Annotated in this window: 46 protein-coding genes (3 of these 46 only partly in view); 19 read left to right on the forward strand and 27 right to left on the reverse strand. The window is 57.7% G+C overall.

The annotated features are described in order from the left end of the window. Positions 1-16, forward strand: partial view of an envelope biogenesis factor ElyC gene (elyC, locus tag AACV31_RS20665; protein WP_165153521.1) — the final stretch only. It extends 764 nt beyond the left edge of the window; only the last 16 of its 780 coding nucleotides appear in the window; its start codon lies off the left edge, out of view; the stop codon is at positions 14-16. Here elyC and AACV31_RS20670 read toward each other — a convergent pair. Continuing rightward, a protein-coding gene (locus AACV31_RS20670; protein ID WP_075198790.1) for a YcbJ family phosphotransferase crosses the window boundary here: on the reverse strand, positions 1-886 show its 5' portion. It extends 8 nt beyond the left edge of the window; 886 of the gene's 894 nt are visible here — the first part of the coding sequence; the start codon lies at positions 884-886; its stop codon lies off the left edge, out of view. The genes elyC and AACV31_RS20670 overlap by 24 nt on opposite strands. A gap of 91 nt (positions 887-977) precedes the next feature. Beyond that, the gene (locus tag AACV31_RS20675; RefSeq protein WP_165153519.1) at positions 978-1,400 is read right to left on the reverse strand and encodes a DUF2000 domain-containing protein; all 423 of its coding nucleotides are present in this window, start codon (positions 1,398-1,400) and stop codon (positions 978-980) included. A 126-nt stretch (positions 1,401-1,526) separates the two neighbouring features. Here AACV31_RS20675 and AACV31_RS20680 point away from each other — a divergent pair, with 126 nt between their 5' ends. After that, entirely contained in the window at positions 1,527-2,015 is a 489-nt protein-coding gene (locus AACV31_RS20680; RefSeq protein WP_105580964.1) for an Lrp/AsnC family transcriptional regulator, read from the forward strand. Positions 2,016-2,041: 26 nt separating this feature from the next. Here AACV31_RS20680 and kdsB read toward each other — a convergent pair whose 3' ends face one another. The 13 genes from kdsB to AACV31_RS20745 all read right to left on the reverse strand — a co-directional run bounded on the left by kdsB (position 2,042) and on the right by AACV31_RS20745 (position 16,764). Beyond that, a complete protein-coding gene (kdsB, locus tag AACV31_RS20685) occupies positions 2,042-2,788 on the reverse strand; it encodes a 3-deoxy-manno-octulosonate cytidylyltransferase (RefSeq protein ID WP_075198788.1) in 747 nt (248 codons plus the stop codon). Continuing rightward, positions 2,785-2,967: a protein YcaR gene (ycaR, locus tag AACV31_RS20690; protein WP_007707496.1), complete on the reverse strand. Its 183-nt coding sequence runs from the start codon at positions 2,965-2,967 to the stop codon at positions 2,785-2,787. The genes kdsB and ycaR overlap by 4 nt, the downstream gene beginning before the upstream one ends. A gap of 25 nt (positions 2,968-2,992) precedes the next feature. After that, complete coding sequence (locus tag AACV31_RS20695; protein WP_165153517.1) at positions 2,993-4,252, reverse strand: winged helix-turn-helix domain-containing protein; 1,260 nt, start codon at positions 4,250-4,252, stop codon at positions 2,993-2,995. 34 nt (positions 4,253-4,286) lie between these two features. Then, on the reverse strand, positions 4,287-5,264 hold the full coding sequence (gene lpxK / locus AACV31_RS20700) for a tetraacyldisaccharide 4'-kinase (protein ID WP_165153515.1): 978 nt from the start codon (positions 5,262-5,264) through the stop codon (positions 4,287-4,289). Further along, on the reverse strand, positions 5,261-7,009 hold the full coding sequence (gene msbA / locus AACV31_RS20705) for a lipid A ABC transporter ATP-binding protein/permease MsbA (RefSeq protein WP_165153513.1): 1,749 nt from the start codon (positions 7,007-7,009) through the stop codon (positions 5,261-5,263). The genes lpxK and msbA overlap by 4 nt, the downstream gene beginning before the upstream one ends. Before the next feature lie 36 nt (positions 7,010-7,045). Beyond that, positions 7,046-9,304 carry a ComEC family protein gene (locus AACV31_RS20710; protein WP_165153511.1) on the reverse strand — a complete coding sequence of 753 codons (2,259 nt, stop codon included), beginning with the start codon at positions 9,302-9,304 and terminating at the stop codon, positions 7,046-7,048. Between the two features lie 204 nt (positions 9,305-9,508). Continuing rightward, on the reverse strand, positions 9,509-9,793 hold the full coding sequence (gene ihfB, locus AACV31_RS20715) for an integration host factor subunit beta (protein WP_004387353.1): 285 nt from the start codon (positions 9,791-9,793) through the stop codon (positions 9,509-9,511). 114 nt (positions 9,794-9,907) lie between these two features. Further along, on the reverse strand, positions 9,908-11,581 hold the full coding sequence (gene rpsA, locus AACV31_RS20720) for a 30S ribosomal protein S1 (RefSeq protein WP_007768803.1): 1,674 nt from the start codon (positions 11,579-11,581) through the stop codon (positions 9,908-9,910). A gap of 116 nt (positions 11,582-11,697) precedes the next feature. After that, positions 11,698-12,384 carry a (d)CMP kinase gene (cmk, locus tag AACV31_RS20725; RefSeq protein WP_075198782.1) on the reverse strand — a complete coding sequence of 229 codons (687 nt, stop codon included), beginning with the start codon at positions 12,382-12,384 and terminating at the stop codon, positions 11,698-11,700. 174 nt (positions 12,385-12,558) lie between these two features. Then, positions 12,559-13,326 (reverse strand): M48 family metallopeptidase, encoded by a 768-nt coding sequence (locus AACV31_RS20730; RefSeq protein WP_007768798.1) that lies wholly within the window; start codon positions 13,324-13,326, stop codon positions 12,559-12,561. Between the two features lie 143 nt (positions 13,327-13,469). After that, on the reverse strand, positions 13,470-14,756 hold the full coding sequence (gene aroA / locus AACV31_RS20735; RefSeq protein ID WP_165153509.1) for a 3-phosphoshikimate 1-carboxyvinyltransferase: 1,287 nt from the start codon (positions 14,754-14,756) through the stop codon (positions 13,470-13,472). A gap of 67 nt (positions 14,757-14,823) precedes the next feature. Beyond that, positions 14,824-15,909 carry a 3-phosphoserine/phosphohydroxythreonine transaminase gene (gene serC / locus AACV31_RS20740; protein WP_007768789.1) on the reverse strand — a complete coding sequence of 362 codons (1,086 nt, stop codon included), beginning with the start codon at positions 15,907-15,909 and terminating at the stop codon, positions 14,824-14,826. A gap of 162 nt (positions 15,910-16,071) precedes the next feature. Beyond that, positions 16,072-16,764: a DUF421 domain-containing protein gene (locus AACV31_RS20745; protein ID WP_146377092.1), complete on the reverse strand. Its 693-nt coding sequence runs from the start codon at positions 16,762-16,764 to the stop codon at positions 16,072-16,074. 141 nt (positions 16,765-16,905) lie between these two features. Here AACV31_RS20745 and ycaO point away from each other — a divergent pair, with 141 nt between their 5' ends. From ycaO to pflA, 4 genes are all read left to right on the forward strand, one after another. Next, a complete protein-coding gene (gene ycaO / locus AACV31_RS20750; RefSeq protein ID WP_165153507.1) occupies positions 16,906-18,669 on the forward strand; it encodes a 30S ribosomal protein S12 methylthiotransferase accessory factor YcaO in 1,764 nt (587 codons plus the stop codon). Between the two features lie 402 nt (positions 18,670-19,071). Next, positions 19,072-19,929, forward strand: coding sequence for a formate transporter FocA (focA, locus tag AACV31_RS20755; RefSeq protein WP_165153605.1), 858 nt, complete (start codon positions 19,072-19,074; stop codon positions 19,927-19,929). Between the two features lie 51 nt (positions 19,930-19,980). After that, a complete protein-coding gene (pflB, locus tag AACV31_RS20760; RefSeq protein WP_007768779.1) occupies positions 19,981-22,263 on the forward strand; it encodes a formate C-acetyltransferase in 2,283 nt (760 codons plus the stop codon). Between the two features lie 195 nt (positions 22,264-22,458). Further along, positions 22,459-23,199, forward strand: a complete 741-nt coding sequence (pflA, locus tag AACV31_RS20765; protein ID WP_007768776.1) for a pyruvate formate lyase 1-activating protein — start codon at positions 22,459-22,461, stop codon at positions 23,197-23,199. A 34-nt stretch (positions 23,200-23,233) separates the two neighbouring features. Here pflA and AACV31_RS20770 read toward each other — a convergent pair whose 3' ends face one another. The 6 genes from AACV31_RS20770 to lrp all read right to left on the reverse strand — a co-directional run bounded on the left by AACV31_RS20770 (position 23,234) and on the right by lrp (position 32,946). Beyond that, positions 23,234-24,382 carry an MFS transporter gene (locus AACV31_RS20770; protein WP_007768774.1) on the reverse strand — a complete coding sequence of 383 codons (1,149 nt, stop codon included), beginning with the start codon at positions 24,380-24,382 and terminating at the stop codon, positions 23,234-23,236. A 296-nt stretch (positions 24,383-24,678) separates the two neighbouring features. Further along, positions 24,679-25,971, reverse strand: a complete 1,293-nt coding sequence (serS, locus tag AACV31_RS20775; RefSeq protein WP_165153505.1) for a serine--tRNA ligase — start codon at positions 25,969-25,971, stop codon at positions 24,679-24,681. 97 nt (positions 25,972-26,068) lie between these two features. Continuing rightward, positions 26,069-27,412 (reverse strand): replication-associated recombination protein RarA, encoded by a 1,344-nt coding sequence (gene rarA, locus AACV31_RS20780; protein WP_165153503.1) that lies wholly within the window; start codon positions 27,410-27,412, stop codon positions 26,069-26,071. 12 nt (positions 27,413-27,424) lie between these two features. Then, complete coding sequence (gene lolA, locus AACV31_RS20785) at positions 27,425-28,039, reverse strand: outer membrane lipoprotein chaperone LolA (RefSeq protein WP_007768761.1); 615 nt, start codon at positions 28,037-28,039, stop codon at positions 27,425-27,427. A gap of 189 nt (positions 28,040-28,228) precedes the next feature. Beyond that, positions 28,229-32,332 carry a DNA translocase FtsK gene (ftsK, locus tag AACV31_RS20790; RefSeq protein WP_165153501.1) on the reverse strand — a complete coding sequence of 1,368 codons (4,104 nt, stop codon included), beginning with the start codon at positions 32,330-32,332 and terminating at the stop codon, positions 28,229-28,231. 119 nt (positions 32,333-32,451) lie between these two features. Beyond that, entirely contained in the window at positions 32,452-32,946 is a 495-nt protein-coding gene (lrp, locus tag AACV31_RS20795; RefSeq protein WP_002439523.1) for a leucine-responsive transcriptional regulator Lrp, read from the reverse strand. Between the two features lie 469 nt (positions 32,947-33,415). Here lrp and trxB point away from each other — a divergent pair, with 469 nt between their 5' ends. The 5 genes from trxB to infA all read left to right on the forward strand — a co-directional run bounded on the left by trxB (position 33,416) and on the right by infA (position 39,236). Then, positions 33,416-34,384 (forward strand): thioredoxin-disulfide reductase, encoded by a 969-nt coding sequence (trxB, locus tag AACV31_RS20800; RefSeq protein WP_165153499.1) that lies wholly within the window; start codon positions 33,416-33,418, stop codon positions 34,382-34,384. Positions 34,385-34,499: 115 nt separating this feature from the next. Continuing rightward, positions 34,500-36,266, forward strand: a complete 1,767-nt coding sequence (gene cydD, locus AACV31_RS20805; protein WP_165153497.1) for a heme ABC transporter permease/ATP-binding protein CydD — start codon at positions 34,500-34,502, stop codon at positions 36,264-36,266. Beyond that, complete coding sequence (gene cydC, locus AACV31_RS20810; RefSeq protein WP_165153495.1) at positions 36,267-38,000, forward strand: heme ABC transporter ATP-binding protein/permease CydC; 1,734 nt, start codon at positions 36,267-36,269, stop codon at positions 37,998-38,000. 37 nt (positions 38,001-38,037) lie between these two features. After that, positions 38,038-38,742 (forward strand): leucyl/phenylalanyl-tRNA--protein transferase, encoded by a 705-nt coding sequence (gene aat / locus AACV31_RS20815; RefSeq protein ID WP_075198772.1) that lies wholly within the window; start codon positions 38,038-38,040, stop codon positions 38,740-38,742. Between the two features lie 275 nt (positions 38,743-39,017). Further along, positions 39,018-39,236, forward strand: a complete 219-nt coding sequence (gene infA / locus AACV31_RS20820) for a translation initiation factor IF-1 (protein WP_001040187.1) — start codon at positions 39,018-39,020, stop codon at positions 39,234-39,236. A gap of 173 nt (positions 39,237-39,409) precedes the next feature. Here the strand turns inward: infA and clpA are convergent, their stop codons facing one another. Both clpA and clpS read right to left on the reverse strand, forming a co-directional pair. After that, positions 39,410-41,683, reverse strand: coding sequence for an ATP-dependent Clp protease ATP-binding subunit ClpA (gene clpA / locus AACV31_RS20825; RefSeq protein WP_007768740.1), 2,274 nt, complete (start codon positions 41,681-41,683; stop codon positions 39,410-39,412). Positions 41,684-41,711: 28 nt separating this feature from the next. Beyond that, a complete protein-coding gene (clpS, locus tag AACV31_RS20830) occupies positions 41,712-42,032 on the reverse strand; it encodes an ATP-dependent Clp protease adapter ClpS (protein ID WP_004387936.1) in 321 nt (106 codons plus the stop codon). 325 nt (positions 42,033-42,357) lie between these two features. Between clpS and cspD the strand changes: the two genes are divergently transcribed. Next, on the forward strand, positions 42,358-42,588 hold the full coding sequence (cspD, locus tag AACV31_RS20835) for a cold shock-like protein CspD (RefSeq protein WP_007768736.1): 231 nt from the start codon (positions 42,358-42,360) through the stop codon (positions 42,586-42,588). A gap of 64 nt (positions 42,589-42,652) precedes the next feature. On the opposite strand, the gene macB is transcribed toward cspD, so the two are convergent. Next, positions 42,653-44,596, reverse strand: coding sequence for a macrolide ABC transporter ATP-binding protein/permease MacB (gene macB, locus AACV31_RS20840; RefSeq protein ID WP_161589055.1), 1,944 nt, complete (start codon positions 44,594-44,596; stop codon positions 42,653-42,655). Beyond that, positions 44,593-45,705 carry a macrolide transporter subunit MacA gene (macA, locus tag AACV31_RS20845; RefSeq protein ID WP_007768730.1) on the reverse strand — a complete coding sequence of 371 codons (1,113 nt, stop codon included), beginning with the start codon at positions 45,703-45,705 and terminating at the stop codon, positions 44,593-44,595. The genes macB and macA overlap by 4 nt, the downstream gene beginning before the upstream one ends. Before the next feature lie 160 nt (positions 45,706-45,865). Between macA and AACV31_RS20850 the strand changes: the two genes are divergently transcribed. Next, positions 45,866-46,819 carry a VirK/YbjX family protein gene (locus tag AACV31_RS20850; RefSeq protein ID WP_165153493.1) on the forward strand — a complete coding sequence of 318 codons (954 nt, stop codon included), beginning with the start codon at positions 45,866-45,868 and terminating at the stop codon, positions 46,817-46,819. 181 nt (positions 46,820-47,000) lie between these two features. On the opposite strand, the gene AACV31_RS20855 is transcribed toward AACV31_RS20850, so the two are convergent. Beyond that, positions 47,001-48,659, reverse strand: coding sequence for an ATP-dependent endonuclease (locus tag AACV31_RS20855; RefSeq protein WP_165153491.1), 1,659 nt, complete (start codon positions 48,657-48,659; stop codon positions 47,001-47,003). 279 nt (positions 48,660-48,938) lie between these two features. On the opposite strand from AACV31_RS20855, the gene AACV31_RS20860 reads away from it, so the two are divergent. The 6 genes from AACV31_RS20860 to AACV31_RS20885 all read left to right on the forward strand — a co-directional run bounded on the left by AACV31_RS20860 (position 48,939) and on the right by AACV31_RS20885 (position 56,781). Then, positions 48,939-49,838 (forward strand): lysine exporter LysO family protein, encoded by a 900-nt coding sequence (locus AACV31_RS20860; RefSeq protein ID WP_007768724.1) that lies wholly within the window; start codon positions 48,939-48,941, stop codon positions 49,836-49,838. 140 nt (positions 49,839-49,978) lie between these two features. Next, complete coding sequence (gene hcp, locus AACV31_RS20865; protein ID WP_165153489.1) at positions 49,979-51,631, forward strand: hydroxylamine reductase; 1,653 nt, start codon at positions 49,979-49,981, stop codon at positions 51,629-51,631. 10 nt (positions 51,632-51,641) lie between these two features. Beyond that, the gene (gene hcr / locus AACV31_RS20870; protein ID WP_165153487.1) at positions 51,642-52,610 is read left to right on the forward strand and encodes an NADH oxidoreductase; all 969 of its coding nucleotides are present in this window, start codon (positions 51,642-51,644) and stop codon (positions 52,608-52,610) included. Positions 52,611-52,874: 264 nt separating this feature from the next. Further along, the gene (gene poxB / locus AACV31_RS20875) at positions 52,875-54,593 is read left to right on the forward strand and encodes a ubiquinone-dependent pyruvate dehydrogenase (protein ID WP_007768714.1); all 1,719 of its coding nucleotides are present in this window, start codon (positions 52,875-52,877) and stop codon (positions 54,591-54,593) included. Between the two features lie 34 nt (positions 54,594-54,627). Further along, positions 54,628-55,635, forward strand: a complete 1,008-nt coding sequence (gene ltaE, locus AACV31_RS20880; RefSeq protein ID WP_165153485.1) for a low-specificity L-threonine aldolase — start codon at positions 54,628-54,630, stop codon at positions 55,633-55,635. A gap of 129 nt (positions 55,636-55,764) precedes the next feature. Then, positions 55,765-56,781 (forward strand): NAD-dependent epimerase/dehydratase family protein, encoded by a 1,017-nt coding sequence (locus AACV31_RS20885; RefSeq protein WP_105537833.1) that lies wholly within the window; start codon positions 55,765-55,767, stop codon positions 56,779-56,781. Positions 56,782-56,845: 64 nt separating this feature from the next. Here the strand turns inward: AACV31_RS20885 and AACV31_RS20890 are convergent, their stop codons facing one another. Further along, positions 56,846-57,671, reverse strand: the 3' portion of a protein-coding gene (locus AACV31_RS20890; protein WP_161589060.1) for an N-acetylmuramoyl-L-alanine amidase. The gene runs 5 nt beyond the window's last position; 826 of the gene's 831 nt are visible here — the last part of the coding sequence; its start codon lies beyond the right edge, outside the window — the gene reads right to left on this strand; it ends in the stop codon at positions 56,846-56,848.

A 57,671-nucleotide genomic window follows, 5' to 3' on the forward strand; every position in this document is an offset into this window, starting at 1 on the left:
CCCAGGGCAGAAGTGAGTCCGACGCCGTGGTAAACGCGGCGCGGTTCATTTTCCCGGTTTGTAAAAGCTGCGCCACTTCATCCCACAGCACGTAGAGCCAGCGGCGCCAGAGGAACGATTCCGCCACCGGCGCGCGCTGGATATACCGCCAGAAGAGGCTTTCGGCAAGCGGCGTATCAAACAGGCGGAAAAGCTCATACTCGCGCGGCGCCCACAGCACAATCCCCGGGTTGACCATCGCCAGTAGCTGATCGCTGCGCGCATCTTTGAGCATACTGCGCAGGTTAAAGTTGCCGTGGATCAGCACGCAGTTGTCGTTAAACCCGGCGAACATCTCTTCCAGGCATTCACGGGTGCGAAACAGCATGCGTTTGTCCTGCATTGTCAGGCCGGTATTCTGATACTGATTGAGCGTGCTCCAGAGCACTTCGACACGCTGGCGATACCAGTGCGGCCAGAGGTTTTCCTGAGTACTGTCGACGCTGCCCACGCAGCCGTGGCTGTCAACGCGGTGCCAGCTCAGCAACGCTTCGATTATCTGATCCTGAAGCTGTTCCCAACGCTGCGGCGTGCGGGCGGGCGCTTCTACCGGAACGCCCCGCAGGCGCTCCATCAGCAGCACATCCGGCCCCGGATGCTCCTCATGGGTCATGACGCCATACACCACCGGCAGTCGCACCGTGCCGTAACGCGCCAGTATCGACATCTTCCCGGCCTGCTGCTGCGCAAGCCCCGGCGAGGTGAAACTCCGCGCCAGTAGCGGCAGCGGATTGCCGTGACTGTCGTAGAGCGACCAAAGCGCCGTGTCCGGTTTCTCGCTGATGCATTCAAGCCGACTGAGTTTTTCACCTAACAGATGACTGAGTTCCGCACGCAGTTGCTCCATTTGCCGTTACCCTTATAAACGCTACTGTTTTTATAATGGGCGTCCTTGCGGCAGATGTCATCTGTTGAGATCAATTCCTCGCCAGTTTGCGCTAACGGTAAAGCGGCAGATTGCCTGTCAGACGGGCTATCTGTTTTTTCGGGCCGACAAGCCCCAGCGCCGCCAGCTCGGTCTCCGCGCTGCTGGCGCCCGCCAGGCGCAGCTCATACTCCTCCCAGGTTTTACACGACTGCGCCAGCGCGCTGAAGGGCAATGCCAGAATCTGCGGATCGTTCTGCGCGGCGCTAAACAGGCTTAACAGCGTGTTGCCCTCGCCGAGCAGCACCGGCAGCGGCGCGCGGATCACGCCCGGATAGGTGACGCCGTCCAGGCTTAACAGATCGGGCCCGACTAATCCTTCCACCTGTCTTCCAAGACAAACCCCCAGTACGCTCGCGGCGTTCATGGCAAGCCCTGGCGTGAGCGCGCGATCGACGACAATAGTGCATTTATGGAGGCTGGTATCGAATTGCATGTTTTTCTCCCTGTCAGTTGATGTAATCAGTCTGCCCGACAATGGCGGAGAAAAATGACCTTTATTGCTACATAAAGCGCACTAAAAGGGTAAAATTACCCTTTTAAATTCAAAATGAGAAAAATCATGTCTGAAGATACGCTGACACCCACCGATATCACCCTGCTGACGCTGTTGCAGCAGGATGCGCGCACCACCAATCAGGCGCTGGCGGAGGCCGTTAATCTCTCGCCCTCGCCCTGCTGGCGTAAAGTGAAAAAGCTGGAAGAAGATAAGGTGATCCTCGGCTATCACGCCGCGCTGGACCGCCGCAAAATCGGGCTTGGCGTGATGGTTTTCGTGCGCGTCAGCATTGACAGCCACAGTGAAGCCCAGGCGCGGCGCTTTGAACAGGAGGTCATGGAACTGGAAAACGTGGTGGCCTGTTACAGCATTGGCGGGGACGCCGACTTCCTGTTGCAGGTGGTGTCGCGCGATCTCGACGCCTATGCAGAGTTCGCCATGTCGGTACTGCGCCGTCTGCCGGGCATAAAAGAGATGCAGAGTATGTTCGTGCTAAAAGAGATAAAACCGTTCCAGACGCTGCCGGTCAGCTCGCCTGCCGGACGCCATTAAAAAAACCGGCCTGAGCCGGTTTTCTGTTAACGCATCTCGGCGCGTACGCGCTCAAGATCTTCAGGCGTATCCACGCCGGTGCCAGGCACCACGGCGGCGACCGCCACATGGATTTTCTCGCCGTGCCACAGCACGCGCAGCTGCTCCAGCATTTCAATCTGTTCAAGCGGGCTGGCGGGCCAGGTGACATAGCGGCGAATAAAACCGGCGCGATAGCCGTAGATGCCGATATGGCGCAGGAAGCTATCGCCGATGGTATCACGCGACTGCGCGAAACGGTCGCGATCCCACGGGATCGTGGCGCGTGAAAAATAGAGCGCGTAACCCTGCGCATCCATAACCACTTTTACCGCGTTGGGGTTGAACGCTTCCTGAGCGTCATGGACCGGCACCGCCAGCGTCGCCATCCCTGCCTGCGAGCCCGCCAGGTTCTCCGCCACCTGACGAATAATCGCCGGCGGGATCATCGGCTCGTCGCCCTGAACGTTGACAATAACCGTGTCGTCATCGAAACCGCATTTCTCCACGACTTCCGCCAGACGTTCCGTACCGGACTGATGATCGGCGCGGGTCATGCAGACCTCGCCGCCTGCCGCTTCAATCGCGCGGGCGACGTCCGGGTGATCGGTTGCGACGATGATGCGCGCCGCCCCCGATTCACGCGCGCGCTCCAGCACATGCACGATCATCGGCTTGCCGTTGATATCGACCAGCGGTTTGCCCGGCAGACGCGTTGACGCGTAGCGGGCCGGAATAATGACCACGAAACTCATGGGTTGGTCTCTTCGGCAGCAAGCGAGCGGGCTTCAGTTTCCAGCAGCACCGGAATGCCGTCGCGCAGCGGGAAAGCCAGGCGGTCAGCCTTGCAGATAAGCTCCTGCTTTTCCTGATTGAAGTAGAGTTTGCCGTTGCAAACCGGACAGGCGATGATTTCGAGTAAACGGTGATCCATGGTTCCTCCTGATGGACCGGTGGTATTAATCTTTTGAGGATATCACATGCGTTTCCGGCGCGGGGTCAATTTCCCAGCCCTCGCCCCAGGCCTTTGCAAGCGGGCCGGGCAACTGGCGAAAAACCACCTGTGTGGCGCCCTGCCAGGCGGCGAAATCGTTGATAGCCTGGCGCAGCCCGGCGATAACCCCAGCGGTAAACGAGACGCTCTCTTCGCCGTACAGCGCGATGATCTCAAGCACACCTTGCTGACGGTGCATTTTGGCATCCATCCTTCCCGCCAGCGCGCCTTTGTGCAGCAATGGCAGAACAAAGTAGCCATATTTGCGTTTTGGCGCTGGCGTATAACATTCAAGGCGGTAGGAGAAGTTAAAGAAATCTTCCGCGCGGCGGCGGTCCCAGACCACCGGGTCGAATGGCGAAAGGACCGCGCTATGGGTGGCGGTGAGTTTGTCTGCCGCGGCCTGCTCCAGTAGCGGCGCGAGCGAATGATGCAGCCACATCGGCCCGAGTGTTTCAACCTCAACCGGTATGACCAGGCCCTCCTCCTGCCACGCCTGCAATAGCGGGCCGATGGCGACATGGCGCAACCGGTAGTAATCGGCAAGCCAGGTGCTGCGAAAGATCCCGAGGCTGCGCGCGCTGTTGGCAAGCATATGCGCCTCGGCCTGGGCTTTATCGATCAGGTGCAGGCTGTCGTCCCAGTCGGGCAGTACGCGCGTGGTAAGATCGTAGACGCGCTGAAAGTTGCGCCGCTCCACCACCATCACCTGCCCCGCGGTAAACAGCCCTTCGAGATGCTTTTTATGCGGCTTCCATTCCCACCAGCCGCTGGCGCCTTTACGCGGATGCTCAAAATCCGCCGAACGTACGGGGCCGTTACGCTCAATAAACGCCATCAGCTCGCCGATTTCCTGCGCGTGTTCTTCCATCCACGCGGCCCGGTATTTCCAGCCCATCTTTTCAGGGCTGAGCATACGGTGGCGAAAGAGCGGGAAATCGCTGCGCGGCAGAAAACAAGCTTCGTGCGCCCAGTACTCCATCAATTCGCCGCGCGCCAGCGCCTCATCGAGCCAGCGTCCGGGATAGCTGCCGAGACGGCTGAAAAGCACCAGATACGGGCTGCGGGCAACGATATTGATCGTGTCGATTTGCAGGAGAGACATGCGGGTGATGGTGGAGAGAATATCGGCAGGACGCGCGCGCCGCGTCGGCTTTTTCAGCAGCCCCTGCGCGGCAAGATGAAGGTGGCGCGCAGCGCGCAAAGAAAGATGCACTCCAGACATATCCACTCCCGTACGCTATGGCTGGCGCACCTGCTTAACGCACCAGCGCGAGAATTTCCTTCAGTAACCGATCGGCTTGCGGCTGCGCAAGCGTCGCGTCAACCGGCAGATACCACCAGTCATCATGAGCGAAGGCGCGGCATTTTACCGCGTCTTTTTCAGTCATCAGCAGGGTCTGGCCTTCGCGCATCAGCGCCAGCACATCAGCTTCACGCAGCGCCTGATGGTCAGCAAGACTTACCGTTTTAACCGGCGTCAGGCCGCATTTCTCAAGCGTGGCGAAAAAGCGCGGCGGATGGCCGATGCCTGCCATTGCGACCACATTCTCCAGCGTATTGACTGGCCGCCTCTCTCCGCTGCGCAGGTTAACCGCGAGCCCTGGCTGCAACTGCATGGCGATTTCGCCGGGACGCGCCTCTCCACCGTTCGTAATGACAGCGTCGACCTGCTTGAGCCTGGATGCGCGCTCGCGCATCGGGCCTGCGGGAAGCCACCAGCCGTTGCCGAAGCGGCGTAGGCCATCGACCACGACAATTTCTTTATCCCGCGCCAGCGCGTAGTGCTGAAGCCCGTCATCGGTAATGATAATTTGCGGGCTGGCGCTCGCAATGAGCGCCTGGACCGCTTGCGCGCGGTTTGCCGAGACCGCTACGGGCGCGCCGGTACGCTGGTAAATCAGCACCGGTTCGTCGCCTGCCTCTGCGGACGTCGTGGCGTCGCTAAGCACTAATGGGTAATGCGCCGCTTTCCCGCCGTAACCGCGGGAAACTACGCCTGCGCGCACGCCCCGCTGATGCAGCTGTTCAACCAACCAGACCACGACCGGCGTTTTTCCGTTACCGCCTGCGGTAAGATTCCCCACGATGACCACAGGTACCGGCGCACGCCAGGCTTTACGCAAGCCCAGCCGATAACTCAGGCGAATCGCGCCGCTCACCAGGCCATAGAGCCAGGAAAGCGGCAGCAGAAGCACCCATAACGGCGAACGGCCAGACCAGATGCGCTCTATCATTGACCAAACTGCATTTTATGAAGCTGCGCGTATACGCCGTGCTGCGTGAGAAGCTCAGCATGATTGCCGCGCTCCACGATGCGGCCGTCTTCGATAACCACAATTTCGTCCGCCTGCTCGATAGTAGAGAGACGATGCGCGATAACCAGCGATGTGCGGTTCTTTTGCAGTTCATCAAGCGCCGCCTGGATAGCGCGTTCTGACTCGGTATCCAGCGCTGAAGTCGCCTCATCAAGAATAAGGATCGGGCTGTCGCGCAGCAACGCGCGGGCAATCGCGATACGCTGACGCTGACCGCCGGAAAGCAGTACGCCGTTTTCGCCGATGACCGTATCCAGCCCGTTATCCATCTTATTGATGAAGTCCATCGCATAAGCCATACGGGCGGCTTTTTCGATCGCTTCGCGGCTGTAAACATCCGTGCGCGCGTAGGCAATGTTATTCGCGATGGTGTCGTTAAACAGATGCACGTTCTGGGAAACCAGCGCGACCTGATTACGCAGCGACGAGAGCGTGTACTCGCGAAGGTCGTGGCCATCCAACAGGATCTCGCCGCTGTCGATATCGTAAAAACGCGTGATAAGACTTGCGAGCGTCGATTTCCCGGAGCCCGAACGACCTACGAGCGCGACCGTCTTCCCGGCAGGAATAGACAGGTTGATATCGCGCAGCGCCGGGATTTCACGGCCCGGATACGTGAAGGTAACATCACGGAACTCCAGATTACCCTGGGCGCGTTCGACAACACGCGTGCCTTCGTCTTTTTCCTGCTCGCTGTCCAGAATGGCAAACAGCGTCTGACAGGCCGCCATCCCGCGCTGGAACTGAGCATTGACGTTAGTAAGCGATTTCAGCGGACGCATCAGCGCAATCATAGAGGAGAACACGACGGTGATGGTACCTGCCGTCAGGGTTTCCATAACGCTCGGGAAGCTTGCCGCATAGAGCACAAACGCCAGCGCCAGAGAGGCAATCAGCTGAATAATCGGGTCGGAAATCGAAGATGCCGAGACCATTTTCATGCCTTGTAGACGCATCTTGTTGCTGACTTTCGCGAAGCGTTCACCTTCAACCTGCTGGCCGCCGAAAATCAGCACTTCTTTATGGCCCTTGAGCATCTGCTCGGCGCTGGTCGTCACCTGCCCCATGGTGTTCTGCATGTTTTTACTGATGCTGCGAAAGCGTTTCGACACGACGCGGATCGCGATCGACACAATGGGCGCCAGTACGATCAGGATCACCGAAAGCTGCCAGCTGTAATAGAACATCATGATAAAGAGGCCGATAATCGACGCCCCTTCACGCACCACAGTAATGAGCGCGCTGGAAGAGGACGAGGCGACCTGCTCGGAATCGTAGGTAATACGGGAGAGCAACGTACCGGTGGATTGTTTATCAAAGAAGGAGACGGGCATCCCCATCATATGGTTAAACAAGCGGCGACGCATCGTCATGACGACTTTCCCGGAGACCCAGGAGATGCAATAACTGGAAACGTAGCTGGTGATACCGCGCAGAACCATCAGCCCTATGACCACCAGCGGCATCCATAGCAGCACTGAGCGATCGGTTTTACCAAAACCATCATCCAGTAATGGTTTAAGTAGCGATAGCATATAGGTATCGCTGGCTGCGTTGAGTATTAACGCTACCCCAGCCACAATCAGACCCGTTTTAAAGGGCGCAATCACCGGCCAGAGTCGGCGGAAGGTCTGCCACGTGGAGAGATCTTTATCGTTATGCATTCAAAAAACCAGCTTTCGTTGAAATAGCCGCATATTCTACCTGTATTCAGCAGGTGAGCCAAACCACTCATGATACCAGCGGGGCGAAATCTGTTCTCTTAACCCCTCGATTTTCCATTGCCCTGGCGAAAAAGAGACAGACAGCTGCCCGGCGTGTGCCGTATCAAACCACTGATAGCGCTGCTTCTGATAACGCTTCACCACTTTTCCAGAGGGTAATCGCCAGGCGTTGTAGCGCGACGCCGACGCCAGCGCCGCTTTGCCATTCACCACCGATAACAAGGTTGGCGTCGATGAGGTACGGCTGCCGTGGTGAGGCACCTGAAGAATATCCGCCTGCAAGTGACGCCAATGCTTTTTGAGCATAGCCAACTCTGCGGGGGCTTCAATATCACCCGTCAGCAGGACGCTGTGCTCACCGTCATGTACTTTTACGACACAGGAGCGGTTATTGCCTTGCGTCTGATTCTCTGCGGGCGGCCAGTGAACGGTAAAAAGCAGACCCTGCCAGCGCCAGTGCGCGCCCTTCACGCAAGAAATGTGGCCTGCCCAGTGAAGCGGGCTGCGGATCCACATATCAGGCCACGCATGCATCAGGCTCTCCAGACCACCGCGATGGTCGAGATGCTCATGGCTGATGATGACGCCCTCGGGTTTGAGATGTTGCCATCGCAGCCAGGGTATGATGGTCTGCTGCGCGCTGTCGCCACCCGGCCAGGCGTTGCCGCTGTCATAAAGTATGGCTCTGCCGTGGCGTTCAATGACGATAGCCAGTCCATGTCCGATATCCAGCATATGTAGCCGCCACGTATCATTCGCCGGTTTTTGCCAGAATGGCCACGTGAGTAGCCCGAGTGAAATACCACACGTGACTGGTGAAATGCGGTGCCAGCCAGCTCTCCACGCAATAACCATGATCCACGGCGCGAGCGTGAGCCACTGATAGCGCTGGTCCAGGCTAAGCCAGCCGGGAGGCAACTGGCGCAACAACCAGAAAAGCGCCGCCAGCGTCCTGTCAGCCAGTAACCCCGCCCCCACCTCCAGCCACGTTAGCTGCGCCAGATCCAAAATCATAGCTGCCAGCACCAGCGGTACGGCGATGAAAGTGACGACAGGCACCGCGACCAGATTCGCCAGCAGGGAGGTCAGGCTGATGCCATGAAACAGTAAGAGCTGAAGCGGCAGCAGCAGAAGCGTCATACCGCATTGCAAATGCAGCAGGCTTTTCAAAAGGCGCCATCTCCCTTCTGCGTGTAACGGCATCCACTGATACCAGAAAATGAGCGCGCCCACCGCAAACGCCGAGAGCCAGAGGCTTTCCGATAATATCGCCACAGGATCGCAGAAGAGGATGGCCGCCACGCAGCAAACCCAGACCTGCCAGGGCGTCCATTGTCTGCCGCAGAGGCGCAGCGCACACCAGACCGAGATGGCTACCAACGTTCTGACGGCTGGCGGGTTACTTCCGGAAAGCCAGGTATAGAGCGCCGCCGTGGCCAGCATCGCCAGTAAGGGAAAGCGGTAGCCGATTCGCCTTGCGGGCAATAGCAATTGCAGCAAGCGCGCAAGCGCCCACCCCAGCGTGCCCGCAAAACCGATGTGTAATCCAGAAATGGCCATTAAGTGAGCGGTGCCGGTTTCCCGCAACAGCATTTTGACATCATTCGTCAGCGCGACACGCTCGCCGAAACCGAGCGCCAGAATTACCGGCCGCCAGCTAAATGTCGCCATGTGCTGGCTGAAAGAGTCCAGATAACGCGTCCGAAAGCTGCACTCATCATGAAGTAACTGCGCAGCCATAATCCGCCCGGTTAGCGGTTGATGCTGAGACAGGGCATAACGCTGGCTGTCAAACCCGCCTTCGTTAAGCTGTCCGTGAACGGGGCGCAAGCGTAGCGTCATTCGCCAGCGCTGCCCGGCGCATACCTTTTGCGGCAAATATGAGCCTCGCAGTACCGCGCCGGGGGGCAGAAACACGCTTTCGCCATTTACGTTGATAATTTTTATATGGTGTTCCGTCGCGCCGTCAGTGCTGGTAATAACCGCTTCGACCTGGCGCTGTTTTCCTGTCAGCAAGGTATAGGGCTGCGTAGCCTGCCGGGCAGCAAGCAGCCCCCAGCAGAGAAAGAGCAGCGTTAATGCCCCTAATCGCACGGCAGGGTGTCGCAGAAAAAGCGCCAGCGACGACATGAGCGTGAGCATGGCTATCTGCGGCACCGATGGCAGCGCGGGTAAGAATAGTAGCGGTGACAGACCTGCTATGACGCACAGGCTCAACGCGGGCAACGGGATCACAAACACCTCCTTGTTACGAAGGAGTGTGCGGCCAGCAGAGTGCATTGTCAGGGAGAAACGAACAGAATTACGAGATGTGCAGAAAGGAATTTAAGGCGTTACGGCCATTGCAGGAAAAGTGTCGAGACGGCTCGCAAGACAGTGTGCCATCAACAAAAAACGGCACCCGAAGGTACCGTTCTCTGCAAGGTTAAGTCATAAAACTTAACCGTAAATATTGGCGCGGTCGCGTAGTTCTTTACCCGGTTTAAAGTGCGGAACGTATTTACCTTCCAGCTCGACTTTATCACCTGTTTTCGGGTTACGCCCGGTGCGTGGTGCGCGATAGTGTAAGGAGAAACTGCCGAAACCCCGGATTTCAATACGCTCGCCCTGGGCAAGAGTAGAGGCCATATGTTCCAGCATCTCTTTAACCGCATCTTCCACCGCTTTCGCCGGGATATGTGAGTGCTGGCTTGCAAGTCTTTCGATTAATTCTGACTTGGTCATGTTTCCTCCGGTTTCCATTCAGGAAAATTGTCTTACAGCTATCATCGAACAAGGGCGGCCAAAGCCGCCCTTAATGTCTGATTACAGGCCGGAACCTGTAATCTGTCAAGGCAATTACTCGCCTTTAGCTGCTTTGAACGCTTCAGCCATGGCGTTAGAGAAGTTGCTTTCTTCCTGTTTGTTGTTAACAGAAGCGATTGCATCTTTCTCGTCAGCTTCGTCTTTCGCACGAACAGACAGGCTTACTACGCGGTTCTTACGATCAACGCCGGTGAATTTAGCTTCAACGTCGTCGCCAACGCTCAGAACCAGAGTCGCGTCTTCTACGCGGTCACGGGAAGCTTCAGAAGCGCGCAGGTAGCCTTCAACGCCGTCTGCTAATTCAACTGTAGCACCTTTCGCGTCAACTGCGGTTACTTTACCAGTAACGATTGCACCTTTCTTGTTCAGTGCAACGTAGTTGTTGAACGGATCTTCTGCGAGCTGTTTAACGCCCAGAGAGATACGCTCACGCTCTGCGTCAACCTGCAGTACAACGGCAGCGATTTCGTCGCCTTTTTTGTACTCGCGAACGGCTTCTTCGCCAGCCACGTTCCAGGAGATGTCAGACAGGTGAACCAGACCGTCGATGCCGCCGTCCAGGCCGATGAAGATACCGAAGTCAGTGATAGACTTGATTTTACCTTCAACGCGATCGCCTTTGTTGTGGGTCTCAGCGAACTGCTGCCACGGGTTGGCTTTGCACTGTTTCAGGCCCAGGGAGATACGACGACGTTCTTCGTCGATATCCAGAACCATAACTTCTACCACATCACCGACGTTAACGACTTTGGACGGATGGATGTTTTTGTTGGTCCAGTCCATTTCGGAAACGTGTACCAGGCCTTCAACGCCTTCTTCGATTTCAACGAAGCAGCCGTAGTCGGTCAGGTTGGTTACGCGACCAGTCAGGCGGGTGCCTTCCGGGTAACGTTTAGCGATAGCTACCCAAGGATCTTCGCCCAGCTGTTTCAGGCCCAGGGAGACACGGGTACGCTCGCGGTCGAACTTCAGCACTTTAACAGTGATTTCGTCGCCCACGTTCACGATTTCGCTCGGATGCTTAACGCGTTTCCAGGCCATATCAGTGATGTGCAGCAGGCCGTCTACGCCGCCCAGATCAACGAATGCACCGTAGTCAGTGAGGTTCTTAACGATACCTTTAACTTCCATGCCTTCCTGCAGGTTTTCCAGCAGCTGATCGCGCTCTGCGCTGTTCTCAGACTCGATAACGGCACGACGAGAAACAACAACGTTGTTGCGCTTCTGATCCAGCTTGATTACTTTGAATTCAAGCTCTTTGCCTTCGAGGTGCAGGGTGTCACGGACCGGACGCACGTCTACCAGGGAACCCGGCAGGAACGCACGAATACCGTTCAGCTCAACAGTGAAGCCGCCTTTAACTTTGCCGTTGATAACACCGGTAACAGTTTCAGCATCTTCGTAAGCTTTTTCCAGCGTGATCCAGGCTTCGTGACGCTTAGCTTTCTCACGGGACAGCAGGGTTTCACCGAAGCCGTCTTCCACTGCATCGAGAGCAACGTCAACTTCGTCGCCAACCTGGATTTCCAGTTCGCCAGCTGCGTTCTTGAACTGTTCTGCAGGGATCGCAGATTCAGATTTCAGACCCGCATCAACCAGAACTACGTCTTTGTCGATAGAGACAACAACGCCACGAACGATGGAACCCGGGCGGGTTTCGATTGTTTTAAGGGATTCTTCAAATAGTTGAGCAAAAGATTCAGTCATATTGATAATCTTCAGGATTCTTCAATTTAACGTCCACCTGGCTTCACTTCCGGGTGGGGTTGTTTAACATGCCCACTCACAATCCATTGCAGTGGGTACTTCAGAATAAGGTCGCGTTATTTCGCGAGCGCCAGTTTTTCACGGGCGTAATCGAGCGCCTTTTCAATCACCTCTTCGATGCTAAGGCTGGTCGAATCCAGCACCAGAGCATCGTGCGCAGGCACTAACGGCGCTACTGGCCGGTTACGATCGCGGTCATCGCGCTCTTTTATCTCGGCCAAAAGGCGTTCAAAGTTAACACTAAAGCCCTTTTCCTGCAACTGTAGCATGCGGCGATGGGCGCGTTCTTCCGAGGAAGCGTCAAGGAAAATTTTCACTGGCGCATCAGGGAAAACGACCGTTCCCATGTCACGCCCGTCAGCTATCAGGCCGGGCGCTTCACGAAACGCGCGCTGACGGCGCAGCAGCGCTTCGCGTACGCGCGGAAACGCGGCGATCTGCGAGGCGGCGTTCGCTACTTCCTGCGTGCGGATCTCGGCGCTGACGTCTTCGCCTTCCAGGATCACTTCCAGCTCGCCCTGTTGCGCGACAAATCGTACATCCAGGTGGGCGGCCAGCGGGACGAGCGCTTCTTCAGAGGCGACATCGACATGATGATGCAGGGCGGCCAGCGCGAGAACCCGATAGATGGCGCCGGAATCCAGCAAATGCCATTGCAGGGTTTCAGCCATCGCTTTACAGAGCGTGCCTTTGCCTGCGCCGCTTGGGCCATCGATTGTGATTACCGGGACGGATGCCGTCATCTTTTTCTCCTTCAATAACAAATGGCAGGCCTGCAACGTGAACGCGGCGCATTATACGCTTCATCACCGCAGACTGTTATCTTTCCGGCAAAATATCGCCGCCATTGTGGCTGAGTGTAGAAGAATTGGGCGCAGATGCCCGGACCGGCGCGCCGCCAGTCCGGGAGAGGAGGATTATTTCTTGTCTGCAGCGATGCGATCGCGGATGTGCTGAGCGCGTTCCGCTGAAGGCGGGTGAGAATCAAACATCGATTTCTCAGAGCCGGCATCCAGTTTCGCCAGTTTCTCGAAGCTGGTCACGAGGCCTTTGGTGCTGATTTTACGTTTCTTCAGCAGGTCATAAGAGAAGTCGTCTGCTTCGGACTCCTGGCTGCGGGAGAACGCGGAGTTGATAACGCCCTGCGCCATTTCGCCCAATTCAGAGTCGGAGAGCTGCGCGCCCACGGCGCTGGTGGCGGATACCGCATCGCGCGCCGCAACGGTCGCGTAAGCAGTCTGCATAGCTTTACGGGTATGGCCTAACGCCACGTGACCCATTTCATGGCCCAGCACCGCTTCCACTTCGTTGTCGGTCATCATGTCCATCAGACCGCTGTAAACGCGGATGCAGCCGTTCGCCATCGCCCAGGCGTTAACTTCCGGGGTCTGGTAAACCTTGTAGTTTACCGGCGTGCCGTTGATGTTATTGCCGAGCGCCTTCGCGATTTTATTCAGGCGTTTAGTGTATTTGCTGGACGCCGGCACAACCGGGTTTTGCTTGTCCATTTCAGCACACGCCTGATCGGACAGTTTTTTAACGTCCGCATCGCTGAGCGTGGCGGCCTGATAGGCAGACATACCGGATTTCGCCAGCGCGTCGCCGTTAAGCGCGCCCATATTTTTACAGCCAGACACCAGCGCCGCCGCAACGAGGCAGCTTAAAAGTACTTTATTGTTTTTCATAATAAATCGTCCATGGATTCAACGTCAAAAAGCCGCGGGTCAATTAACCCGGCGGCAGATTAACATTATTGAAACACGGGCGCTTATCCGAAAAATAACGGCTAGCCGACGCCCCGTACTTGTGATACGGGGCGCAAGCGCGATCAGGCGGAGTGGCTGATGCGCGCAAGCTGCGCGAAGTAATCCGGGAAGGTTTTAGCGGTGCATTTCGGGTCGAGGATCGTGACCGGCGTGTCGGAAAGCGCCACCAGCGAGAAGCACATCGCCATGCGGTGATCGTTATAGGTGCCGATATCCGCAAACTGCAACTGCGCAGGCGGCGTAACGGTGATGAAGTCATGCCCCTCTTCGACCGTGGCGCCCACTTTGCGCAGTTCGGTCGCCATCGCCGCCAGACGGTCGGTTTCCTTCACGCGCCAGTTGTAGATATTGCGAAGCGTGGTCGTCCCCTGAGCGAATAGCGCTGCGGTGGCGATGGTCATCGCCGCGTCGGGAATATGGTTCATATCCATATCAATGGCGTTCAGCTCGCCGCGGGTGCAACTGATGAAATCGTCGCCCCAGACGATCTGCGCGCCCATTTTCTCCAGCACATCGGCAAAGCGAATATCGCCCTGCACGCTGTTGCGCCCGATACCTGTGACCTTCACGGTGCCGCCTTTAATGGCCGCCGCCGCAAGGAAATAGGAAGCGGAAGACGCGTCGCCCTCCACCAGGTAATGGCCCGGCGACTGATACTGCTGGCCGCCCTGGATAACGAAACGCTGGTAGTTCTGGTTTTCGACCTCAACCCCGAAGGTTTTCATCAGGTGCAGCGTGATATCAATATAGGGCTTTGACACCAGCTCGCCTTTGATGTCGATGGCGGTGTTGGCCGGCGCCAGCGGCGCCGCCATTAACAGCGCGGTCAGAAACTGGCTGGAGACGCTGCCGTCAACGGTCACATTGCCGCCTGAAAACCCGCCTTTCAGATGCAGCGGCGGATAGTTTTCCTGCTCCAGATAGGTGATGTCCGCGCCGCCCTGACGCAGCGCGTCCACCAGATGCCCAATCGGGCGCTCTTTCATACGCGGCTCGCCGGTCAGCACCACGTTGTTTGTGCCAAGGCACAGCGCCGCCGCCAGCGGACGCATCGCGGTGCCCGCGTTGCCTAAAAACAGCTCCAGCTCCACGAGCGTATTGAACTGCCCGCCCTGCCCCTGAATTTCACAGCAGGTGCGATCTGCTGAAAGCGAATAATTAACGCCGAGCGCTTTCAGCGCATTGAGCATGTGGCGCACGTCATCGCTGTCTAACAGGTTAGTGAGCGTGGTGGTGCCTTTCGCCAGTGCGGCCAGCAGCAGCGCCCGGTTGGAAACGCTCTTGGAGCCTGGAAGGTTGATGGTGCCATCCACGCGCGCGATGGGTTGTAAGGTCAGGGATTCCTGCATGGAAAAAGTCTCAATAAAACAGAATAAAAACCCCGCGGCAGCCGCGGGGCGAAACGTAACGGGAGGATTAGCCGTGGCGGCGTTCGAAATCAACCATAAAGTCGGTCAGGGCCTGAACCCCTTCGAGCGGCATCGCGTTGTAAATGGAGGCGCGCATGCCGCCTACCACGCGGTGGCCTTTCAACGCATGCAGACCCGCGGCGAAAGATTCTTCGAGGAACAGTTTATCCAGGTTGCTGTCGGCGAGCTGGAACGGGACGTTCATGCGTGAACGGTTAGCGGTCGCCACATCGTTGCGGTAGAAATCGCTGTTATCAATCACGCCGTACAGCAGATCCGCTTTTTGCTGATTGATCTTATCCATCGCCGCCACGCCGCCTTTGGTCTTGAGCCATTTGAAGACCAGGCCCGCCAGATACCAGGCAAACGTCGGCGGCGTGTTGAACATGGAGTCGTTCTCGTTCAGCACGCTGTAATCCAGAATCGACGGGCAAGCGGCATGCGCCTTGCCGAGGAGATCCTCGCGCACGATAACCAGCGTCAGGCCCGCCGGGCCGATATTTTTCTGGGCCCCCGCGTAGATAACGCCGTAACGGCTGACATCAATCGGGTGAGAAAGAATGGTGGAGGAGAAATCCGCGGTGACGATGGCGTCGCCAAAATCAGGCGTATCGTTAATCGCGACGCCGTCGATAGTTTCATTCGGGCAGTAGTGCATGTAAGCCGCATCCGCAGAGAGCTGCCATTCACTCATCGGCTTGATGCCGCGTTTGCCATCGACGGTGATTTTCGCGTCGATCACGTTCGGCGTCAGGTATTTTTGGGCTTCTTTAACGGCGCTTGCCGCCCAGTAGCCGCCATCAACATAGTCTGCGGTGGTTTTGTCGCCCAGCAGGTTCAGCGGAAGCGCGGAGAACTGCCCGCGTCCGCCGCCGTGGCAGAATAAAACTTTATAATTGGAGGGGATCTCCAGCAGATCGCGAAAATCCTGTTCCGCCTGTTCAGCCACCTGAATAAACTCTTTGCTGCGGTGGCTGATTTCCATCACAGAGGTGCCTAACCCCTGCCAGTCACGCAACTCTTCCTGAGCCACTCGTAACACATCCGCCGGCAGCATTGCCGGGCCAGAACTAAAATTGTAGACCTGAGCCATTTCCCCTCACCACGCTAAAAGCAATAAGTTTTTCCTGTGGCTATCGGTTTTATCATTCCGTTGACAGGGCTGCAACGGCTAATCCTGGCGCCGGGGGTAATGTGCGCCAAATCACACAACACAATCCGCCAGCGCAGCGCCTGCTGGCGGTGGAATTTGCTGTCAGGTGACGCGGGTCGCGGTGCTTGCCTTCACCCATATATGGTTTTTGCAGCGCGGACAGGACGGTTTAACGCCCGCGTCAAACGTCACTACTTCACTACAACGGATGCAGGCGTAATCGCCGGTTTCCGGAATGTGCTCAAAACGCTCGCTGCAATACTCCGGCAGAATCGACAATCCGGGGCGCACCAGTTTATCGGGAAAGTAATAGATGCTGATTTGACCATTGGCCTCAAGGATGGCGAGCCGCACCTGGCCCAGATGCTCGACACCCTGGGTGCGTAACTCCATAAAAAACTCGAATTCCGTCATGTTCTCCCGGTTAAGTTTTTCCCAGGCCAGTTCGCCATCTTCGATAATAATGCGCGGTTTGCCCTCCAGCAGATCCTCAAGCTTTTCGCTACAGGACATCAGCCACATCACCAGACGATAAAGCACGCCAAGCGTAACGAAGACTACCAGCACCGGCAGCAACGGCACGTCGTCATAAAAGGCCACGTCCCCCGCCGCTGAGCCAAGCGTCAGAATGATCAGCACTTCAAAGAGCGACATCTGACGCACGCCGCGTCGCCCGGTAATTTTGAGAAACAGAAAGACCAGAATAAAGGTGTAAAGGCTGCGCAGCGCGACTTCACCCAGAAATTCAAGAGGAAACTTGTCAAGCGCCATCCGTTGCAAATCGAAAGCTTTCATATTTTTCTTACGCCATAACAGGGAGTTATCTTCATTAAGCATAGCCGTAAGATTTATTTTTGCCGCGTCGGGCGGGACGATGGCGTATACGGGCTAAAATCCGTATCATTGCGCGCTTTGCGTACGACAAAAGTGGATCCCATGACTCAAACCTTCATCCCCGGCAAAGATGCCGCTCTGGAAGACTCCATCGCTCGCTTCCAGCAGAAACTCACCGATCTGGGCTTTAATATTGAAGAAGCCTCCTGGCTGAACCCGGTGCCGAACGTCTGGTCCGTGCATATTCGCGACAAAGAGTGCGCGCTGTGTTTTACCAACGGCAAAGGCGCCACCAAAAAAGCTGCGCTGGCTTCCGCGTTGGGCGAATATTTTGAGCGTCTGTCCACCAACTATTTCTTCGCCGACTTCTGGCTGGGCGATACGATCGCCAACGGCCCGTTCGTGCATTATCCGAACGAAAAATGGTTCCCGATCCCGCAGAGCGACGAACTGCCGGAAGGCATTCTCGATGCCCGTCTGCGCGCGTTTTACGATCCGGAGAACGAGCTGACCGCCAGCATGCTGATTGATCTGCAGTCCGGCAATGAAGAGCGCGGCATCTGCGCCCTGCCGTTTACCCGCCAGTCGGACGAGCAAACCGTCTATATTCCGATGAACATCGTGGGCAACCTGTATGTATCCAACGGCATGTCCGCAGGCAACACCCGCAATGAAGCCCGCGTTCAGGGACTTTCCGAAGTCTTTGAACGTCATATCAAGAACCGCATTATTGCCGAGAGCATCAGCCTGCCGGAGATCCCCCAGGAGGTGCTGGCGCGCTACCCGGGCGTGGTCGAGGCTATCAATACGCTTGAAGCTGAAGGCTTCCCGATTTTTGCTTACGACGGCTCGCTGGGCGGCCAGTACCCGGTTATCTGCGTCGTGCTGTTTAACCCGGCTAACGGCACCTGCTTTGCCTCTTTCGGCGCACATCCTGATTTCGGCGTGGCGCTGGAACGTACCGTTACTGAATTGCTCCAGGGCCGCGGCCTGAAAGATCTCGACGTCTTTACGCCGCCCACCTTTGATGACGAAGAAGTGGCCGAGCACGCGAACCTCGAGACGCACTTTATCGACTCCAGCGGACTGATCTCCTGGGATATGTTCAAACAGGACGCCGATTACCCGTTTGTGGACTGGAGCTTCGCTGGCACCACGGAAGAAGAGTTCGCCACCCTGATGGCGATCTTCAACGCTGAAGATAAAGAAGTGTATATCGCCGATTACGAGCATCTGGGCGTTTACGCCTGCCGCATCCTGGTGCCTGGCATGTCCGATATCTACCCGGCGGAAGATCTGCTGCTCGCCAACAACAGCATGGGCAGCCATCTGCGCGAAACCCTGCTGGCCCTGCCGGGCAGCGAGTGGGAGAAAGAAGATTATTTGAATCTTATCGCCCAGCTCGACGAAGAAGGCCATGACGATTTTACCCGTGTGCGTGAGCTGCTGGGGCTGGCGACCGGTAAAGACAATGGCTGGTATACCCTGCGCATCGGCGAACTGAAAGCGATGCTGGCGCTGGCTGGCGGCGATCTGGAGCAGGCGCTGATCTGGACCGAATGGACCATGGAATTTAACGCCTCGGTCTTCAGCGCTGAGCGCGCCAACTACTATCGCTGCCTGCAGACGCTGCTGCTGCTGGCGCAGGAAGAAGAGCGCGAGCCGCTGCAATACCTGAACGCGTTTGTACGTATGTATGGCGCAGAAGCAGTGGAAGCTGCCAGCGCGGCCATCAGCGGCGAAGCGCCTTTCTACGGCCTGCAGCCGGTCGACAGCGATCTGCAAGCTTTCCCGGCGCACCAGTCGCTGCTGGCGGCCTATGAGAAGCTTCAGCGCGCCAAAGCTAAGTTTTGGCAAGGAAATTGATATAACGCATATCAATTAACCTGCTTCACACTTATGTTTAGCAAATATGACGGGGCACGTTTACGGCCCCGTTTTTATTTGTCTGGCTAAAAATTTAATTGTAAATAATGAGTTAATTGTTGGTGAATATGCAATATATCCACCAGGCTTATTTGTTACTTTTTTAGTCAAAAAGTCATAATGATTAACACCTTAGAGGGAGAGGTAAAAAGCTTTTTTTCAAAACTTTTAATAATTTTTAAAATTTATTTTTTATTGGATAATCAAAAAGTTAAGCTGAAATTGCGTAAAAACCAGACGCCTTTCAGTCCTGCAAACCTGGCGAGATATGATCCATATCAAATTTTACTCCATCATGCTTTGTTAGTATCAACTCGCCGAATAAATAAAGAGAGAGTTAGTGTGAAAGCTGACAACCCTTTTGACTCCTTACTCCCCGCTGCGATGGCGAAAGTTGCCGAAGAAGCGGGTGTGTACAAAGCCACGAAACATCCGTTAAAGACGTTTTATCTGGCAATTACGGCTGGCGTATTTATTTCCATTGCTTTTGTTTTCTATATCACCGCCACCACCGGCGCTGCCGCAATGCCTTTCGGCATTACAAAACTGATTGGCGGCATCTGTTTCTCACTCGGTCTGATTCTTTGCGTCATTTGCGGCGCCGATCTTTTTACTTCAACGGTGCTGATTGTGGTCGCTAAAGCCAGCGGTCGCATCACCTGGGGTCAACTGACGCGCAACTGGCTGAATGTTTATATCGGCAACCTGATTGGCGCCCTGCTCTTTGTTTTACTGATGTGGCTTTCTGGCGAGTATATGACCGCCAACGGCGGCTGGGGGCTCAACGTCCTGCAGACCGCGTCGCATAAAGTTGAACATAAGTTTATTGAGGCGGTTTGCCTCGGCATCCTGGCTAACCTGATGGTGTGTCTGGCCGTCTGGATGAGTTACTCAGGACGCAGCCTTATCGATAAGGCCTTTATTATGATTCTGCCGGTCGGCATGTTTGTAGCCAGCGGTTTCGAACACAGTATCGCCAACATGTTTATGATCCCAATGGGGATAGTGATTCGTCACTTTGGCAGCCCGGAGTTCTGGAGCGCGATCCACGCTTCGCCAGACCAATTTTCTCATCTGACCGTGATGAATTTCATCATCGATAACCTGATACCGGTAACCATAGGTAATATTATTGGTGGGGGGTTGCTTGTCGGATTGACATACTGGGTCATTTACCTGCGTGGCGACGACCATCGCTGATAGTTGTTCCAGGCAGTAAATAAAAAATCCACTTAAGAAGGTAGGTGTTACATGTCCGAGCTTAATGAAAAGTTAGCCACAGCCTGGGAAGGTTTCGCGAAAGGCGACTGGCAGAATGAAGTCAACGTCCGCGACTTTATCCAGAAAAACTACACGCCATACGAGGGTGATGAATCCTTCCTGGCTGGCGCAACAGAAGCCACCACTTCACTGTGGGACAAAGTTATGGAAGGCGTCAAACTGGAGAACCGCACTCATGCGCCAGTAGACTTCGACACTTCCGTGGCGTCCACCATCACCTCGCATGACGCAGGTTATATCAACAAGACGCTCGAAAAAATTGTTGGCCTGCAGACTGAAGCTCCGCTGAAACGCGCCATTATCCCGTTTGGCGGCATCAAAATGGTTGAAGGTTCCTGCAAAGCGTACAACCGCGAGCTCGATCCGCAACTGAAAAAAATCTTCACCGAATACCGTAAGACCCATAACCAGGGTGTATTCGACGTTTACACCAAAGATATCCTGAACTGCCGTAAATCCGGCGTGCTGACCGGTCTGCCGGATGCTTACGGCCGTGGCCGTATCATCGGTGACTATCGCCGCGTTGCGCTGTACGGTATCGACTTCCTGATGAAAGACAAATACGCGCAATTTGTTTCCCTGCAGTCTGATCTGGAAAACGGTGTAAACCTGGAAGCGACTATCCGTCTGCGTGAAGAGATTGCTGAACAGCACCGCGCGCTGGGTCAGATCAAAGAGATGGCAGCGAAATATGGCTGCGATATCTCCGGTCCGGCGACTAACGCTCAGGAAGCCGTACAGTGGACTTACTTCGGCTACCTGGCTGCGGTGAAATCCCAGAACGGCGCAGCGATGTCCTTCGGCCGCGTCTCCACGTTCCTTGACGTGTACATCGAACGCGATCTGAAAGCTGGCAAACTCAACGAGCAGGAAGCCCAGGAACTGATCGACCACCTGGTCATGAAACTGCGTATGGTACGCTTCCTGCGTACCCCGGAATATGATGAGCTGTTCTCCGGCGACCCGATCTGGGCGACCGAATCCGTTGGCGGTATGGGCGTTGACGGCCGTACGCTGGTGACCAAAAACAGCTTCCGCTTCCTGAACACCCTGTACACCATGGGGCCGTCTCCGGAGCCGAACATCACTATCCTGTGGTCCGAAAAACTGCCGCTGAACTTCAAAAAATTCGCGGCGAAAGTTTCCATCGACACCTCTTCTCTGCAGTACGAGAACGATGACCTGATGCGTCCGGACTTCAACAACGACGACTACGCTATCGCGTGCTGCGTAAGCCCGATGGTGGTTGGTAAGCAAATGCAGTTCTTCGGTGCTCGCGCTAACCTTGCGAAAACCATGCTGTACGCTATCAACGGCGGCGTTGATGAAAAACTGAAAATGCAGGTAGGTCCGAAATCTGCACCGATCAAAGGCGATCTGCTGAACTTCGACGAAGTCATGGAACGTATGGATCACTTCATGGACTGGCTGGCGAAACAGTACGTCACCGCCCTGAACATCATCCACTACATGCATGACAAGTACAGCTACGAAGCCTCGCTGATGGCGCTGCACGATCGCGACGTTATCCGCACCATGGCGTGTGGTATCGCCGGTCTGTCTGTTGCGGCTGACTCGCTGTCCGCCATTAAATACGCGAAAGTTAAACCGATTCGTGATGAAGATGGTCTGGCAATCGACTTCGAAATCGAAGGCGAATACCCGCAGTTCGGTAACAACGATGCTCGCGTGGATGACCTGGCGGTTGACCTGGTTGAACGTTTCATGAAGAAAATTCAGCAGCTGAAAACCTACCGCAACGCTATCCCGACCCAGTCCGTGCTGACCATTACCTCTAACGTGGTTTATGGTAAGAAAACCGGTAACACCCCGGATGGCCGCCGCGCTGGCGCACCGTTCGGCCCGGGTGCTAACCCGATGCACGGCCGTGACCAGAAAGGCGCTGTTGCCTCTCTGACCTCCGTTGCGAAACTGCCGTTCGCCTACGCGAAAGATGGTATCTCTTATACCTTCTCTATCGTGCCGAACGCGCTGGGTAAAGACGACGAAGTGCGTAAAACCAACCTGGCGGGCCTGATGGATGGTTACTTCCACCATGAAGCGTCCATTGAAGGCGGTCAGCACCTGAACGTGAACGTCATGAACCGCGAAATGCTGCTGGATGCGATGGAACATCCTGAGAAATATCCGCAGCTGACCATTCGCGTGTCTGGCTACGCGGTGCGCTTCAACTCGCTGACCAAAGAGCAGCAGCAGGACGTCATCACCCGTACTTTCACTCAGACAATGTAATACCCGCTCTGACTGAAAATGCGTAAAATGAAGGCTCCACGTTTGTGGGGCCTTTCTTATAACCCACCCCGGTATGAGCCTTTTCTGCAAGGCGACTGACTATACTTCAGTTATCTCGCAAAAAAGACTCGACGCGGCACAGACCGCGCTCACCCGGCCCTGTTGTATCGGGCCTGAACTGGAGATAACACCGTAATGTCAGTTATTGGTCGCATTCACTCCTATGAATCCTGTGGCACCGTCGACGGGCCGGGGATCCGCTTTATTACCTTCTTTCAGGGCTGCCTGATGCGCTGCCTCTATTGCCATAACCGCGACACCTGGGACACGCATGGCGGCAAAGAAATCACGGTTGAAGAGTTAATGAAAGAGGTCGTGACCTACCGGCATTTCATGAACGCGTCCGGCGGCGGCGTCACGGCATCTGGCGGCGAGGCGATACTGCAAGCGGAATTCGTGCGCGACTGGTTCCGCGCCTGTAAGAAAGAAGGTATTCATACCTGCCTCGATACCAACGGTTTCGTGCGTCGCTACGATCCGGTCATTGATGAATTGCTGGAAGTCACCGATCTGGTCATGCTCGATCTCAAGCAGATGAATGATGAGATCCACCAGAATCTGGTTGGCGTGTCCAATCACCGTACGCTGGAGTTCGCCAAATATATTTCAGCCAAAGGTATCAAAACCTGGATCCGCTATGTCGTCGTTCCTGGCTGGTCTGATGATGATGATTCCGCACATCGCCTGGGCGAATTTACCCGTGATATGGGCAACGTCGAGAAAATCGAACTGCTGCCCTATCATGAGCTGGGTAAACATAAATGGGTGGCGATGGGTGAAGAATATAAGCTTGATGGCGTGAAACCACCGAAAAAGGAAACGATGGAGCGCGTTAAAGGGATTCTGGAGCAGTACGGCCACAAAGTGATGTACTAAAAAACAACGCCCGCATGATGCGGGCGTTTTGTTATCAGGCGTGTGCGACCGGTGTAGGATGATGCCCGGCTTTGCGCATCAGCATCATCAGGTAGACAAACGACACGCTGGCAATCATTACGAACAGCAGGCTGTCTGAATAGCTCTGCATCAGCATGGCGGTAAAGGTCGGCCCCAACAGACTGCCGATGGTATAGCTCAGCAACAGGGCCTGATTCATGGCCACCAGCTGATGATGCTCAACCTTCTCGCAGGCCCACGCCATCGCAACCGGATAAAGCGTAAAACCCGCAGCACCGAGCACAAACAGCGCTGGCGCCATCGCGGCCTGTGCCAGCATCGCCATACAGCCCACAATCACGACAAACACCTGCACACGCAGCACCAGCAGGCGCCCGAAGCGATCGGCCAGTTTACCGATTGGCCACTGGCCGATAATCCCGGCGCTGACCATCACCGCCATCCAGAAGCCAATCCCGGAGTCGCTCACGCCCTGATGGTTGAGATACAGCGGCATCAGGCCATACAGCGAGCCCAGCACGATGCCAGAGATAATGCAGCCGTTAACGCCAAGACGCGCCTGACGCAGCTTAAACATCGGCCAGACGTGCGTTTTCTCCTGATGCTCGCTACTGCTGTTCACGATACGCGTAAAGAGCAGCGGCAGAATGGCCGCCATCACCATGCCTGTCACCCACGGCAGAACGCTCATCAGATCGGTCGGCAGTTTGCTGACCATCAGTTGCCCGGCGACGGTGCCCAGGTAATAGACCATCATATACGCCGCCAGCAGACGCCCGCGGTTGCGCGCCGTGCCGCTGCACATCAGCGCGCTCTCCACGACCACCCAAATCATGGCGCAGCCGACACCGGCGATAAAACGCCACGCAAGCCAGCTCCAGAAGCCAAGCGTCACGCCAAGCCCGGCGCAGCCAGCGGCGAAAATCAGCGAGGCGATGTAGTAACTGCGGTTAAATCCATAGCGCTTGATAAGCGTGCCGGTAATCAGCGTGCCCAGCAGGTTGCCGGTAAAATAGGATGAGCCGACCATACCAACCTGCCAGGTCGGCAAATGGTCATGGGCAAGCCACAGCGGTACCAGCGTGTTTAATACCGCTATCGCCAGGGTCAACAGAAGCAGGCCACAGAGCAAAAGCACCACTGGCCGGGTATAGATAGACATGGATAAAACCGTGAGGAAGGTAAGAATTCGTGCGCATCATGCCACCAGCCGCGGCAAAGTCAATCCGCCAGAAATCGTCTTATCAGGCCGAAACAGACTATCGATGAACAGCCTTCATTTATCCGCTCTGGCGCTGGCTTCTTTCATCTGCTATTTCTCAGTGAAAATAATAAGTTAGCTGAATAATACTACGCAGATATCGATGAAAAAATTTATCAATAATTCTGATAAAAACAGGCGTGGATAAAAACGAAAAAAGCGCCCGCAGGCGCTTTTAAAAGAACGGGCAATTCACCTTAACCGATGAACTCAAGCCCTTTCATATACGGACGCAGTACTTCAGGGATTTCGATGCGGCCATCCGCCTGCTGGTAGTTCTCCAGCACAGCGACCAGCGTACGACCTACCGCCAGACCAGAACCGTTCAGCGTGTGCACCAGACGGGTCTTTTTATCAGACTTACTGCGGCAGCGCGCCTGCATACGACGAGCCTGGAAATCCCACATGTTGGAGCAAGAGGAAATTTCGCGGTATGTATCCTGCGCCGGAAGCCAGACTTCCAGATCGTAGGTTTTACGCGCGCCAAAGCCCATATCGCCGGAGCACAACAGCACTTTACGATACGGCAGGCCCAGCAGTTGCAGTACTTTCTCTGCATGCCCTGTCATCTCTTCCAGCGCCTGCATGGAATCTTCCGGGCGTACAATCTGCACCATTTCAACTTTGTCGAACTGGTGCATACGGATAAGACCACGGGTGTCGCGGCCGTAAGAGCCCGCTTCAGAACGGAAGCACGGCGTATGCGCGGTCATTTTGACGGGCAGCGTCTCTTCGTCGATGATCTCATCGCGCACGAGGTTCGTCAGCGGCACTTCCGCCGTCGGGATCAGCGCGTAGTTGCTGCTGTCGGCTTCTTCTTCCAGCGGACGAGTATGGAACAGATCGCCTGCGAACTTCGGCAGTTGGCCGGTGCCGTAGAGCGTATCGTGGTTCACCAGATACGGCACATAGTTTTCGCTATAGCCATGCTCTTCGGTATGCAGATCCAGCATAAACTGCGCCAGCGCGCGGTGCAGACGGGCAATCTGCCCTTTCATGACCACAAAACGTGAGCCGGTCAGCTTCACGGCGCTCGCAAAATCCAGCCCGCCCAGCGTTTCGCCAAGCGTCACGTGATCGCGGATTTCGAAATCGAATTTACGCGGCGTGCCCCAGCGGCTGACTTCCACGTTTTCGCTGTCGTCTTTGCCCAGCGGTACGTCATCATCCGGCAGGTTCGGCAGGGTCAGCGCGATATCGCGGATTTCAGCAAGCAGCGCATCCAGCTCGTTTTTCGCCGTATCAAGCTCTTCGCCGAGTTTGTTCACTTCCAGACGAAGCGGCTCAATATCCTCCCCACGCGCTTTCGCCTGGCCGATGGATTTCGATCGCGAGTTACGTTCAGCCTGCAGGTTTTCAGTTTTTACCTGCAGAACCTTACGACGCTCTTCAAGAGCGACCAGCTTATCTACATCCAGCTTAAAGCCCCGGCGTGCCAGTTTTTCTGCGACTGCGTCTGGCTCGGTACGCAGCAGATTGGGATCGAGCATGCTTATCCTGTGCTTATCGAAAAAAAGAAAAGGGAAAGGCGATCGCAGCCTGCGATCGCACGGGTATTCAACGATTAACCTTACCGCAACGATCGCGTTAGCGGTAGCGTTTTGTGGGGCTTTTCTGATCCTGCTCAGCAAGCCAGGCTAGCTTTTCGCCAATCTTGCCTTCAAGACCTCTGTTGGTGGGGTGATAGTAGCGCGTTTGTGCCATTTCCGCAGGGAAATAGTCTTCGCCAGCCGCGTAGGCGTTGGGTTCGTCATGCGCGTAGCGGTACTCCTGCCCGTAGCCCATTTCCTTCATGAGCTTCGTCGGGGCGTTGCGCAGATGTTCCGGCACATCGTAATCGGGGCGGTCGCGCGCGTCTTTCAGGGCCGCCTTGAACGCGGTATACACCGCGTTGCTCTTCGGCGCGCAGGCAAGATAGACAATCGCCTGGGCAATCGCCCTTTCGCCTTCCGCCGGGCCGACGCGCGTAAAGCAGTCCCATGCGGAAATCGCCACCTGCATGGCACGCGGATCGGCATTGCCCACATCCTCTGAGGCGATCGCCAGGCAACGACGCGCCACATAAAGAGGATCGCCGCCTGCGCTGATAATACGCGCATACCAGTAGAGCGCCGCATCGGGTGCGGAGCCGCGCACCGACTTATGCAGCGCGGAAATCAAATCGTAAAAACGGTCGCCTTTATTATCAAAGCGGGCGCTGCGCTCGCCAGCGATTTCCGTCAGCAGCTCGGGTTTCAGCACCCGTTTGCCGCTGTCGTCGGTCGGCGCCATATCGGCCATCATTTCCAGCGTATTGAGCGCGCGACGCGCGTCGCCGTTGACCAGCTCCGCAATGGCAAGCCGGGTTTCATCCGGCAATACGATATCCTGGCCACCGTAACCGCGCTCACGGTCATTCATCGCCTGCGTCAGTACCTGTTCGATATCCTCAACCGTCAGGGATTTCAGCAGGTAAACGCGAGCGCGGGAAAGTAGCGCCGAGTTCAGCTCAAACGACGGGTTTTCCGTGGTTGCGCCAATAAACGTAATGGTGCCGTCTTCGATATGCGGCAGGAAGGCGTCCTGCTGGCTTTTGTTAAAGCGATGCACTTCGTCGACGAACAAAATTGTGCGGCGGCCCGCGTTGCGGTTCTGACGGGCGCGCTCGATGGCTTCACGAATCTCTTTCACGCCGGATGTCACCGCCGAAATACGCTCCACATCGGCATTCGCGTAGCGCCCGATGACTTCGGCAAGCGTGGTTTTACCAGTGCCCGGCGGGCCCCAGAGGATCATGGAGTGAAGATGCCCGGCCTCGATGGCGCGGGGCAGCGGCTTACCGGGCGCCAGCAAATGCTGCTGCCCGATATACTGCGCGAGATTTTCTGGCCGCATACGCGCGGCCAGAGGCTGAAAGGTATTTTCGGAAAAATCGAGCGAAAGATTGCCCACCCGGACCTCTACTTACTTATTACGCTGGTCGTCCACCGTTACGCCCTGCGGCGGCGTAAAGGTAAATTTGCTCATATCCACCGCGCCATTCTGCTGGGATTTGAGCTCATAGTTACTGCGCTGATCGTCCTGCTCGACGGCGCTGAACTGATTGATGGTGCCGTCGCGGCTCACGTTAATGGTGAACTGTTTCAGGTTGCCGCTGCTGGCTTTCGGCGTCAGCACGAAATCATCACCGTTCTGTTTAATATTGTACTGCTGCCAGTCGCTGCTCTGGTTACGCGCAATCAGCATAAACGGCGTATTGCTGGTGGCGTCTTTCAGCCAGGTGGCGCTCGCCTGCTCAACAAACGGGTTGTAGAACCACAACGTTTTACCGTCGGAAATCAGCACGCTTTCATCCGGCTGCGTCATATGCCAGTTGAAAAGATTCGGACGTTTAACCCACAGATCGCCCTGGCCTTCCTGCACAGCGGCCCCGCTGCCATCGGTCACTTTCTGGGTGAAGCTGGCGTGGAAGCTGCTGACTTTATCGAGGCGGCTTTTCAAATCGCCTGCGGCATCCGCCCAGACGGACGATACGGCAAACGCGGAAAGCAAAGCACAGGTAACGGCGATTTTTTTCATTGTTATCCCTCAGAATACGACCGATCCCGGTACGGGATCGCTTACTGTCCCTAACTGTAGCCATAAGGCTGACATTTTCGACAGAAGAAAAACCTGATTTTTTGGTAATTTACCCATCTTTTCAGAATCATGATGGGCGTGACGCCCTGCGCACGCTGCCAGACGACGCATGCGCAGGGAAAAGAACGGTTACTCGAACGGCGGCGGCGCCAGCACTTCGCGGTTGCCGTTATGGCCCTGCTCGCTGACGATGCCCTGCATTTCCATCTGTTCAATAATGCGCGCCGCGCGGTTGTAGCCGATGCGGAACTGACGTTGCACGCCGGAAATGGACGCTTTACGTTTTTCCACCACAAACGAGACGGCCTGATCGAACAGCGGATCCAGCTCTTCGCCGCCGTCAAAGCCGCCGCCACCGCCCTCGCTTTCGCTGTCGGAGGTAATGCCGTCGACATATTGCGGACGGCCGCGCGCTTTCCAGTCCTGCACAACGGCATGAACTTCTTCATCACGCACGAAGGCGCCGTGAACACGCACCGGCATGGAGGAGTTCGGGCCGGAGTACAGCATATCCCCCATCCCCAGCAGCGATTCCGCGCCGCCCTGATCGAGAATGGTGCGCGAGTCGATTTTGCTGGATACGGTAAACGCGATACGCGTCGGAATGTTGGCTTTAATCAGGCCGGTGATGACATCCACGGACGGACGCTGTGTCGCCAGCACCAGGTGAATACCCGCCGCACGCGCTTTCTGCGCGAGACGCGCGATCAGCTCTTCGACTTTTTTACCGACCGTCATCATCAGATCGGCAAACTCATCAACCAGCACCACGATGTACGGCAGTTTTTCCAGCACCGGATGGGTGGCGTCCATGCTGTCGCCCGGTTTCCAGTACGGATCCGGAATTGGACGGCCCATACGTTTAGCTTCAGCAATCTTCTCGTTGTAACCGGCGAGGTTACGCACGCCGAGCGCCGACATCAGTTTATAGCGGCGCTCCATTTCATTCACGCTCCAGCGCAGCGCGTTGGCGGCGTCTTTCATGTCGGTGACCACTTCGGTCAGAAGATGCGGAATGCCTTCATACACCGACAGCTCCAGCATTTTCGGGTCGATCATGATAAAGCGCACGTCTTCCGGCGTCGCTTTGTAGAGCATGCTCAGGATCATGGCGTTAACGCCCACCGACTTACCGGAACCCGTCGTACCGGCCACCAGCAGGTGCGGCATTTTCGCAAGATCCGCCACGACCGGATCGCCGGCGATATCTTTACCCAGCACCACGCTCAGCGGCGACGGGTTGTCGCGGAATTTCGCGCAGTCCAGCACTTCGCGCAGGTAAACGGTCTGGCGCTTTTTATTCGGCAGCTCAAGACCGACATACGGCTTGCCAGGGATCACTTCCACCACGCGCACGGCGACGGTGGAGAGCGAGCGCGCCAGATCGCGCGACAGGTTAGAGATGCGCGCGGCCTTAACGCCCGGCGCCAGGTTCAGCTCAAAACGGGTAATGACGGGGCCTGGCGAGTAATTCACGACATCGGCTTTGATGCGGAAATCGGCGAGACGCGCTTCAACCAGACGCGCCATCTGCTCCAGGGCGAAGGTATCTACCGGCTCAACTTCCGCAGGCGGCGACGTCAGCAGATCCAGCGACGGCAACGGCGTGGACGGTTTATGCTTCGGCAGTTCTTCACCATTACGCATCAGCAGCGGGTGGAGCAGGCTGTCGCGAGGCGATGCCGGTGACGCTGGCTGTTGAGCCGGTACAGGCGCGGCCGGAGACGGAGCCTGATACTGAGCAGACGCTGAAGGCGGCTGGTAGCCCTGGGCCGGTGTGGCAGGCTGCGGCTGATGCGCGGCCGTTGGCTGTGCGTAACCCTGAGGCTGCGGCGCATAACCTTGCGGCGGCGCGTAGCTTTGCGCAGGCGCGGCGGGCTGCACTGGCGCAACATGCGCTGGCGGCTGTTGCAGCGGCTGTTGATAGTGTTGCGTCTGAGAGGGTGGTACCGGATGGTGCGGCTGTGGCGCGGCAGGCTCCGGCATAAAGAGCGGCTGGCTCGGGCTCTCGTTTACCCGCGTCGTCGGAGAATACGCTGTCTCATCCGGCGCAAATGGCGCAGCGCCAGACGGTTGCGGCGCGGAATAACGCTGCTGCTGCGATGCGGCAAACTGGCGCGCCAGCTCCGCCTGCTCAGCGGCGTCTTCATCTTCCTGGCTCATCTCCGCCTGGTACTCTTCACCGTAACGCTGCTGCTGGGATGCGGCGAACTGACGCGCCAGCTCATCCTGATACATTGCATCCGCTTCTTCGTCGGAAACGCCGTGCTGCTGTTGCGCCATACGACGCTCCGCCTCTTCACGGGCGCGCTCTTCCGCCATCCGCTGAGAAGGCAGTTTGATGCCATAAGACGCCAGTTCACGACGCGTCGGCACGCGAACGCGGTTCGGGCGCGGCAGCTGCGGGCCAATGCCCTCTTTCACCTGCGGACGCGGCGCCTCGCCCGCCGCCGGCGTAAAGGCGACGGCCGCGGTTTGCGCTGCCGCAGACGTTGCCTGCGACGCAGCATGCACGGAAGCCGCGGCGGCGGCCCCGTGCGCCGCTACATTCAGGCCGGACGCGGCGGCGCCTGCGATATCGGCAGCTGAGACTGACGGCGCTGCAGGCGCAGGCTCAGACGCGCGTACGGGCTCCGGTTTACGGGTAAGCTCTTCCGGCTCAGGAATCGGCTGATACCAGGCGGCCAGCTGTTCGCGCTCGCGGGCGCGCTGCGCTTCCACTTCTTCGAAATGATACAGCGGCGGGCGCGCGGGTTTGACCTCTTCCGGCGGCGCGACGGGCTCTGGTTCATACATCGGCGCGGCCTCGTGTGCCGGGGCGTACGGTTCCGGCGCGGGGTAAGATGGCTGCGGCGCCGGGGTATAGGGTTCAGGCGCAGGCGCATACTGGGCGGTGTGCGGCTGCGCATACGGATCATGCGGTGCCTGTTGATACGCCCCAGGCTGCGATTGCTGCGCCTGATAGGGCTGCGGCTGTTGCGCAGGTTGATAAGCGGGGGCTACCGGCGCGCTGTTCGGCGCGGGCTGCCAGTACGCTTCTTCCTGCAACGGCGCTTGCGCGACAGGCGGCTGCGCATAGTAATCCGGCTCCGGCGCGATGCCCGGATGCGACTGCGGGGCTGAAGGCGCGGAATGCCACTCTATTTCTGGCGCGACATCCGGCGCCTGGACATTTACCGCTTCAGACGGCATAGCCGTTTGCGCCGAGGCCCAGACAGGCGCCACCGGCGTGGCGGCTGCGGCAACGGCAGCCGGGTCGGCAATCGAGTGGCCGTTCAGCAGAGGATCGTTTTCATCATAAAACGCATCCGGCTCGGTCACTTTATGGCCGGAGAACAGGACGTCATCCGCATCCGCAGGGGTGCCGCGCACGCTGTATTGCACCTCGTCGGCATCATCCATACGCTTGCCTGAAAAGAGCGCGGCGTCGGTTTTACGTGCGACAGGGTTGCTGAATTTGTCCGCCAGCCGCTGGCGGCGGGCTAAAGCACCACGAAGAATACGCGCGCGACGGGATTCCCCTTTCGCGGGTTTCGGCTCATGCTCATCCTCTTCATATTCGTCGTGCTCTTCATCGTCCTCGTAGTCGTCTTCATCCTGCCAGGTGTCGTCACGGCGGGTACGGTTGCTGGCGAACGTCAGCACGGTAAGCACGACGCTGCCGATTTTCTCTGCGATGCTGACCCAGGACCAGCCGGTAAACAGCGTCAGCCCCGCCGCCCAGACGCAGAGCAGCGCAATGGTGCCGCCGCTGCTGTTGAGCATCGGCTGAAGCGCGGTGCTAAGCAGGCTGCCAATTACGCCGCCGGAGGCGAAATACCAGATATCGTCGGCGTTTATCGCCGCCAGTCCGCAGGAAGTAAGGATCAGCGCCAGTACGCCGATAAGGCGCAGCGCTACGGCGAAATAGTCGATGTAATCTTCGTTGCCGCGCTGACGCCAGGCAAACCAGCAGCCGCCCACCATGATCACGGGAATGGTGTAGCCCATCACGCCGAAAATAAAGAACAGCGTGTCCGCAAGCCAGGCCCCGGGCGCGCCGCCCAGATTATGGATAGGCTCATGCCAGGCCGTTTGTGACCAGCTCGGATCGGAAGGGTTAAAGCTTAACAGGGCGGCCATCAGCCAGACGGCAAACAGCACCACGAGGATCAGCAGCGCTTCGAGCAGTCGTCGCCCGCTGCTTAATTTAGTGAGTGTGACTTCTTTGTCTTCGGTGTATTCCTGGCTCAAGACAGGCTCTCCAGGTCCATGAGGTAAAACGGACAGCAGTGGCGAGAAACCCCGCCACTGCTGCTGTATGGATTAACAGGAGTGTAATCAAACTACGCCCGGTTTGCACCTGTTCTGTGTTAGCGGGTCTTAATAACCAGACGATTACTCTGCTTCACTTCTTCCATCACGACGTAAGTTCGGGTGTCGTTCACGCCCGGCAGACGCAGCAGGGTTTCGCCCAGCAACTTACGGTAAGCGGACATATCCGGTACGCGGGTTTTCAACAGGTAGTCGAAATCACCCGAAACCAGATGGCACTCCTGAATTTCTTCCAGCTTTTGTACAGCGGAATTGAACTGCTCAAACACATCCGGCGCGCCACGATTCAGAGTAATCTCAACAAATACCAGAAGTGAGGCATCCAGATAATGCGGGTTCAGCAGAGCCGTATAGCCCTGAATGAAACCCTGTCGTTCCAGACGACGAACGCGCTCAAGGCACGGCGTCGGTGAAAGACCCACTCTTTTTGAAAGCTCGACGTTAGAAATGCGCCCATCCTTTTGCAGCTCATTAAGAATGTTACGATCGATACGGTCGAGATCTTTGCCAGGGCGCTTCTTGCTATCTACCATTATTATTGTCTCTCTGTATTCCTTCCCTACACCTGCCATTACCCGTTGCACTTCACTGTTCAGGGCGTCAGTTAGAAGACCGTTGCCCGCTGGCAGCTATCGACATTACGTATGGCGTCTGTCCACGCCATGCGTGAATTTCAATAGCCCGGAAAGTGGCACAAGCTTGCGCCAGAATGCGCTGCAACCAAAGCCAACCCTTTTTTCTTCCTCGAATGTTTTCGCAAAAGCGCAGGGGATTGTCAAAGCAAAACATCGATTTTTAGTAGAACGTGCCAGAGAGTGGTAACGAGCAGCGATTATTCCTCATTTTACTGCCTTATCCGCCGCGCTTTTTAATCAGTAAAAATAATGACGTTATCGGCCGCAGCTATTGCATGAATCGTTAACAAAATTGCCACACTCTTTTTTTAGCCCGGTAAATTCCCTACAATCCAGCCCATTGTCTGCCAACAACAATGAGGATCTCATGGGCACGGCTAAACACAGTAAGCTGTTAATTCTTGGCTCCGGCCCGGCGGGATACACCGCTGCGGTCTACGCGGCGCGCGCTAACCTGAAGCCGGTTCTGATTACCGGGATGGAAAAAGGCGGTCAGTTGACCACCACTACGGAAGTGGAAAACTGGCCGGGCGACCCGCACGATCTGACCGGTCCGCTGTTGATGGAACGCATGCACGAGCATGCCGCGAAGTTTGAAACAGAAATCCTGTTCGATCATATCAACAAGGTCGATCTGCAAAACCGTCCGTTCCGTCTTATTGGCGACAGCGGCGAATACACCTGCGACGCGCTTATCATCGCCACCGGCGCCTCCGCGCGTTATCTGGGCCTGCCGTCTGAAGAAGCCTACAAAGGTCGCGGCGTCTCCGCCTGCGCCACCTGTGACGGGTTCTTCTACCGCAACCAGAAAGTCGCGGTTATCGGCGGCGGCAACACGGCCGTAGAAGAAGCGCTGTACCTGGCGAATATCGCCTCTGAAGTACACCTGATCCACCGCCGCGACACGTTCCGCGCCGAGAAGATCCTGATAAAACGCCTGATGGATAAAGTGGAAAGCGGCAACATCGTGCTGCACACCCACCGCACGCTGGAAGAAGTGACCGGCGATCAGATGGGCGTCAGCGGCCTGCGTCTGCGCGATACGGTGAACCCGGAAAACATCGAGACGCTGGATGTCGCAGGCCTGTTCGTCGCGATTGGCCACAGCCCGAACACCACGATTTTTGATGGACAGCTGGAGCTTGAGAATGGCTACATCAAAGTGCAGTCCGGCATTCACGGCAACGCCACCCAGACCAGCATCCCGGGCGTCTTCGCCGCAGGCGATGTGATGGACCATATCTACCGCCAGGCCATCACCTCCGCCGGTACCGGCTGTATGGCCGCGCTGGATGCCGAGCGCTATCTGGACGGCCTTGCTGAAAAGCAGAGTTAATTCCGCACGTTAAACAAGGCGACGAATCAGTCGCCTTTCTTTTATCCCCGTTGTAACATTGCCTGCTCTCTCGCCTTGCGGCGAGCACTCTGGATTTTACTGCTCAGTGCATGCAATGAATAAAACCCGTCAACAAGAACTGACCCGCTGGCTTAAACAGCAAAGCGTTATCTCCCGCCGCTGGCTTAACCTGTCGCGCCTGCTGGGCGTGGTGAGCGGCTTGCTTATCGTCGCGCAGGCCTGGCTGCTGGCCGATCTCCTTAACGATTTGATAATCAAAGCCATTCCCCGCGAGGCGCAGCTGCTGCCGTTTGTGCTGTTGATTCTGGTCTTTGTCCTGCGCGCCTGGGTGGTATGGCTTCGGGAAAAAGTCGGGTTTCACGCCGGTCAACATATCCGCGCCCGTATTCGTCAGCAGGTGATGAACCGGTTACAGGAGGCAGGGCCTGCCTGGATCCAGGGGAAACCCGCCGGGAGCTGGGCGACGCTTATCCTTGAGCAGATTGACGACATGCACGATTTCTACGCCCGCTACCTGCCGCAAATGGCGCTGGCGGCGAGCGTGCCGCTGCTGATTGTGCTGGCGATTTTCCCTTATAACTGGGCAGCGGCGCTAATCCTGCTTTGCACCGCGCCGCTAATTCCGCTGTTTATGGCGATGGTCGGCATGGGCGCCGCCGATGCCAACCGCCGCAATTTCCAGGCGCTGGCGCGCCTGAGCGGAAACTTCCTTGACCGCCTGCGCGGTATGGAAACCCTGCGCCTTTTCAGCCGCGGCGCGGCGGAAACGCATAACATTCAGGCCGCGTCTCAGGATTTCCGTCAGCGCACGATGGAAGTGCTGCGCCTGGCGTTTCTCTCCTCCGGCGTGCTGGAGTTTTTCACCTCGCTTTCTATCGCGCTGGTCGCGGTCTATTTCGGCTTCTCTTACCTGGGCGAACTCAATTTTGGCCATTACGGTACGGGCGTAACGCTGTTCGCCGGTTTCCTGGCGCTGATTCTGGCGCCGGAATTCTTCCAGCCGCTGCGCGATCTCGGCACCTTTTATCATGCCAAAGCGCAGGCTATCGGCGCGGCGGACAGCCTGAAAACCTTCCTTGAAACCCCGATTCAGCATGCTGAGAAAGGCGCGCTGGAGTTGCCCGGCTGCGAGCCGATTTCGCTTGAGGCGCAGGGGCTGACCATCCTCTCTCCGCAGGGGAAACGTCTCGCCGGACCGCTGAATTTCACGCTGCCTGCGGGCAAACGCGTGGCGCTGGTGGGGCAAAGCGGCGCCGGGAAAAGCTCGCTCTTAAATCTGCTGGCCGGGTTTCTGCCGTATGAAGGTTCGCTGCGCGTCAATGGTGTTGAACTGCGCGAGCTGGAGCCGGACAGCTGGCGTCGGCAGTTAAGCTGGGTCGGGCAAAATCCGCAGTTGCCTGCCGGGACGCTCAAAGAAAACGTCTTACTGGCCGATCCCGAGGCGAGCGATGCGCAGCTCCAGGCCGCGCTTGATAAAGCGTGGGTGAGCGAGTTCTTACCGCTGCTGGCGCAGGGCGTCGACACGCCAGTCGGCGATCAGTCGTCCGGCCTCTCCGTCGGCCAGGCGCAGCGCGTGGCGGTCGCCCGCGCCCTGTTAACGCCATGCCGTTTGCTGCTGCTTGATGAACCTTCCGCAAGCCTGGATGCCGGCAGCGAGCGCCGCGTGATGCAGGCGCTGGAAACCGCGTCGCTGGCGCAGACCACGCTGATGGTGACGCACCAGATTGATGATATCGCCGCCTGGGATGAGGTCTGGGTGATGCGCGACGGGCGTATCGTGGAGCGCGGCGACGTCGCCACGCTTAGCGAGGCCGACGGCTATTTCGCGACGCTGCTGGCGCACCGTCAGGAGGAGATTTAAATGCGCGCGTTACTACCCTATCTGGCGCTCTATAAACGCCACAAATGGCTGCTGTCGCTCGGCGTCGTGCTGGCTATCGTGACGCTGCTCGCCAGCATCGGCCTGTTGACGCTCTCCGGCTGGTTCCTCTCCGCCTCAGCGGTGGTGGGCATGGCTGGCCTCTACAGCTTTAACTATATGCTGCCCGCCGCAGGCGTTCGCGGTGCCGCGATTATCCGCACCGCCGGGCGTTACTTCGAGCGACTGGTGAGCCACGAAGGCACGTTCCGCGTGCTGGAGCACTTGCGCGTCTATACCTTCAGCCGCCTGCTGCCGCTTTCTCCGTCCGGGCTGGCGCGTTTTCGTCAGGGCGAACTGCTTAACCGCCTGGTGGCGGACGTCGACATGCTGGATCACCTCTATCTGCGCGTGATTTCACCGCTGATCGGCGCGCTCGCTGTTATTGCCGTGGTGACGCTTGGTTTAAGCCTGCTGGATGTGACGCTGGCGCTGACGCTCGGCGGGATCATGCTGGCGACGCTGCTGCTGCTCCCTCCCCTCTTCTATCGCGCCGGTCGTCCGGTGGGCGAAGCGCTGACGATGCTTCGCGCCAGCTACCGCCAGCAACTGACAGGCTGGTTGCAGGGCCAGGCGGAATTGTCGATTTTCGGCGCGGCCGGGCGTTATCGCGATAATCTTGATGCGACCGAGCAGATCTGGCATGAGGCGCAGCGTCGCCAGGCCGGGCTGACGGCGCTCTCGCAGGCGATGATGATGCTGATAAGCGGCATGACGGTGGTGCTGATCCTGTGGATGGCCGCAGGCGGCGTTGGCGGCAACAGCACGCCCGGCTCGCTTATCGCGCTATTTGTCTTCTGCGCGCTGGCCGCCTTTGAAGCGCTGGCGCCGGTGGGCGGCGCGTTCCAGCACCTGGGCCAGGTTATCGCCTCCGCGCGTCGCGTGAGCGAGGTGATTGACCAGCCTGCTGACATCACTTTTGCTGAGCCGGGCGCAGACGCTCCGCGCGAGGCCTCGCTGTCGCTGCGTAACGTGAGCTTCAGCTATCCGGGCCAACCTCAGCCTGCGCTGCGCGATATTACGCTTGATGTCGCGCCGGGCGAGCATATCGCTATCCTCGGGCGCACCGGCTGCGGGAAGTCGACGCTGCTGCAACTTTTGACCCGCGCCTGGGACCCGACCTCGGGCGACGTGGCGCTTGGCGGCGTTTCCATTAGCGAATACCGCGAAGCGGCGCTGCGCGCGACCATGAGCGTCGTGCCGCAACGCGTGCATCTCTTTAGCGCCACGCTTCGCGATAATCTCCGGCTCGCCGCGCCGCAGGCCGATGACGCCGCGCTCGGCGCAGTACTCGCCCGCGTAGGGCTTGAAAAACTGCTGGAAGACGACGGGCTGAACGCGTGGCTTGGCGAAGGCGGACGCCAGCTCTCCGGCGGGGAGTTGCGCCGTCTCGGCATCGCCCGCGCGCTACTGCATGACGCGCCGGTGCTTTTACTGGATGAGCCGACGGAAGGGCTGGATGCCGAAACCGAACGGCAGATACTGACGCTTGTGAAAGAAGTTGCCGCACAGAAAACGCTGCTGATGGTCACGCATCGCCTGCAGGGCCTGACGGCGTTCGATCGCATCATTGTCATGGACAACGGGCAGATTACTGAACAAGGTAGTCACAAGGAATTACTGGCGCTGCAGGGACGTTATTATCAGTTTCGCGCGCGCTCAGTACACTATCATTGATTGATATTTGACACTGTTGTCAGGGAGCGCCGTTGTGATGCGTCTGGTGCAGCTTTCTCGTCATTCGATTGCTTTCCCCTCGCCTGAGGGAGCGTTACGTGAACCCAACGGCTTACTGGCATTAGGCGGCGATCTCAGCCCGGCGCGCCTGATGATGGCCTATCAGCACGGTATTTTTCCGTGGTTTTCACCGGGCGACCCGATTTTATGGTGGTCGCCGGATCCGCGCGCGGTGCTCTGGCCTGACCGGCTGCACGTCAGCCGTAGTATGAAGCGTTTTCACCGCCGCTCGCCCTATCGCGTGACGCTGAATCACGCCTTTAGCGCCGTTATTCAGGGCTGCGCCAGCGATCGCGACGACGGCACCTGGATAACCAACGATGTGGTTATCGCCTGGCAGCGCCTTCATGAACTGGGCCATGCGCACTCGATTGAAGTCTGGCAGGACGATGAACTGGTAGGCGGCATGTATGGCGTGGCGCAGGGCGCGCTGTTTTGCGGCGAGTCGATGTTCAGCCGCCGGGAAAATGCCTCAAAAACCGCGCTGGTGGTGTTTTGCGACTACTTTTTAGCGCAGGGCGGCAGGCTTATCGACTGCCAGGTGCTTAACCCGCACACCGCCTCGCTGGGCGCGGTCGAGATCCCGCGCCGCGATTATTTACAGCAGTTGGCCGAGCTTCGCCAGTTGCCGTTTGAAAAACGCGGCTGGGTGCCGCAAACCCTTTTTACCTCCGCAGGATAGCAGAATGTTTTCGGCACATTTTTTGTCAGGGTGTTATACTTATGCACGCAGAAAATGACTGCCATTACCCTGCCGCCGTTTTGGGACCCTCCGTTAACGCAACGCTTTGGATCTCACGCTCCCCGTTATGCTTGCGCTGCCCGCGCGGTTTTGTCGTGGAGACAAGCAGGCGCAGCGGTACGACGGGCATTTCGCCCGCAAAACTTTACTTAATGGGTGAACTTGGGCATTATCTTGCCGGTTCAAACTATGGTAGTGATACCCCAGAGGATTAGATGGCCAAAGAAGACAATATTGAAATGCAGGGTACCGTTCTTGAAACGTTACCTAACACTATGTTCCGCGTAGAACTGGAAAACGGTCACGTGGTAACTGCCCATATCTCCGGTAAAATGCGCAAAAACTACATCCGCATTCTGACGGGCGACAAAGTGACTGTTGAGCTGACCCCGTACGACCTGAGCAAAGGCCGCATTGTCTTCCGTAGTCGCTAAGTTTATACCGGCTTCTTATTAAGAGAAGCCAGGCCGCGCCGCCGTTTGCCGCGCCAGCCTGAGAAAAAGCGCCGCCCTTTCGCGGCGCTTTTTTTATACGTAAATCCCATGAAAACGCTATAAAAAAACGCCGGATATCGCTATCCGGCGTTGTGTTTTACAGGCGTACTGCTTTAGTGCGCGGCTTCAGGCTTATGCTTCTGCGCGCTCTGGAAGCTGTACGTCAGCTTATCGCCTTCTTTATCCAGCGCGACGGCGACCTGACCGCCATCCACCAGTGAACCGAAGAGCAGCTCGTTAGCCAGCGGTTTCTTCAGGTTATCCTGAATCACACGGGTCATCGGGCGTGCGCCCATCGCACGGTCATAGCCTTTCTCGGCCAGCCAGTCACGCGCTTCCTGGGTAACTTCCAGGGAGACGCCTTTCTGGTCAAGCTGCGCCTGCAGTTCGACGATGAACTTGTCGACCACCTGATGAATCACCTCGGTAGAGAGATGGTTGAACCAGATGATATTGTCGAGACGGTTGCGGAACTCCGGCGTGAAGATCTTTTTGATCTCCTCCATCGCGTCGGTGCTGTTGTCCTGACGGATAAGCCCTATCGATTTACGCTCGGTTTCACGCACGCCGGCGTTAGTGGTCATCACCAGAATCACGTTGCGGAAATCCGCTTTGCGCCCGTTGTTATCGGTCAGCGTGCCGTTGTCCATCACTTGCAGCAGCAGGTTAAAGACGTCCGGATGCGCTTTTTCGATTTCATCAAGCAGCAGCACCGCATGCGGATGTTTGATGACCGCGTCGGTCAGCAGACCGCCCTGATCAAAACCGACATAGCCCGGAGGCGCGCCGATCAGGCGACTGACGGTATGGCGTTCCATATACTCGGACATATCAAAGCGCAGCAGCTCAATTCCCAGCGCTTTAGATAACTGCACCGTCACCTCGGTTTTCCCGACGCCGGTCGGACCTGCGAAGAGGAAAGAGCCCACCGGTTTACGGTCATGCCCCAGCCCCGCGCGGCTCATTTTGATGGCTTCGGTTAATGCCTCAATGGCTTTATCCTGACCAAACACCAGCATTTTCAGGCGATCGCCCAGATTTTTCAGCGTATCGCGATCGCTTTGCGACACGCTCTTCTCCGGAATACGCGCGATACGGGCCACCACGGTTTCGATATCCGCCACATTGACGGTTTTCTTACGCTTGCTGACCGGCATCAGACGCGCACGCGCGCCCGCTTCGTCGATGACATCAATGGCTTTATCCGGCAGATGACGGTCGTTGATATATTTCACCGCCAGCTCCACCGCCGCGCGTACCGCTTTCGCGGTGTAACGGACGTCATGGTGCGCTTCATATTTCGGCTTCAGGCCGTTAATGATCTGTACGGTTTCCTCAACACTCGGCTCGGTGATGTCGATTTTCTGGAAGCGACGCGCCAGCGCACGGTCTTTTTCGAAAATGTTGCTGAACTCCTGATACGTCGTGGAGCCCATCACCCGGATTTTGCCGCTGGAGAGCAGCGGTTTAATCAGGTTTGCCGCATCGACCTGGCCGCCGGAAGCCGCGCCCGCGCCGATGATGGTATGGATTTCATCGATAAACAGGATGCTGTTGTTATCCTGTTCCAGCTGTTTGAGCAGCGCCTTAAAGCGTTTTTCAAAATCGCCGCGGTATTTAGTGCCCGCCAGCAGCGAGCCGATATCCAGCGCGTAGATAGTGCAGTCGGCCATCACTTCCGGGACGTCGCCCTGCACGATACGCCAGGCGAGCCCTTCGGCAATCGCGGTTTTCCCGACGCCCGACTCGCCCACCAGCAGCGGGTTATTTTTCCGGCGACGGCAGAGCACCTGAATCGCGCGCTCCAGCTCTTTATCGCGGCCAATCAGCGGATCGATGCCGCCAACGCGGGCAAGCTGATTGAGATTGGTGGTGAAGTTTTCCATACGCTCCTCCCCGCCTGCCTGCTCTTCGTTGACCGGATTGTCATTGCCCGGCGCCTGGCCTGGCTCGTCTTTACGGGTACCGTGGGAGATGAAATTCACCACATCGAGGCGACTGACTTCATGTTTACGCAACAGATAAGCCGCCTGGGACTCCTGTTCGCTGAAGATAGCCACTAAGACATTGGCGCCAGTCACTTCGCTACGACCGGAGGACTGGACGTGGAACACGGCGCGCTGCAACACGCGCTGGAAGCTAAGCGTCGGCTGAGTGTCGCGCTCTTCTTCGCTTGCGGGCAGGACGGGTGTGGTTTGTTCAATGAAGGCTTCGAGTTCCTGACGCAGCGCCACCAGATCCACGGAGCAGGCTTCAAGCGCCTCCCGTGCCGATGGGTTACTGAGCAGAGCCAGTAACAGATGCTCGACGGTCATAAACTCATGTCGGTGCTCGCGCGCTCTGGCGAAAGCCATGTTTAAACTGAGTTCCAGTTCCTGGTTGAGCATAGGGCACCCCCTCAATAGTTTGCCTTAATCAGGCTTTTTCCAGCGTACACAACAACGGATGGTCGTTCTCCCTCGCATATTTGTTCACCAGCGCCACTTTGGTTTCCGCCACTTCCGCGGTGAAAACGCCACAGATGGCTTTCCCCTGATAGTGAACCGTGAGCATCAGTTGCGTCGCACGTTCTACATCATAAGAAAAGAACTTTTGTAGCACGTCAATAACAAATTCCATTGGCGTGTAATCGTCGTTCATTAATATAACTTTATACATGGATGGCGGTTTTAGCGCTTCGCGCAGATCATCTTCCGCCAAATGGTCAAAATCCAGCCAACTTTTGTCTTTACTCATTGCCAGTCGTCATCATGGTTAAACAGTACAGCCAGCGTGTTTTCCGGCGCTCTGGTTGAGTGTAATACGCATCCCGAATCTACCCTAATGTTCAGTAAGCGACCAGCTATCACTGGTATTCGCGAGCTCTGTCACATTAATGAAAATAGCGTTAACTGCTTCAAAATTTTGACTCAATACCACCAGCCAGACCCCCGTGAACGCTTGACGCAGAGTGCGATTTCTCTAAATTGTACAAGCGTGAGTTGGCGAGGTTTTGAACAGCCCCCCTCACCCACCGGTTCAATCCATCTTACTCAATAAGACTTATGAAGGATGTCGAAGCATGGAGACGGGTACTGTTAAATGGTTCAATAACGCCAAAGGGTTTGGGTTCATCTGCCCTGAAGGCGGCGGCGAAGATATTTTCGCGCACTACTCTACAATCCAGATGGACGGCTACAGAACGCTGAAAGCCGGACAAGTCGTGAGGTTCGATGTGCATCAGGGTCCCAAAGGCAACCATGCCAGCGTCATTGTCCCTCTTGAAGCAGAAGTCGCACCCGCAGTTGCGTAACTCTTCTGTTTCATTGTGTACATCCTGCTCCTGAAATGCCAGTCCCGGGGACTGGCATTTTTATTTATTCTCGGGCAAGCGCGTCAACAGGGTTGAGCCTGGCGGCGTTGCGGGCGGGCAGCCAGCCGAACAGCACCCCCGTCGCGCTGGAGCACAAAAACGCCGTCAACAGCGCCACAGGCGAGAAACCGATTTCCCAGCCTGGTAAAATCAGCTGTAAAGCAAACGCGATCAGCAATGAAAGCCCGATGCCGAGCGCGCCGCCCACCAGGCAGACCAGCACCGCCTCAATCAAAAACTGTTGCAGCACATCACTCTTGCGCGCGCCGACCGCCATACGAATGCCGATCTCCCGCGTACGCTCGGTCACCGACACCAGCATGATATTCATCACCCCGATACCGCCCACCACCAGCGAAATTACCGCCACCAGCGTTAAAAACAGTTGAAGAGTACGTGTGGTCTTTTCCGCCGTTTTCAACACGCCGTCCATATTCCAGGTGAAAAAGTCTTTTTTGCCGTGGCGCAACGACAGGAGACGCGTCAACTGCTGCTCCGCCTCACCGCTGTCGTAGCCCTCTTTTACCCGCACCGTAATGGAGTTCAGCCACGACTGCCCCATAATGCGCCCGGACATCGTGCTGTACGGCATCCATACCCGCAGAATTTTGCTGCTGCCGAACATCGACTGCTTCTCTTCCGCCACGCCGATGACCGTCGCAGGCATATTGCCGACCAGCACCACTTCGCCCACCACGTTCGCCTTGTTGGGAAAGAGCTGGCGACGCGCGTTGCTGTCGATAACCACCACCTGCGCGCGGCCGCGCAGCTGCTCGTCGTTGAAGGTATTGCCTTCGCTGAAGGTCATGCCGTAGACGTTAAAATATTGCCCGCTCACGCCGTTAGCGCTGGCGGCGACATCCACGTTGCCATAGCGCAGGCGCAGGCTTTGCGACACCGTCGGCGTGGCGGAGCTCACCCACGGCTGGCGCTGGATGGCCTGCAGATCGTCATACTGTAACGCCTGCTGATATTGCGGATCGTCATCGCCAAAATCTTTACCGGGATAGACATCTATCGTGTTAGTGCCGATGGAGCGGATATCCTCCAGCACCATCTGTTTTGCGGCGTCGCCGACCACCACAATTGAAACAACTGACGCGATGCCGATGATAATTCCGAGCATGGTCAGCAGCGTGCGCATCTTGTTGGCCGCCATCGCCAGCCAGGCCATGGTCAGCGCTTCACGAAAGCTATTGATAAACTGCCCTAACGCCGGGGCGTCGTGCGGCTGCGCAGACAGCCCGGCCACGTCGCGTTTCCCGACCGGCGGCGGGTTACTGATGATCTCCCCGTCGCGAATTTCGATAATGCGTTCAGCCTGGGCGGCGACGTCAGGATCGTGGGTGACGATAATCACCGTGTGCCCGCGGTCGCGCAGCTGTTTTAAGGTCGCGATCACCTCTTCGCCGGAATGGCTGTCGAGCGCGCCGGTCGGTTCGTCGGCCAGGATCACCTGCCCGCCGTTCATCAGCGCGCGGGCGATACTCACACGCTGTTGCTGACCGCCGGAAAGCTGCGAGGGCTGATAATCGACGCGCGCTTCAAGGCCAAGCCGCGCCAGTAATTCGCGCGCCCGCGCCTGACGCGCGGCCCGCCCGGTGCCGGCATAAATAGCAGGCACTTCAACATTCTGCGCGGCCGTCAGGTGCGAGAGCAGATGGTAGCGCTGGAAAATAAAGCCGAAATGCTCGCGCCGCAGACGAGCAAGCGCGTCATCGCCAAGCGTCGCCACATCCACGCCCGCCACCTTGTAACTGCCGCTGCTCGGCTTATCGAGACAGCCGAGAATATTCATCAGCGTCGATTTGCCGGAGCCGGACGCGCCGACAATCGCCACCATTTCACCGGCATTGATGGTCAGCGTGACGCCTTTTAATACCTCGACCTCCGTTTCGCCCGACGGATAGCTGCGGCGAATATCGCGCAGCTCAAGCAGCGCCGTCATTGATCGCTCCCGCTCGCGCGACCAATAACCACTTCATCACCTTCTGCAAGCCCCTGCACCACTTCGACCTGCGTGTCGTTACGCGCGCCGATAGTCACTTCGCGCTCGCGGGTTTCGCCGTTACGCAGCAGCGTCACCTTATAGCGGTTATCGCCTACCGGCTCGCCCAGCGCCGCCAGCGGAATGGTCAGCACATCATCGACGCCGCCGAGCTGAATATGCACCTGCGCCGTCATATCCAGGCGCAGCACGCCCTGCGGGTTGGGCACTTCAAAACGGGCATAGTAAAAAATGGCGTCGTTGATTTTCTCGGGCGTCGGGAGAATATCTTTTAGCCGCCCTTCGTAGCGGGTCAGCGGATCGCCAAGCACCGTAAACCAGGCTTTCTGGCCCGGTTTCAGGTGAATGATGTCTGCTTCGGAGACCTGCGCCTTCACCAGCATGGTGCTGAGATCGGCGAGCGTCAGGATATTAGGCGCCTGCTGCGCGGCGATGACCGTCTGGCCCTGCAGCGTGGTTATCTGCGTCACTTCACCGGCAATGGGCGCGGTGATGCGGGTGTAATCGAGGTTAGTGTTGGCTGTGCTGAGCGAGGCCTGATTGCGCTTGATCTGCGCGTCGATAGTGCCTATCTGCGCCTCTTTCACCGCGAGCTCGGTGGCGGCCGTGTCGAGATCCTGGCGTGAAATCGCCTGCGTGCGGGCAAGCTGCTGCTGGCGAGAAAGCGTGACGCGGGCGAGTTTCATCTCCGCCTCGGCCTGGCGCCGCTGGGCGCGCAGCTCCATTAACGTCGCTTCCACTTCTTTAATCTGGTTTTCAGCCTGCTCAGGATCGATAACGCCGAGGAGCTGATCTTTTTTCACTTTATCGCCGATATTGACCGACAACGTTTTGAGCTGGCCGCTCACCTGCGCGCCGACATCCACTTTACGCAGCGCGTCGAGCTTGCCGGTCGCGAGCACGCTTTGTTGCAAATCTCCTTTACGCACCAGCATGGTCTGATAACGGGGCAGCGGCGCATTCAGTGTCTTCCAGAGCCAGACCGCGCCGATAACGATAACCAGAGCCAGCACCACGTAGCGCTTCTTGATCCTTCCCTTAAGCTTCATATCTTTCCTGACGTTTCGGACGAGTAAACAAAGTGTGCTCTCCTATTCTAAACGCATTCTCAACCAAACCCTATGCGGCCAACAAATAAACCACAGCGTTGATATTGCGTTGAGTGATAGTTTGTTCCCATAGCCTGAGACTTCATCACGAGACCAGGTTATGTCCGCACTTGCCGAAATTTCTATACAGCCGCCAGCCCACAGCGCCTGGCAACTCTTTCGCCTGCTCGCGACAGGCCAGAAAACGCCGGGCCTTGCCTGGCAGAACCCGGCCTATCGCCGGAAATTTATTCTGCGCTCGCTGGCCACCCCTTTTGCGACCCGTCGCTGGCTTGCGGTACTCGCGCGCCAGCCGATGCTCGACGCGTTGCTCTATGCCCAGCCGGGCCTGCCGTGCCGTCTGCACCGGCCGTGGCTGTCGGTCAATATCTCGCGTAAAACGGCACTGGCGGCGCTGGAATATCATTACCAGCAGATCGCCTGCCTTCTGCCCGACGCGCTGATGCAGGGGCACCTGACGCGTAAAGGCGTCACGCTTGCCCTGCTCACCGGGAAAAACGACGCGCAATATCATGTGGATCTTGCCGCCGTTGCGGATCTGGATAAAGAGGGCGAAACGACAGTGATTTTCCGTGACGCCGCAGGCGTCGTGCTTGCTGAAATGACCTTTACGCTCTGCGAGGTGGACGGTGAATCTACGCTGTTTATCGGCGGCTTACAGGGTGCCAAAGCCTGGGTTGAGCACGATCAGATACAGATGGCGACTAAAGCCTGCCACGGTCTGTTTCCTAAGCGCCTGCTGCTGGAAGCGGTTTGCCTGCTGGCGCAGCGTTTTGCGGTAAGTCAGATACTCGCCGTCAGCAATGAGACGCATATCTACCGTAGCTGGCGCTACGCGAAGAAGAAAAAGGACAAACTGCACGCCGACTACGACAGCTTCTGGGAATCGCTCGGCGGCTATAAGGATACGCAGGGGCTTTACCACATGCCGTTGCAGATCGCCCGCAAATCGCTTGAGGAGATTGCGAGCAAAAAACGGGCGGAGTATCGCCGCCGTTATGAATTGCTGGACAGCATGACCGCGCAAATCGCCGCGCGGTTTAATGAGAGGTAATCTGCGGACGGACTGTGGCGGGTGCGCGTTGCTTACCCGCCCTACGGGATGCCGTGGTTACCCGGGTAAACCGGCGGGTGCGCGCTGCTTACCCGCCCTACGGGATGCCGTGGTTACCCGGGTAAACCGGCGGGTGCGCGTTGCTTACCCGCCCTACGGGATACTGCCGTTGCCAAAAAAGCTAATCCGCCCGTCCGCGGGCGAGCCACAGCACGCGCGAGAACATTTTGCGCAGCAGCGGCGGCACGGCGTCCATCCCACGACGGGCGGCCTCCATCGCCACTTCAATCGCGAGGTCGGGTTTCGAGGAGCGATGAATCGCTTTCACGATGACCCGCCGCATATTCATATGCACGGTTTCCGGCAGTTGCGCGACGCGGTAAAACACGGCGTCAAACCCTTCGCGATACATAAAATGTTCCATGTCCGGCGCGGGAAGCTCGGTGAGATGCTGGCGCACCTGTTCGCTGTCGTTATTCACAATCCCCTTCACCGTCGCGGCATATTTGCGCCCGGCATCGTCGCCATCCACCAGCACATGCCATTCAATGCCCATCCGGCGGGCGAATTTAATCAGCGGTTTCAACCCCGACTGGGCAAACTCAATGACTTTGATGCCTTCAGCCTCGAAGTGGTAACCGCACTGACGCGCCAGTTCGTTCATCATCCAGACTTCGGTTTCCCCCTCCACCAGCAACCAGCAGCGCGCAAACAGCGCCGATGGCCGGTTAAAGCGGATATGAAACGCGATGCGTCGGCTGTCTTCGGCATTCATGCCGCCGGGCCCAAGCCGCCACGCCGCCACCTTGCCGGAAGCGCGCACCAGCCGACACACATGCTCGACCGGCGTCATCGACAGCAGCTCGCCGGAATTGGTGGTGGTCAGCTTTTGCAGCGGCAACAGGTTCAGCAACTGCCAGGCCACCGACAGCATAATAGGGTGCAGCCGCGTCTCCGGATCTTCAACCAGCAGTAGCGGCCTGGCGTATTTATCGAGCCGCACGTTGCCTTTGGCCTGCAAAAGTGTCGAAAACAGCCCAAGCAGGATCACCCTGTAGGCCCGTCCGCCGGGCTTATCAATCATGCGGTTGATGATGTCGAGATAACGCCAGCTACGCTGTTCGTCATGCGCGTGACGACGCATCAGGCGATAGCGCGGGCCGGGCGCGCCCTGCTCGGAAAAATAGTGCTCCAGCAGTTGCACCATGGCCGACAGCCCCTGGCGGATCTGCTCGTCCGTCAGGTTTTGCGGGCGGGAAACCAGCTCACGGGTCAGAAACTCAAGCTCGCGCGCGGTCACTTCCATCTGGGGCGTCGCGGTGATGGCGCTGTCGTGCAGGCGGCGCATAAAACGGGCGTCACGCAGGCGCAGCACCGGGTTTAACCGAATGAGCTGACGCGCCTGTGCGTCAATATCGTCCAGCGCGATCGCCTCGCCCTGCGCATTAAGGAAGCTGCGCAGCGTAAATACGCTGTTATCGTCGTTAAGCTCGCCCTCCAGCCGGTAGAAAATCCGCTGGTAGCCATCACCGCCCGGCGTCATCAGCGCGCGCAGGCCGCGAAAGCGACGGCGCTGAAAATCGCCCGGCTCCGTCTCGCGGAAAATCAAAATAAGATGCAGATGACGTTCGCGCCCGTGAATATCGCCCGGCGGGAACCAGAAATCATTACGCGTAAAAGAATAGAGCGTGTCGCCCGGGTTCAGCAGCAGCGTCAGCGCATCCAGCAGGCTTGATTTCCCCCACGCGTTTTCGCCGATCAGCACATTATTATGTTCAAGCGTTAACGATAAGCGGTTAATTCCGCGAAACCCGGCGACTTCCACGCGCTCAAGAAACATCTCTCCTCCGGCTGCATCTGTTTGGCTGCGTGTCGGCAGTATAGCTATTCAATCAGAGCCTTAACAGAGCGTGGCGGGACGGAAAATCCGCATTGCGAGGCGCCTCGAAATAATAAAAAAGGTGATGGTCAGGAGCGGGTCATAAATGGCTTTCATGATTCGCTAACACAATGAAATAAGGCTAATAACCGTGGCTTTACTCGCCAGGGTGAATTCTGTAGGGTGTGGCGGCACGCTTATTTTTCCGCTCTTTCAGTAATTTCAGGAACCGCACGCCTCATGTTCTCAGGACTGTTAATTATCTTAGCGCCGCTTATTCTCGGCTATCTTATTCCCCTGCGCAGCGCAGGCGCGTTACGGCTTATCAATCAGTTGTTGAGCTGGCTCGTGTACATCATTCTTTTCTTTATGGGCATCAGCCTCGCGTTTCTGGATAACCTGTCGGCAAATCTGCTGGCGATTTTGCACTATTCCGCCGTCAGCATTACGGTCATTATGCTGTGCAATATCGCCGCCCTCCTGTGGCTTGAGCGCGCGATCCCCTGGCGCCATCAGCATCGCCAGGAGAAACTGCCGTCGCGTCTCGCGATGGCGCTGGAATCCCTCAAGCTTTGCGGTGTGGTGGTACTCGGTTTTCTGCTGGGGCTGACCGGCCTTGCTTTTCTGAAACACGCCACCGAAGCCAGCGAATACACCTTAATTTTCCTGCTGTTCCTGATAGGCATTCAGCTTCGCAACAACGGCATGACGCTGAAACAGATAGTGTTGAATCGCCGCGGGATGATGGTGGCGATAGTCGTGCTGGTCAGTTCGCTAATCGCAGGCGCCGTGAATGCGCTGCTGCTCGGGCTGCCGCTGCGCGCGGGGCTGGCGATGGCGTCCGGCTTCGGCTGGTATTCGCTCTCCGGCATTCTGATGACGGAATCTTTCGGGCCGGTTATCGGCAGCGCCGCGTTCTTTAACGATCTGGGCCGCGAGCTTATCGCGATTATGCTGATCCCGGCGCTGGTGCGCCGCAGCCGCTCCACCGCGCTCGGTATCTGCGGGGCGACATCAATGGATTTCACGCTGCCGGTGCTGCAACGCAGCGGCGGTCTGGAGCTGGTGCCTGCGGCTATCGTGCACGGGTTTATTCTGAGCCTGCTGGTGCCGGTGCTGATGGCGTTTTTCGCCGCCTGATACTCCTTTGGCGGTAGGCTTCTGCCGCCAAAATTGCGTTATATCAATCTCTCTTCAAGTTCCTTAAAAATCGCTTTTCACCCTTCGTGCCGAAGCCTAACCTTAAACATGCATATTAAATATAACTTTAAGGTGTCATCATGTTTTGCGTGCAATGTGAACAAACGATTCGTACTCCGGCAGGCAACGGCTGCGCGTATGCGCAAGGGATGTGCGGGAAAACCGCCGAAACCTCCGACCTTCAGGATCTGCTGATTGCGGCTTTGCAGGGGCTTTCCGCCTGGGCGGTCAAAGCACGCGAGCTTGGCATCATCGACCACCATGTAGACAGCTTCGCGCCCCGCGCGTTTTTCTCTACCCTGACCAACGTTAACTTCGATTCACCACGTATCGTGGGTTACGCCCGCGAGGCCATCGCCCTGCGCGAGGCGCTGAAAACCCAGTGCCAGGCTATTGACCCAAACGCGCAGGTCGATAACCCGATGGCGTCGCTGGCGCTGATAAGCGACGATCTCGGCGATTTACAGCGCCAGGCCGCCGCGTTCGCGCCAAATATCGACAAAGCGGTGATTGGCGAGAATATTCTCGGTCTGCGCCTGCTCTGCCTCTACGGCCTGAAAGGCGCCGCGGCCTATATGGAGCACGCGCATGTGCTCGGTCAGTACGATAACGACATTTATGCCCGCTACCATAACATCATGGCGTGGCTCGGCACTTGGCCTGCGGACATGAACGCGCTGCTGGAATGCGCGATGGAAATCGGCCAGATGAACTTCAGCGTGATGAGCATTCTGGATACGGGCGAAACCAACAAATATGGTCACCCGACCCCGACGCAGGTCAACGTCAAAGCCGTGGCGGGGAAATGCATTCTGATTTCCGGCCACGATCTGCAAGATCTTTATAACCTGCTGGAGCAGACCGAAGGCACCGGCGTGAATGTTTACACCCACGGCGAAATGCTGCCGGCGCACGGCTACCCGGAACTGCGCAAATTTAAGCATCTGGTCGGCAACTACGGCAGCGGCTGGCAGAATCAGCAGGTAGAGTTTGCGCGCTTCCCTGGCCCCATTGTGATGACCTCCAACTGTATTATCGACCCGACCGTCGGCAGTTACGACGATCGTATCTGGACCCGCAGCATCGTCGGCTGGCCGGGCGTAAGCCATCTTGAAGGCGACGACTTCGGCCCGGTCATTACCCAGGCGCAGCAGATGGCGGGCTTCCCGTACAGCGAAATCGAACACCTCATCACCGTCGGCTTCGGCCGTCAGACGCTGCTCGGTGCCGCCGACACGCTGATCGATCTGGTGAGCCGCGAAAAACTGCGTCACATCTTCCTGGTCGGCGGCTGCGACGGCGCGCGCGGCGAACGCAGTTACTTTACCGATTTCGCCACCCAGGTGCCGCAGGACTGCCTGATCCTGACGCTCGCCTGCGGCAAATACCGCTTTAACAAGCTCGACTTCGGCGCGATCGAAGGGCTGCCGCGTCTGGTGGACGCCGGTCAGTGCAACGACGCCTACTCCGCCATTATTCTCGCGGTGACGCTGGCGGAAAAACTGGGCTGCGGCGTCAACGATCTTCCGCTGTCGCTGGTGCTGTCGTGGTTTGAACAAAAAGCGATTGTGATCCTGCTGACGCTGCTGTCGCTCGGCGTGACCAATATCGTCACCGGCCCGACCGCGCCAGGCTTCCTGACGCCGGATCTGCTGGCGGTGCTGAATGAGAAATTCGGCCTGCGCCAGGTGACCACCGTTGAGCAGGATATGCGCGAGCTGTTAGGCGCGTAAGGAGGAAACGATGACGATGCCGACCCCACAATGTCCGTGGCGGATGCAGGTGCACCACATCCGGCAGGAGACGCCGGATGTCTGGACGCTTTCGCTGCTGTGCCACGATTTCTATCCGTATCAGGCCGGGCAGTATGCGCTGGTGAGCATTCGCAACAGCGCCGATACCCTGCGCGCTTATACGATTTCTTCAACGCCCGGTGTGAGCCCGTTGCTTACGCTGACGGTGCGCCGCATCGACAATGGCGAAGGCTCAGGCTGGCTGACGCGGGAAGTCAAACGCGGCGATTACCTGTGGCTGTCTGACGCGCAGGGCGACTTTACCTGCGCCGATAAAGCGCAGGACCGCTTTCTGCTGCTGGCGGGCGGTTGCGGCGTGACGCCGGTGATGTCGATGCGCCGCTGGCTGGCGAAATATCGCCCTCAGGCGGACGTACAGGTGATTTATAACGTGCGCACGCCGCAGGATATGATTTTCGCCGACGAGTGGCGCGATTACCCGGTAACCCTGGTAGCGGAAAACGGCGACGCGCCGGGCTTTCTGCAGGGGCGTCTGACCCGCGAGATGCTGATGGCGGTGCCGGACCTCGCCCGCCGTACCGTGATGGTGTGCGGCCCCGCGCCGTATATGGATTTCGTGGAGCAGGAAGTGAAAGCGCTCGGCGTGACGCGCTTTTATAAAGAGCAGTTTTTCACGCCGGTGGCTGAAGCCGCGACGAGCGGGCTTAAGTTCACCACGCTTACCCCCGCGCGCGAGTTTTACGGTGCGGTCGGCACCACGCTGCTGGCGGCGCTTGAGAGCAATAACGTGCCGGTCAACGCGGCGTGCCGCGCAGGCGTGTGCGGCTGCTGTAAAACGCGGGTGCTCTCCGGCGAGTACAGCGTGACCAGCACCATGACGCTGACGGAGCAGGAGATCGCCGACGGTTACGTGCTGGCGTGTTCGTGCCATCCGGCAAGCGATCTGGTTCTGGCGTGATGTGTTTTGCGGTAGCGGGTTTGTGATGCGCAATGGCGGGTGCGCGTAGCTTACCCGCCCTACGTAAAATCAACGCGATAAAGTCCCCCCGTAGGGTGGGTAAGCGTGAGCGCACCCACCATTCCCAGACCACTACCTCCCCCTCTTCGTCCTCCCCCTCTTTCACTGCATCCCGCTGATAAACGCAACGGCCACTCTCTGCCTGTCGGTAAATCTGGACTACGCTTGTAACCGTTATCACTGACTTTTCACAAAGGAGGGAAAATGAAACATACCGTGGCGTCCTATATCGCAAAAACCCTGGAGCAGGCGGGCGTGAAACGCATCTGGGGGGTGACGGGTGACTCGCTCAATGGCCTTAGCGACAGCTTAAACCGCATGGGCACTATCGAGTGGATGTCCACCCGCCATGAAGAGGTCGCGGCGTTCGCGGCAGGCGCGGAAGCGCAGCTGACCGGCGAACTGGCGGTCTGCGCAGGCTCCTGCGGGCCTGGCAACCTGCACCTCATCAACGGCCTGTTTGACTGCCACCGCAACAATGTCCCCGTGCTGGCTATCGCCGCGCACATTCCCTCCAGTGAAATCGGCAGCGGCTATTTCCAGGAGACGCACCCGCAGGAACTGTTTCGCGAATGCAGCCACTATTGCGAGCTGGTGTCGAGCCCGGAGCAGATCCCGCAGGTGCTGGCCATCGCGCTGCGTAAAGCCGTGCTGGAGCGCGGCGTCTCGGTGATTGTCCTGCCCGGCGACGTGGCGCTGAAACCCGCGCCGGAAGAGGCCAGCCCCGGCTGGTATCACGCGCCGCAGCCGGTTATCGTGCCGCCGCAGGACGAACTGAAAAAGCTCGCCCAGTTGCTGCGCTACTCCGACAACATCGCGCTGATGTGCGGCAGCGGCTGCGCGGGCGCGCATCAGGAGCTGCTGGAATTCGCCCGCACGCTGAAAGCGCCCATCGTCCACGCCCTGCGCGGCAAAGAGCATGTCGAGTACGATAACCCGTACGATGTGGGCATGACCGGGCTTATCGGCTTCTCCTCCGGCTATCACACCATGATGAACGCCGACACGCTGATCCTCCTCGGCACCCGCTTCCCCTACCGCGCGTTCTACCCGGCTCACGCCAAAATCATTCAGATAGATATCAACCCCGGCAGCATCGGCGCGCACAGCAAAGTGGACATGGCGCTGGTAGGCGATGTGAAAGCCACGCTCGCCGCCCTGCTGCCGCTGCTTGAAGAGAAAACCGACCGCCACTTCCTGGATAAAGCGCTGGAAGATTACCGCGACGCGCGCAAGGGGCTGGATGATCTGGCGCAGCCGGGCGAAAAAGCCCTGCATCCGCAATATCTGGCCCGTCAGATTAGCCACTTCGCCGCGCCGGACGCCATTTTCACCTGCGATGTCGGCACGCCGACGGTATGGGCCGCGCGTTATCTGGAGATGAACGGCCAACGCCGCCTGCTCGGCTCGTTTAACCACGGCTCCATGGCGAACGCCATGCCGCAGGCGATAGGCGCTCAGGCCAGCGCGCCGGGGCGTCAGGTGGTGGCGATGTGCGGCGACGGCGGCTTTAGCATGCTGATGGGCGATCTGCTTTCGCTGGTGCAACTGAAGCTGCCGGTTAAAGTCATCGTCTTTAATAACAGCGTGCTGGGCTTTGTGGCGATGGAAATGAAAGCGGGCGGCTATCTGACCGACGGCACCGATCTGCATGACACTAACTACGCGCGCATCGCGGAAGCCTGCGGCATTCCGGGCATTCGCGTTGAGAAAGCGAGCGAACTGGACGACGCCCTTTCGCGCGCCTTCAGCACCGATGGTCCGGTGGTGGTGGATGTCACCGTCGCCAAAGAAGAGCTGGCGATGCCGCCGCAAATCAAGATGGAGCAGGCCAAAGGTTTCAGCCTGTATATGCTGCGCGCCATCATTAATGGCCGTGGGGATGAAGTTATCGATCTGGCGAAAACCAACTGGTTCCGGTAAAAGAGTCTTTTCTGTTCACTGAAAAGGATATGCCGTGATCGATTTACGCAGCGATACCGTCACGCGCCCCGGCAAAGCGATGCTGGAGCGCATGATGGCAGCCCCCACCGGGGATGATGTTTATGGCGACGACCCGACCGTCAACGCGCTTCAGGACTATGCCGCGCGTTTAAGCGGTAAAGAGGCCGCGCTGTTTTTGCCGACAGGCACCCAGGCCAACCTGGTGGCGCTGCTGAGCCACTGCGAACGCGGCGAAGAGTATATCGTCGGCCAGCTCGCGCATAATTATCTGTATGAAGCGGGCGGCGCGGCGGTGCTGGGCAGCATTCAGCCGCAGCCGATTGAGGCCGACGGCGACGGCACGCTGCCGCTGGATAAAGTGGCGGCGAAAATCAAACCCGACGATGTTCACTTCGCCCGCACCCGTCTGCTGAGCCTTGAAAATACCCATAACGGCAAAGTGCTGCCGCGCGACTACTTACAGCAGGCGTGGGATTTCACCCGCGAGCGCGGTCTGGCGCTGCACGTGGATGGCGCGCGTATCTTCAACGCCGTGGTGGCCTATGGCTATGAGCTGAAAGATATCGCGCAGTATTGCGACACCTTCACGATTTGCCTCTCTAAAGGGCTTGGCGCGCCGGTAGGCTCGTTGCTGCTCGGCAGCCATGACTATATTAAGCGCGCGACACGCTGGCGAAAAATGACCGGCGGCGGTATGCGCCAGGCGGGTATTCTCGCGGCAGCGGGGCTGTATGCGCTGGAGCATAATGTCGCGCGACTGCAAGACGACCACGATAACGCCGCCTGGCTTGCGGCGGCGCTGCGCGACGCGGGCGCCGACGTGCGCCGTCACGACACCAATATGCTGTTTGTCAGCGTGCCGCCGGCGCAGGTGGCCGCTCTTGGCGCGTTCATGAAATCGCGCGACGTGCTGATTAGCGCCGCGCCGGTGACGCGTCTGGTTACGCACCTTGATGTCAACCGCGCGCAGCTCGAAACCGTCGTGGCGTACTGGCGTGAATTTTTACAGCAGGCGGCATAACGCGTTTACAGCGCTGCGGCGAGGGGAATATTCAGCTGCGCTAACGCGCATTGTTACGTTGTTCCCATTGCATCAGCGCTGATTTCACGGAAGAATGCGCGGCTAAACGTTACAGCACAGTGGATCGATATGAAGGTACTGGTCACGGGCGCCACCAGCGGTTTAGGCCGAAACGCGGTCGAATATTTACGTCATCAGGGCGTTCAGGTCAGAGCCACCGGGCGCAACGAGGCGATGGGAAGGCTGCTTGAGAAAATGGGCGCGGAGTTTATCCAGGCCGATTTAACCGAGCTGGTCTCGTCGCAGGCGAAAGCGATGCTGGCCGGTATCGATACCCTCTGGCACTGTTCCAGCTTTACCTCGCCCTGGGGCCCGCAGGAGGCGTTCGATCTCGCTAACGTGCGCGCCACCCGCCGTCTCGGCGAATGGGCTGTCGCCTGGGGCGTGCGCAATTTCGTGCATATCTCCTCGCCCGCGCTCTATTTCGATTATCACCACCATCGCGATATCCGCGAAGATTTCCGTCCGCACCGGCTGGCCAACGCCTTTGCGCGCAGCAAAGCCGCCAGCGAAGAGGTTATCCAGCTGCTGGCCCAGGCCAACCCGCAGACGCGCTTTACCATTCTGCGTCCGCAAAGCCTGTTCGGGCCGCACGATAAAGTCTTTTTCCCGCGACTGGTGCAGATGATGCGCCACTATGGCAGCGTGCTGCTGCCGCGCGGCGGCGAAGCGCTGGTCGATATGACCTATCACGAAAACGCGGTGCACGCGATGTGGCTTGCCAGCAGCAGCGCCTGTGACGCCCTGCCGTCAGGCCGCGCTTATAACATCACCAACGGCGAAGCGCGCCCGCTGAAAAGCATCGTGCAGAAGCTGATTGATGAACTGGGGATGTCGTGCCGCATCCGCTCAGTGCCCTATCCGATGCTGGATATGATGGCGAGAAGCCTGGAGCGGCTCGGCAAACATTCGCACAAAGAGCCGGCGCTGACGCATTACGGCGTCTCCAAGCTGAATTTTGATTTCACGCTGGATATCAGCCGCGCCGAGAACGAACTGGGCTATAAACCGGTGGTGTCGCTGGATGAAGGCATTGAGCGCACCGCATACTGGCTGCGCGACCACGGTACGCTGCACCGCGGATAACGCCCTACCCGCCAAAAATTAACGCCGCATTGTGCGGCGTTTTTCATGTTTAACCCTGACAATCTCACCCCTGACCATATTTCTCCAGCAGCGCTTCGGCGATGGCCTCGCTTTGCGCGTCCGGCAGGCCGTCGTAGCGCGCGGGCCGGAAGTGCATCTGGAACGCCTGAATCACGCGTTTGCGCTGCGCCTCGCTCATCTGCGGCGTCACCTCATAGCCGTAGCGCGCCAGCAGATCCAGCAGCGTGGTTTCATCGACCGGCGTATAAGGGTTACGCCCGGCGAGATAAAACGCCACGCGCTGTTCATCCGGCCATGCGCCGATGCCCTGCGCCGCCAGTGCCCGCCAGGGGAACAGCGGCCCCGGATCGTCTTTGCGCTGCGGCGCGATATCCGCATGCGCCACGACGTTCTGCGGGGCTATCTGGTAGCGCCGGATGATGTCGCGCGCCAGATGGCTCAGCACGGCTATCTGCGGCGGGCTGAACGGGAAGTACTGCTTCTGGCCGTCGATTTTCCGGTAGCCGTAGTTTTCCAGTTCAATCCCCACGGAGGTGTCGTTTAAGCGCGTGGCCCCGCGCCAGAAGCTGACGCCCGCATGCCACGCCAGTTCGCGCTCCGGCACCAGCTGCCAGATAACCGGTTTGCCGCTTTTCTGCGGCGGGTTCGCCGGGATCAGATAGTGCGAGCTGACGTGACGGTCAGTTAGCGTGGCAAGCGAAGTATCAAAATCGTCGGCGGTATAGTGGATGACCAGCACTTTGATGCGCGGATACGCCGCCTGCGCCGCGCGGCGCGTATCCACCTGATAGTCGCCGCGATCGACAATCCCTTTTTCGCCCGCGCAGCCCGCGAGCAATGCCGCCAGTAATAGCGGCCAGCAACGCAGC

It is taken from the genome of Cronobacter sp. EKM101R (genome assembly GCF_963888145.1).
GTDB classification, from domain to species: domain Bacteria; phylum Pseudomonadota; class Gammaproteobacteria; order Enterobacterales; family Enterobacteriaceae; genus Cronobacter; species Cronobacter turicensis.

Coding starts and splice junctions, on each gene's coding strand:
- AACV31_RS20675 (WP_165153519.1), bottom strand. CDS start 1,400: ATGCAATTCGATACCAGCCTCCATAAATGCACTATTGTCGTCGATCGC.
- AACV31_RS20680 (WP_105580964.1), top strand. CDS start 1,527: ATGTCTGAAGATACGCTGACACCCACCGATATCACCCTGCTGACGCTG.
- kdsB (WP_075198788.1), bottom strand. CDS start 2,788: ATGAGTTTCGTGGTCATTATTCCGGCCCGCTACGCGTCAACGCGTCTG.
- ycaR (WP_007707496.1), bottom strand. CDS start 2,967: ATGGATCACCGTTTACTCGAAATCATCGCCTGTCCGGTTTGCAACGGC.
- AACV31_RS20695 (WP_165153517.1), bottom strand. CDS start 4,252: ATGTCTGGAGTGCATCTTTCTTTGCGCGCTGCGCGCCACCTTCATCTT.
- lpxK (WP_165153515.1), bottom strand. CDS start 5,264: ATGATAGAGCGCATCTGGTCTGGCCGTTCGCCGTTATGGGTGCTTCTG.
- msbA (WP_165153513.1), bottom strand. CDS start 7,009: ATGCATAACGATAAAGATCTCTCCACGTGGCAGACCTTCCGCCGACTC.
- ihfB (WP_004387353.1), bottom strand. CDS start 9,793: ATGACCAAGTCAGAATTAATCGAAAGACTTGCAAGCCAGCACTCACAT.
- rpsA (WP_007768803.1), bottom strand. CDS start 11,581: ATGACTGAATCTTTTGCTCAACTATTTGAAGAATCCCTTAAAACAATC.
- cmk (WP_075198782.1), bottom strand. CDS start 12,384: ATGACGGCATCCGTCCCGGTAATCACAATCGATGGCCCAAGCGGCGCA.
- AACV31_RS20730 (WP_007768798.1), bottom strand. CDS start 13,326: ATGAAAAACAATAAAGTACTTTTAAGCTGCCTCGTTGCGGCGGCGCTG.
- aroA (WP_165153509.1), bottom strand. CDS start 14,756: ATGCAGGAATCCCTGACCTTACAACCCATCGCGCGCGTGGATGGCACC.
- serC (WP_007768789.1), bottom strand. CDS start 15,909: ATGGCTCAGGTCTACAATTTTAGTTCTGGCCCGGCAATGCTGCCGGCG.
- AACV31_RS20745 (WP_146377092.1), bottom strand. CDS start 16,764: ATGAAAGCTTTCGATTTGCAACGGATGGCGCTTGACAAGTTTCCTCTT.
- ycaO (WP_165153507.1), top strand. CDS start 16,906: ATGACTCAAACCTTCATCCCCGGCAAAGATGCCGCTCTGGAAGACTCC.
- pflB (WP_007768779.1), top strand. CDS start 19,981: ATGTCCGAGCTTAATGAAAAGTTAGCCACAGCCTGGGAAGGTTTCGCG.
- pflA (WP_007768776.1), top strand. CDS start 22,459: ATGTCAGTTATTGGTCGCATTCACTCCTATGAATCCTGTGGCACCGTC.
- AACV31_RS20770 (WP_007768774.1), bottom strand. CDS start 24,382: ATGTCTATCTATACCCGGCCAGTGGTGCTTTTGCTCTGTGGCCTGCTT.
- serS (WP_165153505.1), bottom strand. CDS start 25,971: ATGCTCGATCCCAATCTGCTGCGTACCGAGCCAGACGCAGTCGCAGAA.
- lolA (WP_007768761.1), bottom strand. CDS start 28,039: ATGAAAAAAATCGCCGTTACCTGTGCTTTGCTTTCCGCGTTTGCCGTA.
- lrp (WP_002439523.1), bottom strand. CDS start 32,946: ATGGTAGATAGCAAGAAGCGCCCTGGCAAAGATCTCGACCGTATCGAT.
- trxB (WP_165153499.1), top strand. CDS start 33,416: ATGGGCACGGCTAAACACAGTAAGCTGTTAATTCTTGGCTCCGGCCCG.
- cydD (WP_165153497.1), top strand. CDS start 34,500: ATGAATAAAACCCGTCAACAAGAACTGACCCGCTGGCTTAAACAGCAA.
- cydC (WP_165153495.1), top strand. CDS start 36,267: ATGCGCGCGTTACTACCCTATCTGGCGCTCTATAAACGCCACAAATGG.
- aat (WP_075198772.1), top strand. CDS start 38,038: ATGCGTCTGGTGCAGCTTTCTCGTCATTCGATTGCTTTCCCCTCGCCT.
- infA (WP_001040187.1), top strand. CDS start 39,018: ATGGCCAAAGAAGACAATATTGAAATGCAGGGTACCGTTCTTGAAACG.
- clpA (WP_007768740.1), bottom strand. CDS start 41,683: ATGCTCAACCAGGAACTGGAACTCAGTTTAAACATGGCTTTCGCCAGA.
- clpS (WP_004387936.1), bottom strand. CDS start 42,032: ATGAGTAAAGACAAAAGTTGGCTGGATTTTGACCATTTGGCGGAAGAT.
- cspD (WP_007768736.1), top strand. CDS start 42,358: ATGGAGACGGGTACTGTTAAATGGTTCAATAACGCCAAAGGGTTTGGG.
- macB (WP_161589055.1), bottom strand. CDS start 44,596: ATGACGGCGCTGCTTGAGCTGCGCGATATTCGCCGCAGCTATCCGTCG.
- macA (WP_007768730.1), bottom strand. CDS start 45,705: ATGAAGCTTAAGGGAAGGATCAAGAAGCGCTACGTGGTGCTGGCTCTG.
- AACV31_RS20850 (WP_165153493.1), top strand. CDS start 45,866: ATGTCCGCACTTGCCGAAATTTCTATACAGCCGCCAGCCCACAGCGCC.
- AACV31_RS20855 (WP_165153491.1), bottom strand. CDS start 48,659: ATGTTTCTTGAGCGCGTGGAAGTCGCCGGGTTTCGCGGAATTAACCGC.
- AACV31_RS20860 (WP_007768724.1), top strand. CDS start 48,939: ATGTTCTCAGGACTGTTAATTATCTTAGCGCCGCTTATTCTCGGCTAT.
- hcp (WP_165153489.1), top strand. CDS start 49,979: ATGTTTTGCGTGCAATGTGAACAAACGATTCGTACTCCGGCAGGCAAC.
- hcr (WP_165153487.1), top strand. CDS start 51,642: ATGACGATGCCGACCCCACAATGTCCGTGGCGGATGCAGGTGCACCAC.
- poxB (WP_007768714.1), top strand. CDS start 52,875: ATGAAACATACCGTGGCGTCCTATATCGCAAAAACCCTGGAGCAGGCG.
- AACV31_RS20885 (WP_105537833.1), top strand. CDS start 55,765: ATGAAGGTACTGGTCACGGGCGCCACCAGCGGTTTAGGCCGAAACGCG.